51 protein-coding genes and 2 pseudogenes (2 of these 53 cut by a window edge) are annotated in these 57,671 nt (G+C 44.4%); 23 read left to right on the top strand and 30 right to left on the bottom strand.

Going from position 1 to position 57,671, the window contains the following annotated elements; genetic code table 11:
• The 16 genes and pseudogenes from OO778_RS08710 to OO778_RS08635 all read right to left on the bottom strand — a co-directional run.
• Nucleotides 1-97: pseudogene (locus OO778_RS08710) on the bottom strand (hypothetical protein) (its annotated part extends 692 nt beyond the left edge of the window); the annotation flags it as partial.
• A 99-nt stretch (nt 98-196) separates the two neighbouring features.
• Nucleotides 197-1,084 carry an immunity 49 family protein gene (locus tag OO778_RS08705; RefSeq protein ID WP_104969451.1) on the bottom strand — a complete coding sequence of 296 codons (888 nt, stop codon included), beginning with the start codon at nt 1,082-1,084 and terminating at the stop codon, nt 197-199.
• Between the two features lie 210 nt (nt 1,085-1,294).
• Nucleotides 1,295-1,798, bottom strand: coding sequence for a hypothetical protein (locus OO778_RS08700; protein ID WP_258615737.1), 504 nt, complete (start codon nt 1,796-1,798; stop codon nt 1,295-1,297).
• A 288-nt stretch (nt 1,799-2,086) separates the two neighbouring features.
• Complete coding sequence (locus tag OO778_RS08695; protein ID WP_104969456.1) at nt 2,087-2,980, bottom strand: immunity 49 family protein; 894 nt, start codon at nt 2,978-2,980, stop codon at nt 2,087-2,089.
• 1 nt (nt 2,981) lies between these two features.
• Nucleotides 2,982-3,939: pseudogene (locus OO778_RS08690) on the bottom strand (type IV secretion protein Rhs); the annotation flags it as partial.
• A 45-nt stretch (nt 3,940-3,984) separates the two neighbouring features.
• Entirely contained in the window at nt 3,985-4,884 is a 900-nt protein-coding gene (locus tag OO778_RS08685) for an immunity 49 family protein (RefSeq protein ID WP_074191462.1), read from the bottom strand.
• Nucleotides 4,885-9,261: an RHS repeat-associated core domain-containing protein gene (locus OO778_RS08680; RefSeq protein ID WP_074191461.1), complete on the bottom strand. Its 4,377-nt coding sequence runs from the start codon at nt 9,259-9,261 to the stop codon at nt 4,885-4,887.
• Nucleotides 9,262-9,683: 422 nt separating this feature from the next.
• Nucleotides 9,684-10,100, bottom strand: a complete 417-nt coding sequence (locus tag OO778_RS08675; protein ID WP_104969459.1) for a hypothetical protein — start codon at nt 10,098-10,100, stop codon at nt 9,684-9,686.
• Nucleotides 10,084-11,136, bottom strand: a complete 1,053-nt coding sequence (locus OO778_RS08670; protein ID WP_074191459.1) for a formate dehydrogenase subunit gamma — start codon at nt 11,134-11,136, stop codon at nt 10,084-10,086. Before OO778_RS08670 ends, OO778_RS08675 begins: the two co-directional genes overlap by 17 nt.
• Before the next feature lie 14 nt (nt 11,137-11,150).
• Nucleotides 11,151-11,759, bottom strand: coding sequence for a formate dehydrogenase FDH3 subunit beta (gene fdh3B, locus OO778_RS08665; RefSeq protein ID WP_005377536.1), 609 nt, complete (start codon nt 11,757-11,759; stop codon nt 11,151-11,153).
• An 11-nt stretch (nt 11,760-11,770) separates the two neighbouring features.
• A complete protein-coding gene (locus OO778_RS08660) occupies nt 11,771-14,626 on the bottom strand; it encodes a formate dehydrogenase subunit alpha (RefSeq protein WP_074191458.1) in 2,856 nt (951 codons plus the stop codon).
• A gap of 10 nt (nt 14,627-14,636) precedes the next feature.
• Nucleotides 14,637-14,837, bottom strand: a complete 201-nt coding sequence (locus tag OO778_RS08655) for a twin-arginine translocation signal domain-containing protein (protein ID WP_005396171.1) — start codon at nt 14,835-14,837, stop codon at nt 14,637-14,639.
• A 73-nt stretch (nt 14,838-14,910) separates the two neighbouring features.
• A complete protein-coding gene (locus tag OO778_RS08650; protein ID WP_006742580.1) occupies nt 14,911-15,537 on the bottom strand; it encodes a molecular chaperone in 627 nt (208 codons plus the stop codon).
• Nucleotides 15,538-15,546: 9 nt separating this feature from the next.
• Nucleotides 15,547-17,208 carry a 4Fe-4S dicluster domain-containing protein gene (locus OO778_RS08645; RefSeq protein WP_256951830.1) on the bottom strand — a complete coding sequence of 554 codons (1,662 nt, stop codon included), beginning with the start codon at nt 17,206-17,208 and terminating at the stop codon, nt 15,547-15,549.
• A gap of 308 nt (nt 17,209-17,516) precedes the next feature.
• Nucleotides 17,517-18,134 (bottom strand): DUF3306 domain-containing protein, encoded by a 618-nt coding sequence (locus tag OO778_RS08640; protein WP_264909130.1) that lies wholly within the window; start codon nt 18,132-18,134, stop codon nt 17,517-17,519.
• The gene (locus OO778_RS08635) at nt 18,124-18,588 is read right to left on the bottom strand and encodes a DUF3305 domain-containing protein (RefSeq protein ID WP_005396177.1); all 465 of its coding nucleotides are present in this window, start codon (nt 18,586-18,588) and stop codon (nt 18,124-18,126) included. Before OO778_RS08635 ends, OO778_RS08640 begins: the two co-directional genes overlap by 11 nt.
• Before the next feature lie 325 nt (nt 18,589-18,913).
• Between OO778_RS08635 and OO778_RS08630 the strand changes: the two genes are divergently transcribed.
• A complete protein-coding gene (locus OO778_RS08630; RefSeq protein ID WP_005396179.1) occupies nt 18,914-19,747 on the top strand; it encodes a formate dehydrogenase accessory sulfurtransferase FdhD in 834 nt (277 codons plus the stop codon).
• Between the two features lie 362 nt (nt 19,748-20,109).
• On the opposite strand, the gene OO778_RS08625 is transcribed toward OO778_RS08630, so the two are convergent.
• The 3 genes from OO778_RS08625 to OO778_RS08615 form a co-directional block, all read right to left on the bottom strand.
• Complete coding sequence (locus OO778_RS08625) at nt 20,110-21,702, bottom strand: ABC-F family ATPase (RefSeq protein ID WP_012841837.1); 1,593 nt, start codon at nt 21,700-21,702, stop codon at nt 20,110-20,112.
• A gap of 217 nt (nt 21,703-21,919) precedes the next feature.
• A complete protein-coding gene (locus OO778_RS08620; protein WP_145532131.1) occupies nt 21,920-23,959 on the bottom strand; it encodes a cache domain-containing protein in 2,040 nt (679 codons plus the stop codon).
• The gene (locus OO778_RS08615) at nt 23,949-25,400 is read right to left on the bottom strand and encodes a sigma-54 dependent transcriptional regulator (protein WP_264911343.1); all 1,452 of its coding nucleotides are present in this window, start codon (nt 25,398-25,400) and stop codon (nt 23,949-23,951) included. The genes OO778_RS08620 and OO778_RS08615 overlap by 11 nt, the downstream gene beginning before the upstream one ends.
• Nucleotides 25,401-25,733: 333 nt before the next feature.
• Between OO778_RS08615 and OO778_RS08610 the strand changes: the two genes are divergently transcribed.
• The 6 genes from OO778_RS08610 (at nt 25,734) to OO778_RS08585 (ending at nt 30,708) form a co-directional block, all read left to right on the top strand.
• Nucleotides 25,734-26,552 carry a substrate-binding domain-containing protein gene (locus tag OO778_RS08610; RefSeq protein WP_005396187.1) on the top strand — a complete coding sequence of 273 codons (819 nt, stop codon included), beginning with the start codon at nt 25,734-25,736 and terminating at the stop codon, nt 26,550-26,552.
• 6 nt (nt 26,553-26,558) lie between these two features.
• Nucleotides 26,559-27,257, top strand: coding sequence for an ABC transporter permease (locus tag OO778_RS08605; protein ID WP_005396188.1), 699 nt, complete (start codon nt 26,559-26,561; stop codon nt 27,255-27,257).
• 50 nt (nt 27,258-27,307) lie between these two features.
• A complete protein-coding gene (locus tag OO778_RS08600; RefSeq protein ID WP_074191453.1) occupies nt 27,308-28,027 on the top strand; it encodes an energy-coupling factor ABC transporter ATP-binding protein in 720 nt (239 codons plus the stop codon).
• Nucleotides 28,005-28,592, top strand: coding sequence for a molybdenum cofactor guanylyltransferase MobA (gene mobA, locus OO778_RS08595; protein WP_074191452.1), 588 nt, complete (start codon nt 28,005-28,007; stop codon nt 28,590-28,592). Before OO778_RS08600 ends, mobA begins: the two co-directional genes overlap by 23 nt.
• Nucleotides 28,589-30,367 (top strand): bifunctional molybdopterin-guanine dinucleotide biosynthesis adaptor protein MobB/molybdopterin molybdotransferase MoeA, encoded by a 1,779-nt coding sequence (locus OO778_RS08590; protein WP_264911341.1) that lies wholly within the window; start codon nt 28,589-28,591, stop codon nt 30,365-30,367. Before mobA ends, OO778_RS08590 begins: the two co-directional genes overlap by 4 nt.
• 74 nt (nt 30,368-30,441) lie before the next feature.
• Nucleotides 30,442-30,708: a DUF2960 domain-containing protein gene (locus OO778_RS08585; RefSeq protein WP_005377584.1), complete on the top strand. Its 267-nt coding sequence runs from the start codon at nt 30,442-30,444 to the stop codon at nt 30,706-30,708.
• 217 nt (nt 30,709-30,925) lie between these two features.
• Here OO778_RS08585 and nagK read toward each other — a convergent pair whose 3' ends face one another.
• Both nagK and OO778_RS08575 read right to left on the bottom strand, forming a co-directional pair.
• Nucleotides 30,926-31,837, bottom strand: coding sequence for an N-acetylglucosamine kinase (gene nagK / locus OO778_RS08580; RefSeq protein ID WP_074191450.1), 912 nt, complete (start codon nt 31,835-31,837; stop codon nt 30,926-30,928).
• A gap of 173 nt (nt 31,838-32,010) precedes the next feature.
• Nucleotides 32,011-32,760 (bottom strand): tRNA-uridine aminocarboxypropyltransferase, encoded by a 750-nt coding sequence (locus tag OO778_RS08575; RefSeq protein ID WP_264911383.1) that lies wholly within the window; start codon nt 32,758-32,760, stop codon nt 32,011-32,013.
• A gap of 149 nt (nt 32,761-32,909) precedes the next feature.
• Here OO778_RS08575 and OO778_RS08570 point away from each other — a divergent pair, with 149 nt between their 5' ends.
• A complete protein-coding gene (locus tag OO778_RS08570) occupies nt 32,910-33,731 on the top strand; it encodes a sterol desaturase family protein (RefSeq protein WP_074191449.1) in 822 nt (273 codons plus the stop codon).
• Between the two features lie 90 nt (nt 33,732-33,821).
• On the opposite strand, the gene OO778_RS08565 is transcribed toward OO778_RS08570, so the two are convergent.
• The 4 genes from OO778_RS08565 to OO778_RS08550 all read right to left on the bottom strand — a co-directional run bounded on the left by OO778_RS08565 (nt 33,822) and on the right by OO778_RS08550 (nt 37,394).
• A complete protein-coding gene (locus tag OO778_RS08565) occupies nt 33,822-34,052 on the bottom strand; it encodes a hypothetical protein (RefSeq protein WP_074191448.1) in 231 nt (76 codons plus the stop codon).
• A gap of 47 nt (nt 34,053-34,099) precedes the next feature.
• Nucleotides 34,100-34,480: a hypothetical protein gene (locus tag OO778_RS08560; protein WP_065646732.1), complete on the bottom strand. Its 381-nt coding sequence runs from the start codon at nt 34,478-34,480 to the stop codon at nt 34,100-34,102.
• 201 nt (nt 34,481-34,681) lie between these two features.
• Nucleotides 34,682-35,095 (bottom strand): NUDIX domain-containing protein, encoded by a 414-nt coding sequence (locus tag OO778_RS08555; RefSeq protein WP_074191447.1) that lies wholly within the window; start codon nt 35,093-35,095, stop codon nt 34,682-34,684.
• A 280-nt stretch (nt 35,096-35,375) separates the two neighbouring features.
• Entirely contained in the window at nt 35,376-37,394 is a 2,019-nt protein-coding gene (locus OO778_RS08550) for a methyl-accepting chemotaxis protein (protein WP_264911335.1), read from the bottom strand.
• A gap of 134 nt (nt 37,395-37,528) precedes the next feature.
• On the opposite strand from OO778_RS08550, the gene OO778_RS08545 reads away from it, so the two are divergent.
• Nucleotides 37,529-38,023 carry an NlpC/P60 family protein gene (locus OO778_RS08545; protein WP_005396208.1) on the top strand — a complete coding sequence of 165 codons (495 nt, stop codon included), beginning with the start codon at nt 37,529-37,531 and terminating at the stop codon, nt 38,021-38,023.
• Nucleotides 38,024-38,067: 44 nt separating this feature from the next.
• On the opposite strand, the gene OO778_RS08540 is transcribed toward OO778_RS08545, so the two are convergent.
• The 3 genes from OO778_RS08540 to OO778_RS08530 all read right to left on the bottom strand — a co-directional run bounded on the left by OO778_RS08540 (nt 38,068) and on the right by OO778_RS08530 (nt 40,539).
• Nucleotides 38,068-38,412 (bottom strand): DUF3802 family protein, encoded by a 345-nt coding sequence (locus OO778_RS08540; protein WP_005396212.1) that lies wholly within the window; start codon nt 38,410-38,412, stop codon nt 38,068-38,070.
• Nucleotides 38,413-38,602: 190 nt separating this feature from the next.
• Entirely contained in the window at nt 38,603-39,565 is a 963-nt protein-coding gene (locus OO778_RS08535; protein WP_005396213.1) for a diguanylate cyclase, read from the bottom strand.
• Nucleotides 39,565-40,539: a response regulator gene (locus OO778_RS08530; protein WP_005396215.1), complete on the bottom strand. Its 975-nt coding sequence runs from the start codon at nt 40,537-40,539 to the stop codon at nt 39,565-39,567. Before OO778_RS08530 ends, OO778_RS08535 begins: the two co-directional genes overlap by 1 nt.
• Nucleotides 40,540-40,763: 224 nt before the next feature.
• Here OO778_RS08530 and OO778_RS08525 point away from each other — a divergent pair, with 224 nt between their 5' ends.
• Nucleotides 40,764-41,630, top strand: a complete 867-nt coding sequence (locus OO778_RS08525) for a fructosamine kinase family protein (protein WP_005396217.1) — start codon at nt 40,764-40,766, stop codon at nt 41,628-41,630.
• A 253-nt stretch (nt 41,631-41,883) separates the two neighbouring features.
• A complete protein-coding gene (locus OO778_RS08520; RefSeq protein WP_005396219.1) occupies nt 41,884-42,078 on the top strand; it encodes a CPXCG motif-containing cysteine-rich protein in 195 nt (64 codons plus the stop codon).
• Nucleotides 42,079-42,153: 75 nt separating this feature from the next.
• Here OO778_RS08520 and OO778_RS08515 read toward each other — a convergent pair whose 3' ends face one another.
• On the bottom strand, nt 42,154-42,765 hold the full coding sequence (locus OO778_RS08515; protein ID WP_054867079.1) for a riboflavin synthase: 612 nt from the start codon (nt 42,763-42,765) through the stop codon (nt 42,154-42,156).
• A gap of 394 nt (nt 42,766-43,159) precedes the next feature.
• Here OO778_RS08515 and OO778_RS08510 point away from each other — a divergent pair, with 394 nt between their 5' ends.
• Both OO778_RS08510 and OO778_RS08505 read left to right on the top strand, forming a co-directional pair.
• Entirely contained in the window at nt 43,160-44,530 is a 1,371-nt protein-coding gene (locus OO778_RS08510) for an MATE family efflux transporter (protein ID WP_005396222.1), read from the top strand.
• Between the two features lie 134 nt (nt 44,531-44,664).
• On the top strand, nt 44,665-45,663 hold the full coding sequence (locus OO778_RS08505; protein ID WP_104969469.1) for a DUF3080 domain-containing protein: 999 nt from the start codon (nt 44,665-44,667) through the stop codon (nt 45,661-45,663).
• 15 nt (nt 45,664-45,678) lie between these two features.
• Here OO778_RS08505 and OO778_RS08500 read toward each other — a convergent pair whose 3' ends face one another.
• On the bottom strand, nt 45,679-46,524 hold the full coding sequence (locus OO778_RS08500) for a DNA ligase (protein WP_104969470.1): 846 nt from the start codon (nt 46,522-46,524) through the stop codon (nt 45,679-45,681).
• Between the two features lie 423 nt (nt 46,525-46,947).
• Here OO778_RS08500 and OO778_RS08495 point away from each other — a divergent pair, with 423 nt between their 5' ends.
• From OO778_RS08495 to OO778_RS08450, 10 genes are all read left to right on the top strand, one after another.
• Entirely contained in the window at nt 46,948-47,268 is a 321-nt protein-coding gene (locus OO778_RS08495; protein ID WP_005394270.1) for an STAS domain-containing protein, read from the top strand.
• 26 nt (nt 47,269-47,294) lie between these two features.
• A complete protein-coding gene (locus OO778_RS08490) occupies nt 47,295-48,161 on the top strand; it encodes an OmpA family protein (protein ID WP_074191442.1) in 867 nt (288 codons plus the stop codon).
• A complete protein-coding gene (locus OO778_RS08485) occupies nt 48,158-50,260 on the top strand; it encodes an SLBB domain-containing protein (protein WP_074191441.1) in 2,103 nt (700 codons plus the stop codon). The genes OO778_RS08490 and OO778_RS08485 overlap by 4 nt, the downstream gene beginning before the upstream one ends.
• The gene (locus OO778_RS08480; RefSeq protein WP_074191440.1) at nt 50,260-50,946 is read left to right on the top strand and encodes an AAA family ATPase; all 687 of its coding nucleotides are present in this window, start codon (nt 50,260-50,262) and stop codon (nt 50,944-50,946) included. The genes OO778_RS08485 and OO778_RS08480 overlap by 1 nt, the downstream gene beginning before the upstream one ends.
• Before the next feature lie 11 nt (nt 50,947-50,957).
• Nucleotides 50,958-51,338 (top strand): Hpt domain-containing protein, encoded by a 381-nt coding sequence (locus OO778_RS08475; RefSeq protein ID WP_046875251.1) that lies wholly within the window; start codon nt 50,958-50,960, stop codon nt 51,336-51,338.
• A 276-nt stretch (nt 51,339-51,614) separates the two neighbouring features.
• The gene (locus OO778_RS08470; RefSeq protein ID WP_074191439.1) at nt 51,615-53,138 is read left to right on the top strand and encodes a sigma-54 dependent transcriptional regulator; all 1,524 of its coding nucleotides are present in this window, start codon (nt 51,615-51,617) and stop codon (nt 53,136-53,138) included.
• A complete protein-coding gene (locus OO778_RS08465; RefSeq protein ID WP_074191438.1) occupies nt 53,113-54,183 on the top strand; it encodes a glycosyltransferase family 4 protein in 1,071 nt (356 codons plus the stop codon). The genes OO778_RS08470 and OO778_RS08465 overlap by 26 nt, the downstream gene beginning before the upstream one ends.
• Before the next feature lie 155 nt (nt 54,184-54,338).
• The gene (locus OO778_RS08460) at nt 54,339-55,523 is read left to right on the top strand and encodes a glycosyltransferase (protein ID WP_264911324.1); all 1,185 of its coding nucleotides are present in this window, start codon (nt 54,339-54,341) and stop codon (nt 55,521-55,523) included.
• 11 nt (nt 55,524-55,534) lie between these two features.
• Nucleotides 55,535-56,707 carry a glycosyltransferase family 4 protein gene (locus tag OO778_RS08455; RefSeq protein ID WP_074191436.1) on the top strand — a complete coding sequence of 391 codons (1,173 nt, stop codon included), beginning with the start codon at nt 55,535-55,537 and terminating at the stop codon, nt 56,705-56,707.
• Nucleotides 56,700-57,671 carry the 5' portion of a lipopolysaccharide biosynthesis protein gene (locus OO778_RS08450; RefSeq protein ID WP_264911321.1) on the top strand. Its footprint extends 459 nt past the window's final position, so the window shows 972 of its 1,431 coding nt (coding positions 1-972); it begins with the start codon at nt 56,700-56,702; its stop codon lies off the right edge, out of view. The genes OO778_RS08455 and OO778_RS08450 overlap by 8 nt, the downstream gene beginning before the upstream one ends.

The following is a 57,671-nucleotide window of genomic DNA, read 5'->3' as shown; positions in this document are numbered from 1 at the left end:
ACTCAGCCAGCATTTGCTGCAAGCGTTTTAGCCCTTCTTCACACAAGAAGCCTGTTGGGTCAATCCGTTGGATAGGATTGACTGCATATTGGTAATGCCACCAATGATGGAGCGTTCAACAAACAACAAGCTCCCCACCTCAAACGTAAAAGCCACCCCATGAGAGATGGCTTATATATTGATTTGCTAAAGGAGTTTATCGAATGATCTTCCCTGCTTTTACATCTTCTAACCAACGTCCTTCGACGAGATAGTGAGGAAGCCAACCGGTTTCAATAGATAAACGGTTACCTTTGTCGTACCACATACAAGCCATGCCAAGCAGAGGGAAGTTAATAAAAGTTCGGATGCCTATCCTATCTGGTCCTAATTCTCTAAGATGATATTTCTCTTGAAACTTTAGGTTTTTAACGAGCACTTCCTCAAAATCATAACCAATGTTAGTAGTGAGCGCTGCGAAGGTTTCTAGGATCCCCATCGCAATTTCCAACGCCCAGTTATTCCCTTGAGCTACCGCTGCGTCCATCGCGGCCACCAGTTTATCAGGATAGTCCGATGTGCGATTATGAAACGACTGGATGACATCTACTAACATGTAAGACATCTCACCCGCTTTAGTAGAGCTCTGTCTCATCAAAGAAATCGGAAAGTTCGCCAATGCGTCTAAACTTGGCCTGTCACGCACAATTGCCGATATGAAATACATATCAATCCATCTATTAGGATTTATGCACCCCGTTTTTAAAATACCTTCCCCGTCCCACTTTACTTCAGGATAGTCGAGAATCTTTATAGTTAATTCATCATTAGGATTCCTAGCAAGTCGATGATAACAAGCGCCCATTAGAGAAGTTTCGTAAAGACGTAATGTACAAATTTGTTCGTCTTCATGCGAGGTTTGAAACCAGGTATACCAGCGAACCTGGTCAATGGCGAAATCACCAAGACTGACCAGGTTTTCCCGCCGGATTTTAAGGCCTTCTTTTCTTTTATCTAATATTTTATTGATAAATTCTTTCTCAGAAGAAACCCCACTTTGACTCAACTCAGGGTTTGCTTTGCGTTCTACAACTTTACTTTGCATTTTAAATTAGTCCTTTAGAATTAATTTTAAACTCTGCCACTTTTAGTTTTACACCCTATGCATCCCCGTTCTCTGGAATGCATGCTTGAGTATGTATATCGAAGAGGTACGCCGGATAAAGCTGCATCTTAGCTTTGCTTGCTGTTATTTTTCAGTCCTTCTTTTTTCAGACATTAGGTTGGTGATTTCTGCAATGTATTCCGTTGTCCCTTACTGATATACCATATTTCCAATCTTACGGCTGCCCAGCGGGCCGCTATCCCCTTTGGCCTCAACAATTATAATTTCACCTGGTGGCGGCTCTTCCACCTCGTAAACCATATCAAACTCGCCCGGCTTCGAAATTGAGGTTCCAATATCTTTGGGATAAAGCAGCTTAGCATTAGGACGCTTACTCCGGACAAAGTCATCTGCGGCCAACTCACCAATTTCTGCAGATTGCCGATTAATCTTGGCGATTTGAGCGTTATATCCCGCTTCGCCAGTTCGAGCGTCCATAGCCTTTTGACGCTCTTTCAAACATTCATCAATTTTGGCTTTGTTTCTTTCTGTTAGCTCATAACCACTCGTATTGAGTTCAGAGTTTTCTTTATACTCTGCTTTATTCAACACAAGATCTTCAGTGAAGATCGTGCAACCTTCTTCCCCGCCAACTTTCTCTGAGTCAAAAACATGCGCATTGACAAATTCCTCAATCCCAACAACATACTGCACTTCGTGTCTACTGCCATCTGAGTGATTAATATGACGATAAAAAGTAATCTCGTTTCTCTCGCAATCAATATGGTCTAAATCGTATTCATATCGGATATGATTTTTACCTTTTGGGGAACGTTATTTGGCGCCTGATACTCTGCCAGCATTTGCTGTAAGCATTTTAACCCTTCTTCACAGAGGAAACCTGTTGGGTCAATCCACTAGATGGGGTTGATTGAATATCGGTAAACATATAAGCCACCTCATGAGAGGTGGCTTTTATACTGAATTGCTAACTAAAGGAGTTTATCGAGTGATCTTCCCTGCTTTTACATCCTCTAACCAGCGCCCCTCGACGAGATAAGGAGGAAGCCAACCGGTTTCAATAGATAAACGGTTGCCTTTGTCGTACCACATACAAGCCATACCAAGCAAAGAGAAAGAGATGAAAGTTTCTATAGAAATCAAGTCCTCTGGCTTATCGAGCCTCATTTGGTATTTCTCTTGGAACTGAAGGTTCTTAATGAGTACTTCTTCAAAGTCATAACCGATGTCAGTTGTCAGGGCAGCAAAAGTTTCCAAAATACCCATGGCGATTTCTAACGCCCAATCATCACCCTGAGCAACTGCCGCGTCCATCGCGGCCACCAGTTTATCAGGGTAATCCGATGTGCGGTTATGGAACGACTGTATGACGTCTACTAACATATAAGACAGCTCACCCGCTTTGGTAGAGCTCTGTCTCATCAAAGAAATCGGAAAGTTCGCCAACACATCCATGCTAGCTTTGTCACGGACGATGACAGAGGTAAAATAGGCATCTAGCCACATTGAAGGACAAATGAAGCCTGTTTTTAAAATACCTTCGCCTTTCCAGGTCACTTCTGGGTATCTAGGTAATTGAATACTTTGAGGTTCGTCAGGCCTCATCGCTAACTGATGATAAAACGCGCGCATTAATGACGCTTCATACAGGCAAAGTGTTCCGATTTGTTCATTTTCTATGGAGTGTGGGAACCACGAGTACCATCTCACTAGATAAAACGATTCATCACTTAAAGCAACTAAGTTTTCTCTACGAATACTGATTACCTCTTTGCGCGTATCAAGGTCTTCATCAATATCAGAACTATAGCCTTTGATTAACTCCGAGGTCAGCTTTGGATCAGCATTTCTTTCTATTTTAATTTTGTCAGACATTTTAAAACTTCCCTAAATCTACATTAAATTCTTTTACTTTAACCTTTGAAACTTTCCCTGATTCAGAGATTGGGGTTTTAGTATGTATATATCTGATTGGGCGTCCACTCCTCGAAGCGTTTCTTATTGATTTAGCTGCTTCCCACTCTGTTGTATTTCGCCGATTCCTAGACATCTTACCAACTATTGCCGCTGCATATTTAGCCGTTCCTTGCTGACATGCTTCGTTTCCTATTTTTCTACTACCCAAAGGACTGCTCCCCCCTTTGGCCTCAACAATGATAATTTCACCTGGTGGTGGCTCTTCCACCTCGTAGACCATATCAAAGTCGCCCGGCTTCGAAATTGAGGTTCCAATATCTTTGGGATGAAGCAGCTTAGCATTAGGACGTTTACTCCGGACAAAGTCATCCGCGGCTAACTCACCAATTTTTGCAGACTGTTGGTTAATATTGCCAATTTGAGCGTTATATCCCTCTTCGCCAGTTCGAGCGTCCATTGCCTCTTGACGCTCTTTCAAGCATTCATCAATTTTTGCTTTGTTTTTTTCTGTTAGCTCATAATCACTCATATTGAGTTCTGAGTTTTCTTTATACTCTGCTTTATTCAGCACAAGATCTTCAGTGAAGATCGTGCAACCTTTCTCCCCACCAACTTTCTCAGAGTCAAAAACATGCGCATTGACAAACTCCTCAATCCCAACAACATACTGCACTTCGTGTCTGGTGCCATCTGAATGATTAATATGACGATAAAAAGTAATCTCGTTTCTCTCGCAATCGATATGGTCTAAATCGTATTCATATCGGATATGATTTTTACCTTTTGGGGAACGTTATTTGCGCCTGATACTCTGCCAGCATTTGCTGTAAGCATTTTAACCCTTCTTCACAGAGAAAACCTGTTGGGTCAATCCACTAGATGGGGTTGATTGAATATCGGTAAACATATAAGCCACCTCGTGAAAGGTGGCTTATATACTGAATTTCTAACTAAATGATAATTTATCGAGTGATCTTCCCTGCTTTTACTTCTTCTAGCCAACGCCCCTCGACGAGATAAGGAGGAAGCCAACCGGTTTCAATAGATAAACGGTTGCCTTTGTCGTACCACATACAAGCCATGCCAAGCAGAGGGAAGTTAATAAAAGTTCGGATGCCTATCCTATCTGGTCCTAATTCTCTAAGATGATATTTCTCTTGAAACTGTAGGTTTTTAACGAGCACTTCCTCAAAATCATAACCAATATTAGTAGTGAGCGCTGCGAAGGTTTCTAGGATCCCCATCGCAATTTCCAACGCCCAGCTATCTCCTTGAGCTACCGCTGCGTCCATTGCTGCAACCAGCTTATCAGGATAGTCCGATGTGCGGTTGTGGAACGACTGAATGACGTCTACTAGCATATAAGACAGCTCACCCGCTTTGGTAGAGCTCTGTCTCATCAAAGAAATCGGAAAGTTCGCCAATATGTCCATACTAGGTTTATCACGCACAATCACCGAAGTAAAATAAGCATCCAACCATCGATTAGGGTGTAAACATCCAGTTTTCAAAATACCTTCGCCTTTCCATGTCACTTCTGGATAATCAGGTAATTTAACGCTTTGAGGTTCTCTTGGTTTAATGGCAAGTTGATGGTAAAAAGCACGCATCAATGACGCCTCATAAAGGCAAAGTGTTCCGATTTGTTCAGTTTCTATTGAAGATGGAAAGCAAGTATACCACCTCACTTGTTCTGAAACGTCGTCGCTAAGAGCGACTAAGTTCTCTCTACGGATTGCTATTAGCTCTTTGCGCTCATCTAAATCCTCATTGATATACATTTGGTAGTCAGCGACATCATTTAGTGTTAGATGAGGTTCCGCCTTTCTCTCTACGTGATTTTTCTTATTTTTTTCAGGCATTTATTTCACTCCTAATCCTACGTTAAATTCTTTTACATTAACTGAAGAAACCTCTCCAGCATCAGAAATAGCTGCTGTGGTGTGAATATATCTAACAGGAATTTTTTTTCTCAATGCTTTATTTATACTTCTGGCCGCTTTCCATTCGGTTGTACCTTTGTCCTTTTGAGCCATTAAATCAGTAATTGCAGTTGCATATTCAGTTGTCCCTTGCTGATATGCCATATTTCCGAGCTTACGACTGCCTAGCGGGCTGCTCCCCCCTTTGGCCTCAACAATGATAATTTCACCAGGTGGTGGCTCTTCCACCTCGTAAACCATATCAAAGTCGCCCGGCTTCGAAATTGAGGTTCCAATATCTTTAGGATGAAGCAACTTAGCATTAGGACGTTTACTTCGAACAAAGTCATCCGCAGCCAACTCACCGATTTTTGCAGATTGCTGATTAATCTTGGCGATTTGCGCGTTATATCCTTCTTCGTCAGTTCGAGCCTCCATAGCCTCTTGACGCTCTTTCAAACATTCATCAATTTTTGCTTTGTTTCTTTCTGTTAGCTCATAACCACTCGTATTGAGTTCAGAGTTTTCTTTATACTTTGCTTTGTTCAGCACAAGATCTTCAGTGAAGATCGTGCAACCTTCTTCCCCGCCAACTTTCTCTGAGTCAAAAACATGCGCATTTACAAATTCCTCAATCCCAACAACATACTGCACTTCGTGTCTGCTGCCATCTGAATGATTGATATGACGATAAAAAGTAATCTCGTTTCTCTCACAATCAATATGGTCTAAATCGTATTCATATCGAATATTGTTTTTACCTTTGGGTTTTCGGATTTTGACTTGCGAACGAACGCCATCTTCTCCGACAGATGACTCTTTTGCAGCTTCTAAAATCTGATCGCAAACCTCTTGGGGGACATCGCTTTGCGCCTGATACTCAGTCAGCATTTGCTGTAAGCGTTTTAGCCCTTCTTCACAAAGGAAACCTGTTGGGTCAATCCACTGGATAGGATTGACTGCATATTGGTAATGGTTAATGCCACCAGCAATAGATATCGGGTCTTGTTGGATAAAACGTCCTAGCTTAGGGTCGTAATACCGAGCGAGGTTGTAATGTAAGTTGGTTTCTCGATCGAAGTACTGCCCTTGAAAACGCAATGGATTTGCTACATTTTCAATATGTACATGAGCAAAACCGTGAGCATCGTAACTTGCACTCCATACAACATTCCCTTCGCAATCGATTAGTCGCTCTGGTTTACCAACTTGATCGCACTGGTACCAATAAATAACGTCATTTTCTAGCAGTGCCACTGGCGTGTAGGTTTCAGGTTGATATAGGTACCAGCGGAAAGCACCTGAAGAGCGTTCACCAATTAAACGTTCACCTTCCCACAAGAACTCTGTAACGCCTTTTTGTGTAATTTTCTTCGTTCTGCGCCCTAGAGCATCATATTCATATTGACTGATGACATCGTCGGTGTGAACTTCAATGAGCTGATTTAACGCATCAAACACTCGAGTCTGAACTTGTCCTTGCCCCTCACGTTTTGTCTGGTTTCCTTGCGCGTCATATTTGAACCGGACACGATCGTGTACTTCAATACGATCAGCGAATACCTCTGAAGTTGGCAAAGTAGGATTGCCAAAACTATCGTATTCAAACTTAGTCACTTCTCCGGAAACATTGACTCGTTTCAGTTGCCCTAAGGCATCGTACTGATAATGCGTTGCTCCTGCCGTATTATCAATGATTGATGAAATGCGGTTTTGTGCGTTGTAAACGTACTTTTTCTCTCTATCTGGCCAATGTTGTTCAACCAAACGACCAACACCATCATAAATGATGCGCTCATTAAAATGTGCCGTTTTAATTTGGGAAACTCGTCCCATTTCATCGTAATGAAATTTGATTTGAGGTAAATCTAGGTTTCCAAATCGAATCGCTGAAAAACGCCCATATCGATCATAAGAGAAGTTCAGCTCCGTATTATCTGGCAGTACCTGAGATACGCGTTGGCCAACTCTGTTAAACTCCTGCGCTATCTCAAACTGACCTTGAATGCGCTTTGTTAAATGCCCGAATGAAGAGTATTGGTATTGCAATGTTTGATGGCGATTGGATGCGAAAGTAAGTCGCCCACCAAGTGTATAATTGAAGTGGTTCTCTACAATACTGCGACCATTTCCTGCTTTGACGTGCTTGAGATAACCCGCAGCGTCATAGCGGTACAGCACGGTCCTATCGGCGACTTGCTTACGATGGATCCGCCCCATATCGTCATAATTAAATTGGCTTTGTAGATTATCAAACCCAACAGTTCCTGATAGCTGGCCTTCATCGTCATACAGGAATTCGAATTCTAAGCCGTCACTCCGAACTAATTTAGTCAGGTTACGTTGTTGATTGTATTCATAAGAAATATGGCTGCCATCGGGGAAGATGACTGCTTCTTGTTGCGCGAGTGCTCCCCACTGATACGAGGTAATGCCTGCTGGCGTTCGAATCTGAGCAACACGGCTGTGCTCATCGTAAGAATATTCTTCGCTATAACCGACTTTGTCTTCGTCGTTAAAATAACGAACTGATGTACGCCTGCCAAATTGATCATAAGCGAGTTGAGCAATACACCCATCGGGATAAGCGACGCCATTCACCAGATCTTCTTCGTTGTAGCTGTAACGAAGTAATGTACCGTCTATTTCATTCGCGATAAGTCTTTGTTGTTCATCCCACCACCACTGACTTTTCTTACCATCTTCAGACTCTTTTTTGACGACTTGACCGTGTTTATCGTAATCATATTCCGTGACACAGCCGAACTGATCGGTATCCCAAACTCTTTGACCGAGGCTATTGTAGTAAGCCTTCTCGATATCCCCGTCAGGTGAAACCGTTTTAACTAACTTACCTAAGCCGTCATAACCATATTGAATTTCTTTGCCAGAGGAATGAAGCTTAGAAACTAATTGACCATGCTGATTATATTGATAATTGACCGTTGACTGATCAGGATAGATAGCTTGTGCTTTTCGTCCTAATTCATCATATTGCCATCGCCAAGTTTTACCTGTGGGGCTTATTTTCTCGAGTATGTTACCCTGCTCGTCATGCAAGAAAGACCATTGATGATCTAACGAGTCAGAATAAGAAGAATGATTTCCCTGATAATGGAAGCGATAGTCATAAATTCCTGCGTCCCCAACGTTCCTGATGCATTTCGCGTTAGCACCTTCGCCATCCCATTCAAAATAATGAGTAAAGCCAGTTGGTCGTACACGCTTAACAATTAAATGACCGCTATATTGATATTGTTCCTTTAAGCCCAAATGATTAGTTGCACTGACCAAATCATCGTGCTCATCATAGGTATAAGTTGTCAGAACTTTTTGGGACTTTGCATTAAGCAGTTCTACAAGGCGTCCTTGCTTATCATATTGACATTCAAGAACCGGACGCTTGTTATATGCGATCTCGATCAATCGATGGTTTCGAGAATACTGCAATTGAAACGTTGAAAACGTGCCATTTCTAACTTGTTTAACAAGCCAACGATCATCTTTCTGTTCAAATCGATATTGATGCCCATTAGCGAGCGTCACGATCCGAGTTGCTGAATTTAGGAAATAACAGCTCGCACCAGCGTATATCTGGTAACTTGTTGCTCCAATATCTACTGGCTCAAATGCTGTGATATCGGCCTTATCGTCAACAAACTCCCAAGCGATAACATTGTCTTTCTCGTCCGTCTTCTCGCGTAATTCAAACTGAAATGCATGTCGCCAACCAAAGCCCATTCCATGATTTACATCCGACTGCGAAGAGCGATAAGTACGCTGCCAAGTAGTGCCTTGTTGTGGCTCGATATCATAGAGTTCGAGAATTTCTTCACCCGTCACAAGTGATACAGGATCACCGGCTTTCTCATGTTTTTCGCTGCTTTGTTGCTGAGGCTTGGCGGATGCGGCACTTCTGCCACTCTTTTTATTCGACTTCCCCTTTCCCTTCGATGGTTTTGCATTGACGGTATTTTGAGTCGGTGGAGGCGTAACCGCTGACGAGAGTGCGTAGTTTTCTCCGGTCGGTACAATTCGAGCGACATGCAAGTCACCGTTCACCAAAGCATTGGCAAACGTTGAATTATAGTGTTGGGAAGTAAGCTCACCGTCAGGTATGTTTGGCTTGAATTGACCAATCAAATAGAACAAGTCTTCGACAGAGCGAAGGTCAAGCTCACCAAAGCTCTCAAGAAACTCTATTGCCTCTTGTTTGGTCACGAATGTTTTAGGTTCGCCGCTAGTAAGTAACTGACCAGAGAAGTGATAACTTTCGCCAAAGCGATTCGTGATAGGAATGACGAATTGAGGGATCATAGCCGTAACGTGTTTGTCCTTTTCTTACCTTGCCGCATCATTTAATGCTCGTTTCGCTCTTTTTATTTGTGAGAGCAAGATGCCTTAATCAAACATCCTCCGATAGAGATTCATCTGTATGCGTAGACTGAATGTATTGATGGCAATTTTCACGTATGCAACTCTTTGAATTTCTGAGCGCAGCGTACTTTAACGGGACGATGAATCCTGAGTAAATGAACAATAGCGTGAGTGAGACTAATGTCTCATCGCGACGCGATTTTTTTACATGTTTCTTACTTAACTATGATTTTCTGCCCAGTTACGTAAATTCACTCAATAAGTTGCATCAAGTATCACCTGTAGGACTCAGCGCTTCATATTTGAGACATGACAGCAAAAAAAAACCGCCTGTTAAGGCGGTTTTGCTTAAAGAGTGTTGATTAAAGGTTTGGACCTGTCGATGGTCTATGTGGTTGGTTATTCCGCAGTTGCTGCATCCCTTGAAACATTCGCATAAACCACACCAAGATGGCTAATGCAGCAAACACCATCCCTACCCAAGGAATAAAGTAAGCGATGGTTTCAAGCAAAGTACTATGCAACCAATAATCACTCACGCCAACGAGTACACCATTAGAAGTCGCGACGGTGACGATCAACACAACAAAAAACGTCAGGTAGAGGAAGAAGGTGCGAATTAAACCGTAGTAATGAGAAATCACTACGTCGCCGTCTTCTCCCTTATCTAATCGATAACCCGCATAGATAATTGCGATAACGCCTGAGATCAGAAACGTAAACGGGGTCAGACAGCTCAGGATGTACGCAACCCAAATCCCGTTATGAGGTTTGTTCATTCGCTTTCGCTCCTTTTGCTTCCGTTTGTGCCGTATCTGTTTCGCCCATCGCTTCTTTGGATTTCACTTCTTCATACCAAAGATCGTGATGCTCTTTCGCCCATGTTTCATCAACTTCACCTGTCACCATGCCTTCTAGCGCACCTTCCATACCGAATAGACCAATATAGATGTGGAAGATAAAGCCACAGATTAGAATCAGTGCCGAAATCGCGTGAACTAAGTTAGAAAGCTCCATGTCACGGCGAGTTTGGCCAAAGATAGGAAAATCTAGAACTAAGCCACTCACTGCCGCGATAGCACCAAAGAAGATCAACAACCAATAGATTGCCTTCTCACCACCGTTTGAGAAACCAGCTGACGGATGTGTGCCTTTGTGTTTACCAACCATGCCGCCCATTTTCATAAACCAACGAACATCTGTCATGTTTGGAATCGACTTGCGCCACCATTTAAAGAGCACGAGCATCAGCAAAATGAAGAACAATGGCCCCATGTAATTGTGGTACTGCTTCGCCAACATGACGATAAAGCCCCAAAACTCGGTAGGAACATACGGTTTTAAAAAGTGCTTACCGTAAACCAGCATCAAACCACTGAATGCAAGCGTTAAGAATGTAAACGCCATACTCCAGTGGAGAGCGCGATCCAAGCGAGACCAGCGCTTCATCTTTTTGCCTGTACGAGGCTTACTTAGCATCAAAGGGCCAACAAATACGTAAGCCATGATAACCATCGCGATACTGCCGAAAATCGCGACAGCACCAGCAGGAGACATCCATTTCTCTTTTAGAATGTACCAAGTCTCACCAGGTTTACTGATTAATACGCCATGTTCTGGCGATTTAGACGTGGTATAACCTTCTTGCCCCTCTCTGACTTCACGCCAATAATCTGCACCTGCAAGTTGCGTTATCTCCTGTTGAATAACTTTAGAAGATTGTTCCTCTGCTGAAGCAGGCATTGCGAAAGTCAGCAGCAATGCCGTCATCATTGACAGCATTGCTAGAGACGCACGTTTAAGCGTGTTTAACATGTGCCTCTCCTTACTTAGCTTTTCGTCGCATCGTAAGAAAGATCGTTTCCGTCTGTCCAACCTGCGTTTTTCGCGCCGCGTTCTACCACACGTTGACGGAAAATGTCAGAGACTTTCTCTGCGTCACCCGCAAGCAGCGCTTTTGTTGAACAAAGCGATGCACACATTGGTAACTTGCCTTCTGCGATACGGTTCGCACCGTATTTTTGACGTTCTTCCTCAGAGCCAGGCTCTGTTTCTGGGCCGCCCGCACAGAAAGTACATTTATCCATTTTGCCACGTTCGCCAAACGCTTCTTGTTTAGGGAACTGAGGTGCGCCAAACGGACAAGCAAACAAACAGTAACCACAACCGATACACAGATCTTTATTGTGAAGTACGATGCCGTCTTCTGTATGTTCGAAACAATCAGCTGGACAAACTGCCATACAAGGCGCATCGGTACAGTGCATACAAGCAACAGAGATAGAGTTTTCACCAGCTTCACCGTCGTTTAGTGTTACCACGCGGCGACGTTGAATGCCCCATTCAAGCGCATCGTCGTTTTCGTTCTTACAAGCAGTAACACAGCCGTTACACTCGATACAGCGTTTGGTGTCACATAGAAATTTCATTCGTGCCATTGTCAGACTCCTTACGCTTTACGAATGTTACATAGGGTTACTTTGGTTTCCTGCATCAAGGTAACCGGGTCGTAACCGTAAGTGGTTGCTGTGTTAGCCGATTCGCCAACAACGTAAGGTTGTGTACCTTCTGGGTATTTAGGACGTAGGTCTTCACCTTCGAACTTACCGCCAAAGTGGAACGGAATGAACGCCAAACCAGGTTTCACACGACGTGTTACCATCGCTTTCACCTTGATTCGTCCTTTCTCTGCACCTTCAACCCAAACATCATCACCATCTCTAAAGCCAAGATCGTTCGCGTCTTTCGGGTTCACTTCAACAAACATTTCTTGTTGAAGCTCGGCAAGCCAAGGGTTTGAACGCGTCTCTTCACCACCACCTTCGTATTCAACCAGACGGCCAGAAGTCAGAACGATTGGGTACTCGCCCGATTTGTCCTGCTCTTGAATGGATTTATACAACGTAGGTACACGGAAGATTGCATCTTTGTCTTCCCAAGTTGGGTAATCCGTTACAAGGTCACGACGTGGTGTGTAAAGTGGTTCGCGATGCAGTGGCACACGGTCTGGGAACGTCCAAACAATCGCACGCGCTTTCGCGTTACCAAATGGAATACAACCGTGCTTGATCGCGACACGCTGAATACCGCCAGACAGATCTGTTTTCCAGTTTTTACCCTCTGCTGCCACTTTCTCTTCAGCCGTTAGATCGTCCCACCAACCAAGTTGTTTCAATAACTTGTCAGTGAACTCTGGGTAACCATCTTTGATTTCACAGCCTTTCGAGTAGCTGTCTTCTGCAAGAAGGCTCTTGCCTTCGAATTCCACCCCAAAGCGCGTACGGAAGTTGCCGCCACCCTCTGCAACCGTCTTAGACGTATCGTAAAGAATGTGTGTGCCTGGGTGTTTCATTTCTGGTGTACCCCAACATGGCCAAGGTAGACCGTAGGTTTCACCGTTGACAGGGCCACCTTCCGCTTCCAATGTGGTTTTGTGGAACGTATGCCAGTTTTGTTGGTGCGCTTTCAAACGCTCTGGGCTTTGACCTGTGTAACCAATCGTCCACATGCCTTTGTTGAATTCACGCGTTAGGTCTTCAATCACCGGCTGGTTGTTTTCAACACGGATATTTTTGAACAGAAGATCTGAATAGCCCAGTTTCTTCGAAAGCAGGTACATGATTTCATGGTCAGGTTTTGATTCGAACAAAGGTTCAATCACCTGATCACGCCATTGTAGAGAGCGGTTAGAAGCGGTAACACTGCCGTATGTTTCAAACTGTGTTGTTGCAGGAAGCAAGTAAACGCCGTCGGTACGGTCGTTCATTACCGCAGCAACAGTTGGGTATGGGTCCACGATCACCATCATGTCCAGCTTCTGCATCGCTTTTTTCATCTCAACACCACGTGTTTGAGAGTTCACTGCGTGTCCCCAGTAGAACATTGCACGGATGTTTTCGCGTTGACGAATGTTGTCTTTGTTTTCCAGTACACCATCAACCCAACGGGATACAGGAATACCTGCACTGTGCATTGGTTTCTGACCGCTATAAGCGTTGTCATCGAAACGACCTTTAATCCATTCGTAATCGATTTCCCACACTTTTGACCAATGACGCCAAGCCCCTTCAGAAAGGCCGTAGTAGCCCGGTAGCGTGTCAGAAAGTACGCCAAGGTCGGTTGCGCCTTGTACGTTATCGTGACCACGGAAGATGTTTGCGCCGCCGCCTGATTTACCAATGTTACCAAGTGCTAGCTCAAGCACACAGTAAGCACGTGTGTTGTTGTTACCGGTAGTATGCTGAGTACCACCCATACACCAAACGATACAGCCTGGGCGATTTTCAGAAAGCAGTTTTGCTGTTTGGTAAACGTCTTCTTCGCTTACGCCTGTTACACGCTCAACTTCTGCTGGCGTCCACTTCGCTACTTCAGCACGGATTTCATCCATACCGAATACACGTTGACGGATGAACTCTTTATCTTCCCATTGGTTTTCGAAGATGTGCCACAACACACCCCAAATGAATGCTACGTCAGAACCAGGACGAAGTGATACATAGTGATCCGATTTTGCTGCCGTACGTGTACGACGAGGATCCGCTACGACGATCTTACAGTTGTTCTTCTCTTTTGCGATCAGAATGTGCTGCATCGCTACTGGGTGTGCTTCAGCTGGGTTTGAACCAATGAACAGCATCGACTTACAGTTGTGCATGTCATTGAAAGAGTTGGTCATCGCACCGTAACCCCAAGTGTTTGCTACACCCGCCACGGTTGTTGAGTGACAAATACGCGCTTGGTGGTCAACGTTGTTAGTGCCCCAAAGTGATGCCATTTTGCGGAACAAGTACGCTTGTTCGTTGCTGTGCTTTGCGCTTCCCAAGAAGTAAACCGAATCAGGGCCAGACTCTTTGCGGATGTCCATCACCTTGTTACCGATTTCTTCGATCGCTTGATCCCAAGAAAGCTTTTTCCACTTACCGTTTTCAAGCTTCATTGGGTATTTAAGACGGCGCTCACCGTGGCCATGTTCACGTAGTGCTGCGCCTTTTGCACAGTGACCACCGGCGTTAAATGGATGGTCGAATGCAGGCTCTTGACCCGTCCAAACACCATTTTGAACTTCTGCGTAAATACCACAACCCACTGAACAGTGAGAACAGATAGTACGTTTCACTTCTGTTTTCGCTTCTGGATCGACGGATTTTGCTTGCGCTTTTTTCATCATTCCCGGTGCGAATAGACTAGCACCAACCACTGCGCCACCAGCGGCAAGCGAAGTGTTTTTCATGAATGCACGACGAGATACGCCAAGCTGGTTCGTTTCTTTGCTCACACTGTCGGAGCGTTTGACAAGTTTCATCCGTTATCTCCTAAAGTGTGTCGTAGTAATCGCGAATGTGTTGAGTTTCACGATACCCTTTCTTCTTCACGTCTTTTTCAGAAGGCTCAACCGTTTCTGAAGCAACGGCCACTTTCGTGGTTCCCGCAACAACAGCACCAGCAACGGCAGCGGTTGTGAAGCCTTTTAGGAGATCCCTACGGCTTGTGTTTATTTCTTTATTATCTTTCATCATTGCTTCCTTACCTTACGGTAGATCTTTGGAGACTCATGCCTCTCTATCGATATGACCAAGTACTGCTCGATTACTCGTAATCAGTGACGTTTTTCACATCAATTTTTAATTTGCTCTTACTGCTTTTGGTGTTCACGCTAAAGCGCACTTGCTCTAACGTTAAAAACGCATCGCAAAGCTGCGCAGCTGGCTTGTAGAAGTTCACGCTTTCGGCGTTCTCTAGTTGGCGCGTAAAAGATTGGAACCAAGGAGCGATGTGTTTGTTAAACACTGCTTGTTGAAGTTCTTCCTCTTCACCCGTCAGCATTGCCATCACTTCGCATAGTGCAGAAATATGGTCTTCAGGCTCTTTCACGTTCTCTTCTCGTTCGATGCCTAAAAGTTCCAAATCGCGACGAATTTCCGCTAACGGTTTTTCCATCATCGAGCCCGTACGATGCCAAGACCCGAATGGCACAACTTCACCACGTCCAATGCCAATAAACAGATCTTGATATTCTTCTTCTAACGCTTCTCGCTGCGCTTCGTTGGCGGCTTGTTGCAGTGCGAGCCAAGCTTTTTGCATCGCGCTCTCAGACGGTTCAATTTCTAGCGATTTCAGGAACGCCAGCATTTCATCACTTGGCGCACTACGAAAAAGTGCGGATAGAACGAGATAAATGTCTGTTCTCAGTGTTTGTTCTTGTTGTGTATCCACTGCGAGCTCCTAGTATTTCAATTGATTCATTGGATCTGCAGCCATCGATTCAAACATGTCGATCACACGACAGTCTTCACACATGGCGATGCGATTAATGGCGGCTTCATCAGAGAAATGAGAATGACCACGAAGCTTGTTTTGCAGCATGTCGATCATCGATTGCGGAGCAAAAGGCTTGTGACAGCGAATGCACTCGGCTGCCTTTTCTTCATGAATCACAACCGCTTTCTGGCGTTCTTCTTTCACCCAGTTCATACGAGGAGTAAGCGTCAGCACTTTCTCTGGACACGCTTTCTCGCACAGCCCACATTGAATGCAGTCTTGCTCGACGAATTTAAGCGACGGAGATTGACCGTCCGTATGCAATGCACGTGTTGGACACACCGCTACACAGCTCATGCACAACGTACAATCTTTGCTTTCACAAGAGACCGTGCCGTAAGGTGCGTTTGCTGGCAGTTCAACAATGTTCTCAACTGGAATACGCGATGCTGACAACGCATCCAACGCCGTAAATAGACGCTGACGTTTGTTACCTTGCAAATCACCTAATGCCAAATCAAAAGACTCGGTACAAAGTGTCGGAGCACCTTCACGTAGTGATTCTAGATACAGAATGTCGATAGTTTCTTTGGCTATACCAAGCTGGTCGAGCAGCTCTTGAGCAATACCTACTTCGCTATTCAGCACACGAATAATGGTTTGAGGCATAAAACGCGAAGCCGCAAACAGCACCTGAGTGGCACCGTTCACAAGCGCGGCAAACCAAGTATCTATACCAACCGAAGGCAGTTCTTCCACCACAATGGGAATCACATTATCTGGAAGTGCTTTTAGTGCCATCACGTTGTAGCTCTCGTGGCGAGAACTACAAATCAATACGATAGGGTCTAAACCACCCGCTTGCTCATAGTTGGCTAGCGTACGTTCAATAAACTTTTGTGTATCTTCGGGGTTTGGCAATGCGTAATGAATAGCTTCTGTCGGACACGCCGTAGCACAAGTACCTACGCCTTGACATAGGTATGGGTTGATCTCGATGCGATGGCCCGTTTTGTCGCTGCCTTCACTCGATAATGCACCTGCCGGACAGGCATCCACACAACGTTCGCAACCTTTTACGCCACGAGAGCTATGTGCACATAAATCGGTATCTAAACGGAAGAATTTCGGTTTATCGAACGTCCCCATCAAGGTTGGAATTTCTTCCAACGCCTCAGCCAGTTTCGGATAGCCACGACCAACTGGGTAGTAGCCCGGTACTGGTACTTCTTCCGACATGCAGCTGTTTAGGCAAAGATCGAGTACGATATCGAAACAATCGCTATTGATCGCGACCTTGGCGAGATTGCTGGTCGAACCATGATTTTCAATCAGAACTTCAAACGTACCTAAAAACCCTGAAACCTGAACCGAATTGGCGTAGTAAAGCTCGGGATTTGTTCCCTTTTCGCCATCGGTAGAAAGCAGCGTTAGGCTGTTCATTTGCGACAATTGCGCTGCCGCACTTTCGATGATTGCCGTTGGGCCCACAATCAAAGTATTACCGCCGCTTTCATAGCTTACGGTTGGTGGAATAAGATTGGTCAACTCTACGGTATTTTCGAAAGCGTACAGCCTCGCTTTACCGTTATTGGAAGTTGCTTGTTCTAATAATTGTTTCAGCATTGCTCAATTCCATTTATGAACATGGATAGTCTTTTCCATCTCTTAGTGTAGTTAGCGCCGGAGATTCTGCTGATTAACTTATCAATGAGCATTCTTATTCCGCCATCTATAGGCGATGAATACTACGCAGTGCGTCCGTACTAACTTCAACCAGATTGGTATTGAGCAACAAATAGCAAATTTCATGCCAATAAAATATCAATTAAAATTCAATCACTTATATATTTTACCGACAAATAGTAGGGATAAGAAAACCGGTTGAGACATTTTGTCCCAGCCGGTTCATTGAGTATTTAGTCAAAATGTACCTATTCTTTGTGTGGTATATTTTGTCTCACCTCGTTAGGCGGTGATTCCTCAGCAAAAGTATCACTTTCACCAGATGCTGTATTTATATACAGTCCACTTTCATCTTGGGTAATTTCGGCGTTTGGTTCTGAGTCTTCAACCACTTCAGATGCGATATCGTCAGCGTTAAGTTCAGATCCTTGCGCCGTTTCAACGTTTGGTTCTTCTTCCACTTTTTCTTTAACCCAATCACGCAGCGTCTCTGCGACGTCTTTAGAAAGTGACTTTAAGTTACTGTAATCATCATCGTAATCGTCTAGGCCATCACGCACGTTAAATTCTTCGGACAAGAACATTTTGCGCAGCGCGGCTTTCTTAACGCTTTCTGAAGCTTCAGAAACCAGCAGTTGCGCCACAGACATTTCTTCGGGCTTTTCAGTCTCTACACTCGCGGTAATGTCTGGAGCCTGACTAACCTCATTGACGTTCAAAGCGTCTGAGCTTTCGTCAGCGTTTGAAAGCGCTGTAACACTATCTTCGGATTGCTCCGTCTCTGCTATCGGCGTTATCTCTTCATCATATTGGGAAGATTCTTCTAATTTACGTTTCGACCAACGGCTTAAAAAACTAGTTGCCATTTGCTCTACCCGCTCCTTTGCGTTTCTTACGTCTTACTTCTAACAACTCACCGTGGCGACCAATAAAGGCTTCCATCCAAGCCTGAACGGCTAACGGCATATCGTTGGATAGTACAAGGTTGTCGCCATCCATATATTGCGCCGCGACAGATTGCGAAGCCGTTAGTAACTGTATCGCTGGTTTTTCACCAGACTCGACGTTATCCATCACTAAAAAAAGTTTAGGTTGCTGAGAGCTTAAGTTAAAGCGGTAGTCTGTACGTTCGTCTTTGTGCAATTGCAACAGACAAACATCGGGAGTCTCTTCCGTCGGATTTAGCGCAAACCCCGTCAACTGCCATTGGGTTGTTACCCAAATCCCTGTACTGATCTCATGCTCAACAAGCTCTACGCCAATTGGCCATGCGTCTTCGGTCTTCTCGTAATTGTTCTCGAAATCTTTCTTATCCGACATAACTCACCCAGTTTTTCTATTTTGGTCTGAAAGCAAGCAGGACACTTTGACCTTACTTTCGACCATTTTATTGACTTATAAGCAATAAACGAGCCACACTGATAAAGCTTAGCCTATTCATGTCCTCTGGCTATAAGTACCAAACTAGCCGAAACTCAAATGTACGGATGTGTCATTACTGCGAACTCGCAGTTTTAATGCATTGTTGACATAAAACCTCGCAATTTTTGTGGGAACAGCTATTTTGGAACGAGATTTGCTTTGCTAACCACTTAGCAAGCTAAATGCGTAGCAACCTAACGCTCTTAATCACTAGGACACGACTGTGCTGAAACCAAATATTATTAAAACCAGTGAAAATCCCCTGCAAACCATTGAAGTCGACGTTTACGACGAGTACGGCGAAAAACTGACAAAGCAAATCGCGTGCGAGCGCCCTCTTACGGTCATGTTGAACTGGAAAGAAGTAGTCACGCTCATGACGCTAGGTTCGCGTCCAGAAGCGTTAGTACTAGGTTATTTGAAAAACCAAAGCTTCCTGTCCGATCCAGCAGCGATTGAATCCGTCATTATTGACTGGGAAACGCATTCCGCAGCAGTTATTACTAAAGAAAATACCGAACATTTAGAAGGCGCTCTGAAAAAGAAAACCGTCACATCTGGCTGTGGTCAAGGCACCATGTATGGCAACGTGATGAAGCAGCTTGAGAACTACCAAGTGCCTCAAGTTCCGCTTAAACAATCAGAAATCTATTCCGCACTAGAAGCGCTGACTCATTACAACGACACCTACAAAAAAGCAGGTGCGGTGCATGGCTGTGCGGTTTGCAAAGGCAATGAGGTATTGTCATTTGTGGAAGATGTCGGCCGCCACAATGCAGTGGATACGCTTGCAGGTGAGATGTGGCTCAAAGAAGAAACAGGTGAAGATAAAATTTTCTACACAACTGGTCGCCTTACTTCAGAGATGGTGATTAAAGTGGCCCAAATGGGCATTCCTGTTCTGCTTTCTCGCTCTGGCGTTACTCAAATGGGGTTAGATCTTGCGAAACAATTTGGTATTACGACCATTGCGCGTGCGAAAGGTTTACGCTTCCAAGTATTTACCGGAGCCGACAAGATTGAGTTTGATGTGAAAGGCGAAAGTGCATCTCGTTAACGAGAAAATAATACAAAACCGTCGATTCGTGTAAACTTATAACAATTGGGATAAGTAAATCATCACGTTATGAAGGCTTAATTAAACGATATAAGTCAGAAACAGCAACGTGTGTCGTAGTAATAACAACGCTTGCTTTAATTGATGCTAACTACAGCTCATTCACAAAGGATGTGAACTATGGACAATGACCAACTGTGGAATTTTTTGCTCACGCCCAGTGGCACCATGCTCTCAATGATCATTACATTTGGTGTCGTCGGCATATATGCGTATATAACCGGTCAGTTTAAGGATTAAGACCAATTAAAAAAGCCTCGCTAAATAGCGAGGCTTTTGCTTTTTAAACGCTTTGCGAGTAATTACGCGTCAACGCCACGAGATTTTAGGAACTCAGAGTACGTGCCTTTGAAGTCCGTGATCTTGCCATCGCGGATTTCGATAATACGCGTTGCTAGCGAGTCTACGAATACACGGTCGTGAGAGACGAAGAACAACGTGCCTTTGTATTGCTCAAGCGCGGTGTTCAAAGATTCAATCGATTCCATGTCCATGTGGTTGGTTGGTTCGTCCATTAGCAGCATGTTTGGCTTGTGCATCATCAGTTTACCAAGCAGCATACGACCTTGCTCACCACCAGACAGTACTTTTACTGACTTCTTAATGTCGTCTTGACCAAACAGCATACGACCAAGGAAACCACGAACGACTTGCTCGTCATCACCTTCTTGACGCCATTGACCCATCCAATCCGTTAGGTTCATGTCTTCTGCAAAGTCATGCGCGTGGTCTTGCGCGTAGTAACCGATATTTGAGTTTTCAGACCATTTGTATTCACCCGCACGCGGTTCAAGCACACCAGCAAGCGTGTTTAGAAGTGTTGTTTTACCCACACCGTTCTCACCGATGATCGCAACGCGCTCACCCACTTCAAAAATTGCATTGAAGTCTGAGAACAAGTCCTCTTCGAAACCTTGGCTTAGGTTTTCAACAATCAGAGCGTTACGGAACAGCTCTTTCGACTGTTCGAAACGAATGAATGGGTTTTGACGGCTAGACGCTTTAACTTCATCCAGTTTGATCTTGTCGATTTGCTTCGCACGAGATGTCGCTTGTTTTGCTTTCGATGCGTTTGCTGAGAAACGTGCAACGAACGTTTGTAGCTCTGCAATTTGTGCTTTCTTCTTCGCATTGTCGTTTAATAGACGTTCACGCGCTTGAGAAGCTGCTGTCATGTACTCATCGTAGTTACCTGGGTAAATGCGCAGTTCACCGTAATCCAAGTCCGCCATGTGCGTACATACTGAGTTTAGGAAATGGCGGTCGTGCGAGATGATGATCATCGTGCAGTTACGCGCGTTTAGCGTGTCTTCCAACCAACGGATCGTATCCATGTCCAAGTTGTTGGTAGGTTCGTCAAGCAGCATAACGTCTGGGTCTGCGAATAGAACTTGCGCTAGAAGCACACGAAGTTTCCAGCCCGGCGCCACTTCGCTCATTAGGCCGAAGTGCTGCTCCATTGGAATACCCACCGCAAGAAGAAGCTCGCCCGCTTTGGCTTCTGCCATGTAGCCGTCCATTTCCGCAAACTGAACTTCTAGGTCAGCCACTTTCATGCCGTCTTCTTCACTCATTTCAGCAAGTGAGTAGATACGGTCACGCTCTTTCTTCACTTCCCATAGCTCTTTATGACCCATGATAACGGTATCGATTACCGTAAATTCTTCGTAAGCGAACTGGTCCTGGTTTAGTTTTGCAACGCGCTCGTTTGGATCGTAACTCACGTTACCGCTGGTTTGCTCAAGCTCGCCGCTGAGGATCTTCATAAAGGTTGATTTACCACAACCGTTAGCTCCAATTAAGCCGTAGCGATTACCTTCGCCGAACTTAACTGAAATGTTTTCGAATAGCGGCTTAGCGCCGAATTGTTGAGTAATATTCGCTGTGGAGATCAAAACCTTTACCTTAGCAATTGGGGTGTATTTAGAAAAACCGGGCAACGGTACTTGTTCATGCTACATACTGCAAGTGTTGTTTTTATTAATTCATCGCTAGTGAAACCATCGCAGTGCTTCTTCAAAGCAAAAAGCTCAAGCACAAATGCGTCATTGAATACAAAAAAGAGCCAGCATCATCACTGGCTCTTTTTTCATTAATACTTCCAAAAAGTGACTAAGCGATATTCGTCACCTCTAGGATCAGTTCGGCTTTTTTAGGTAGATAAATACTGAATTTACTGCCCTTTCCCCATTCCGACTCGGCTTTTAGCTCACCACCTGTTTGGCTGAGGATACTTTGGGAGACCGACAGCCCTAACCCTGTACCCTCTCGCTTCGTCGTGTAAAATGGTGAGAAGATTCGATTCAAGTTTTCAGGCTTAATACCGCAACCCTCGTCAATAACATGAATCGCGGCTCCTTTCACTTCGCCCTCTTCAATCCAGTCTTCACTGACTACTGTTAACGTGCCTTTGCCGTTCATTGCGTGAATGGCATTCATTTGCAAATTAACTAAGATTTGTAGCAAGTGGTGACGGTTTATCTCAACGGACGTATGCGCTTGTAGATCAGTCACAAACTCGACGTCGCGTTTCTTGGTGCCCGTTTTAACCAAGGTGATGCTTTCATCAATGATAGGATTGACATGTTGCCAAGTGATTTCATCTTGAACACCACCTTGGCGACTGTATTGCAATAAACTACGCGTGATATTGCGAATACGATCGATTTGCGCGTGAATCGCATCAATCTCCTCTTGTACTCGACTTGCATCGTCACCCAACTCAAAGTGGATCAACTCCACGTTGCCAAGGATCACGGCGGTTGGGTTATTGATTTCGTGAGCAATCCCCGCGGTGAGTTCTCCCAGTGCTGCCAGTTTTTCATGAACAACGAGTTTGTCGCGGGTTTGGTTAAGCAATTGAATATGCAGCTCTAGATCTTGGGTTTTTTCTCTAAGGCTCGCTGTACGCTCTTGAACTTTGCATTCAAGTTGCGCTGCGGAGTTCTTCAGTTCAATTTTGCGCTCTTCTAGCGCGTCTAACATATCATCAAACTGTCTGGCTAATTGTGCGAGTTCATGATCGGCATCCAATCCCAACGGACCAATCCGTTTTTCTTTTCCTTGTTGGACCTGCTTCACCACTTTATGGATGCGTTCGATCGGTCGAAACAGATCATAAGAACCGCGATATACCATCACGCCGGAAACCAGCAATAACATAACCGTAATCAAGCTAATTTCTGCAATGTTGGTCATGTAGGCTTTAACGAATGGCCACATTAGGTAACCGGTATAAAGCATACCAATGACGTTGTCGTATTGGTCTTTGATCGGTTGATACGCCGTAATATACCAAGCGTCATACACATAGGCTCGGTCAACCCACTGCTCACCTTTTGAAAGTACTTGGTTATACACTTCTGCGCTCACGCGAGTGCCTATGGCGCGCCCTAGCCTATGCTCGCTGTCTAGAGGAACGTTGGTGCTTACACGCAAATCATCAAGAAATACGGTCAATGTGCCAACCGGACGAAGGCGATCATTATCGCTGAGATAGATTAAGTCGCGAATTTGATCTACCAATACAGTGCTGTTATTGAGAAGCAAACCACCATCAAGAAAGCCGATCAAATCATTCGTTTGGCTATGTACAGGAATCACGGTTCGACTGACTAACCCACGCGCTTCCATGCCACCATCGGCAAGAATAGGCACTTCCGCTCGTTTAGCGAGTTCAGGATCGAGGCGTTCGAGTTCTTCTTTATTGAGTACATCAAAAAACGATTCTCGCTTAGTGAGATCCATAAAGCGGAATTTGTTTTCCATCGAGTTGACGCGTTGGAAAGAGAGAAAATCTAAAGCATATCTTTTCTTCTGCTCAGTGACCCACTTTTGCAGCTCATCTTGCGGTATCCCTTGATTGATGCGAATACGAAAATCGTATGAGTCAGCAAACGCACGTACGTAATTCGATTGCTTTTGCTGTAACAACGTTACGCTGTTATTCGCAACACCAAGACGCTCAGAAACATCAAGCAGTGCATTTTGCCACGTATAATGGATGGACCAATAAATGGTAATCCCTATCAGGGCTATCAAAGTCAGAAAGATAGGTGCGGAGGTTAAAAATAATAAGCGATAACGCACCATGGTTTTAAAACGGTGCGTCCATTTCGACAATCCTTTGTGCTGTGGGCCGTTAGTCGGCATATTCCTCATCCTCAGAATCCCATTCTTTATACTTACGTTCTAAGGTCTTACGCGCCACGCCTAAGTCACGAGCAGCGGCTGATTTGTTGCCTTCGTACAAGTTAACGACCTGTTTTATATGCGCTTTTTCGACTTCTTTAAGTGTCCAGTTGTTTGGATACCCCTCACCAGTGAACTCTCTACCTTCTTTAAACGTCGGTAGTTCAGCAGAATGAGAAACGGTAATCGACACATTAGGCAATGAGTGTCCACCATTCAGCTCCCGCCAATAATGCGCTGGCGGCTTACCGAGCAAAATGCATCGCTCAATCAAGTTTTTCAGTTCACGAATATTGCCTGGCCAATCGTATTCGCTCATGGCTTCCATGTCCTCGTGCGCCCATTTTGGCGCAGGCATACCAAGCTCCCGCGTCAGCATGTTGCTGAAAAATGGCACGAGCTCAAACAAATCGGTTTTGCGCTCACGCAGGGGACACACTTCGATTTTGAGCACATTCAAACGGTAATACAGGTCACTGCGGAAGTTGCCTTGGTTGACCTCTTCTTGCAGGTTTCGATTGGTGGCGGCAACAATACGGACATCAATACTGATTTCTTTTTCTGAACCAACAGGACGGATAGTACGCTGCTCTAACACACGCAATAATGATGCCTGCATTGCAAGTGGCATTTCCCCAATTTCATCGAGGAACAAGGTGCCGCCATTTGCTACGCGGAACAAACCTTCACGAGATTTTTTCGCACCGGTAAACGCGCCCGATGTATGACCAAATAACTCACTTTCAAGTAGCTCTGGCGCAATGGCGCCACAGTTGATTGGCACAAATGGGCCCGTTCGCCCACTCGCTTGGTGAATACCTCGCGCAACCAGCTCTTTACCCGTACCCGACTCACCTTCGACCAAAACAGAAGCACGCGACGGTGCATACTGGTTAATAAGCTGCTTAAGCTGACGCGTTTTCTCTGAACCACCGATGATCTCGGAGGTATTGTGACGTTGGTAATCGCGCTTCATGGCGTACTGCATGCGCTCGTTTAGACGTCGGTCCATGCAGCGACTGACCGCTTTTAGCATTTGTTCTAGGTTGAAGGGCTTTAGGATAAAGTCAGAAGCACCAAGTTGAAGTGCGCGAATAGCAATCTCTAAATCCGCATAGCCCGTCATGAAGATCACATCGGCACGTTTGTCGTCATCTTCAAACGCTTCTTCCCACTCAATCCCAGAGCGCCCCGGCAGATTAATATCCAGTAAAATCAGATCATAATGTCGAGAATTACGCAGTTGCTCTGCTTCTTCGATGCTGCCAGCAGTGTCGACATGTGAGAAAAGCTTCCCCAATGCCTTTTTCAAAATGGCTTGCATGCCCAATTCATCATCAACGACCAGTACGGAAAAGGCGTTATATTGTTGGTTTGTACTAATATGGGATTGAGTAGACATATTTACCCCAGATGGCTTCGGATGGGACAGAGTGTACCAAGTTTAAACAGAGATACCCTACAAAAAGTGCGACATTTTGTACCAACGCAAACTTTTGTGCAAATAACCCCATGATTTAGTGCATAAATCGAGCAATTTTAGCTTGTAAAAGGTTGGCATCTTGTTTGCTATAAGGTGGCTACAGGGCGTATTTAAGTGATCTCAGGATGTTGGTGTTTGTTATTCCAACACCCTAAGACAACTTGCACTTTGAACTAATCGCTCTCGTCCAAGAGGCCTCTCCCAATACATCGGGAGAAAAGCCAAAGAATCATTGGAAAGGAACACATAAAAATGAAAAAAATTGCGCTAACTCTGGCTGCGACGTCAATCACGCTTGTAAGTTACTCTGCGTTTTCCGCTCAAGATGGCGAGCACGTTCGCCTAGCAACCACTACCAGTACTTACCATTCAGGGTTACTTGATTACCTGCTTCCACAATTTGAGAAAGATACGGGCTACAAAGTCGATGTTATCGCTGCGGGTACTGGCAAGGCCTTAAAAATGGGCGAAAACGGTGACGTAGATTTGGTGATGACACACGCACCAAAAGCCGAAGGCACATTCGTTGAGAAAGGCTACGGCGTTCTACCTCGTAAACTGATGTATAACGACTTTGTAATTGTTGGCCCGAAAGCTGACCCAGCAAAAATCAAAAATGACGAAGGCGTGTTAGATGTATTCAAAGAGATCGCAAACAAAAACGCAACGTTCATCTCTCGCGGCGATGATTCTGGTACGCACAAAAAAGAAATGGGCTTCTGGGCTCAAACTAAAATCGAACCAAACTTTGGCGGTTACCGCAGCGTAGGTCAAGGTATGGGCCCAACTCTGAACATGGCGTCTGAAATGCAAGGCTACACCATGACAGACCGCGGCACATGGTTGGCTTATCAAAACAAATTGGATCTAGAAATTCTGTTCCAAGGCGATGAAAAACTGTTTAACCCGTACCAAGTTATTCTTGTTAATCCTGAGCGTTACCCAACAATCAACTACCAAGGCGCGAAAGCATTCAGTGATTGGTTGGTGAACCCTCGCGGACAGGAACTTATCAATGGTTTCCGCCTAAACGGTAAACAACTGTTTGTTGCGAATGCTGAGAGCAAATAACGCAATATGAATCTTGCTGATACAACACTGGAAGCGCTTCGCTTACTGGTGAATTTTGATGCAGACCTATGGGAGATCGTTGCGGTCTCCTTTAGTGTTTCTATCACGGCAATATCTTTAGTGGTATTGCCGGCTATTTTGATGTCCTTTGTACTGGCGTATACCGATTTTCGCGGCAAATGGTTTTTGCTGTCGATAGTGAATACGCTGCAAGCGGTTCCTACCGTCGTGATTGGCCTTTTGCTGTATATGTTGCTATCACGCGCTGGCCCTTGGGGAGATTGGCAAATGCTGTTCACTCAGAAGGCGATGATTTTCGGCCAAATGGTGATCTGTTTCCCTGTTTTGGTATCGATGATGCATGGTGCATTGCAATCTAGCGACCGTCGCGCTGTGGAAACTGCCATCACGCTAGGCGTCTCCATTCCGCGCGTGGCAGCTACGATGATTTGGGAAACCCGCTTTCCTCTACTCGCAGCTATCATTGCAGGGTTCTCACGTATCGTAACCGAGGTGGGCTGCTCAATGATGGTGGGCGGAAACATTATGGGCGTGACGCGAAATATTCCCACTGCTATCGCAATGGAAAGCAGCAAAGGTGCTTTTGCGCAAGGAGTTGCATTAGGAATTGTATTACTATCTTTAGCGTTGGCACTAAACTTCTTCTTATCAAGCATGAGAGGCAAAGGCTACCTCAGAACATAGAACATGAAGCAAACAAACGACTCACCATTAACCCCATGTCGAGGCGCATTATGACTATAAAAATCACCGCCGAGCAGTTATCCATGCGCTTTAAAGAGCGTGTGCTTTTCCACATCCCTGAGTTAGCCATCGGCCCAAATGATGCCATTTATCTCAAGGGTGACAATGGTGTGGGCAAAACTACCCTACTCAAAATCCTTGCTGGCTTGCTCAAACCCTCTACTGGCGACGTTGTTGCGCCAAAAGATACGTGGCTGAAAAGACTGACGCGTCGCAATGGTCGTGTCGATGTGATTTATCTCCATCAGTCTCCTTACCTTTTTGACGGCACTGTTTATGAGAACGTGGTCTATGGTGTGAAATATCAACAAGACACACCAAAAGATAAGCGAGCTCAAGTTATTCACGCGCTGCGCATGGTAGGTTTAGAAACCTTAGCGGACGAACATATTTCCGTGTTGTCCGGCGGTGAAAAACAGCGCGTTGCCATGGCAAGAGCTTGGATCTTAAAACCGTCGATTTTATTGATGGATGAGCCAAGTGCGTCTTTAGACCAAGAATCCATTGAACGATTGGTGGTGATGGCGAAAGATCTTTTGGATCGTGGTTCCAGTATCGTGGTGACAAGCCATCAGGCCAACGCACTGACCGACTTGTGTAAAAAACAGTGGTGGATTAAAGACAAGACTTTGATAGAGTCTCCTCTGTTGTATGTCATACCAAAAGAAATATCCCAAGAGAATGCATATGCTTCAACCAACACAAACTAGTTGGGTCATTTTAGCTGGTGGCCAAGCCAGCCGTATGGGTGGAAAAGATAAAGGTCTGATTGAATTAAATCAGAAGCCACTCATCGAACACGTTATTGAACGTTTATCTCCACAAACACCACGCATTTTAATTAATGCCAACCGAAACCAAGATGTGTACAGCAAATTTGGTTTCGTCTTTAGTGATCAATTCAAAGATTTCCCTGGGCCTATGGGCGGTATTCACGCGGGTTTGATGCATGCTGAAACTGACTGGGTTGGATTTGTACCTTGCGATAGCCCACAAATTAACACCGACCTTGTCGAGCGTTTCTGCCAAGCCGCCAAAGAAGACAGCGATATTTTGGTCGCTCATGATGGTGACCATCAGCAACCTGTTTTCACGCTCTACCACAAACGCGTACTGCCAAAACTCACCGCATTTTTAGAACGTGGCGACCGCAAAATCATTCTGCTCTACAAAGAGTGCAACACCAGTTACGTTGACTTTAGCGACTCACCAAACTGTTTCGTCAACTTGAACACTCCGGAAGAACTGGCGCAATTTGGACAATTAGAATCATGAAACACACGCTAAACATTCCTATTCTTGGTTTTGCAGCTTATTCAGGCACAGGCAAAACCACGCTACTTGAAGCCCTATTGCCAAAGCTGACTGAAGCAGGTTTACGCATTGGCATGCTAAAACATGCGCACCACAACTTCGATGTCGATAAGCCGGGTAAAGACAGCTACCGTTTACGCAAAGCTGGCGCGTCTCAAATGCTGATTGCTTCTCGCAACCGTTTTGCGTTAATGACAGAAACGCCAGAAGCCGAAGCAGAGTTTGAATACCTATTAACACGTTTTGATGAAGACAAGCTCGATGTAGTTTTGGTCGAAGGCTGTAAAAACATCGCGTTTCCTAAAATTGAATTGCACCGTGAAGAAGTGGGTAAACCTTGGCTTTACCCTCACGATGAAAACATCATCGCTATCGCGTCAGACAGCGGCGAGTTGGACTCTGAACTGCCTCAAATGAACATCAATGATTTGGATGCCATCGCTCAATTTGTTCTTCAATACGTTCAAGATGCAAAAGCACCAAAATCTAAAGAGAAAGACGCCGCATGTTGCGACACACTTTCTCCGGCGTTCCTTTCTGTGATTCAAGGCCAAGAAAAAATCCTTTCTTTGGTGAACACGGTCTCGGAAATAGAAGCATGCAAGATTGAAAACGCCTATGGCCGCGTTCTCGCGGAAGATATCATTTCACCAGTAAACGTGCCGCAATACACCAACTCCGCGATGGACGGTTACGCTATCCGCAGTGATGATGTTGACCGCGATAGCTACCAAGTGGTTGCTGAAGTGATGGCGGGCCATGCTTACGATCAGCCTCTGGAAGTTGGTCAAGCGGTGAAAATCATGACCGGCGCACCAACACCACTTAACGGCGACACAGTGGTCATGCGTGAGCAAGCCTCTCAAGAAGGTGACAAGGTCACCTTTAACGGTGCGAATATCAAAGCAGGCCAAAACGTTCGTCAAGCAGGTGAAGATCTCGCTATCGGAAGTGACGTCTTTACCGCAGGCAATCGCCTAGCCTCTCCAGAAATGGGCATGATCGCTTCGCTTGGTTTTGGTGAAGCGAATGTGTTCCGCAAATTGAAAGTTGCCGTGTTCTCCACCGGTGACGAAGTACAAGCGCCGGGAACAGAGCAAAAAGCGAATTCTATCTACGATTCCAACCGTTTTACCATCATGGGCATGCTTGAAAAGCTCGGCTGCGAGATCTTGGATTTCGGTATTCTGGAAGACAACGAACAGTTAATGATTGAAGCGTTGGAAAACGCATCGGCGCAAGCGGACGTGGTTATGACTTCTGGTGGCGTATCCGTTGGTGATGCGGATTACATCAAACTTGCCTTGGATAAACTTGGTCAAATCGATTTTTGGCGAATCAACACGCGTCCGGGACGTCCACTCGCGTTTGGTCAAATCAACAACAAGCCGTTCTTTGGTCTGCCGGGCAACCCTGTTGCCGTGATGGTCTCTTTCATTAACTTTGTCGAGCCTGCACTGCGTAAGATGCAAGGCGAACAAGGCTGGAAGCCTCTGAAAGTGAATGCCATCGCGACTGAGAATCTTCGCTCTCGCCAAGGTCGTACCGAGTTTAGTCGAGGAATCTATGAACTGGATGACACTGGCCGTTTAACCGTTCGTACAACAGGCAAGCAAGGCTCTGGTATTTTGCGCTCAATGAGTGAAGCAAACTGTTTAATCGAAATCTCCCCAGCTATTGATACAGTAAAAGCGGGAGAAAGCGTGACAATTATCCCACTTCAAGGCAGAATCTAGCCCAAACTAGAAATTCAAAGGTCAGCGAGTCTGGCCTTTTTGTTTAATACAGAAACCTTTTCAGAGAGACAGCTATGGCTCGCACCATTCTTTACACTTACAAAGACCAAGACAAAGAACTGACGTTCTCATACCAGCAGCACCGCAACATTCAAGAAGCGGTTGCAGAAGCAGAAGGTATCGATATCACTGAGTTCCTAAAGATGGAGCAACAAATTGAAGCAGTGTCTGACACTAAAGCGGTGCGCAACTACCGCGATAACTACTTCAGAAAATTAGGCTTTAGTAAAATCACCCTAGCTCAAAAAGAAAACCTAGGCGTAGGCAAAAAGAACAAATAAGCTTAGCTGCAAACAGAAAACTCGCGATTCGTCGCGAGTTTTTTATACATGCTATTTTTGTTCGTGCTCTATACCCGAGCATACCGAAATTACTTAGGTATATGAGTTACTTGGGTATATGAGTTACTTCGATATATAAGTAAAAAGCCCCGTTTTACCTTGATGGTCTAAACGGGGCTTTAAATTTCTTCTTACTTTATATCGAGTAAGGTTTCAGTCACGACTTGATGTTTAGGAACGCAGCGCCACGTACACCACCTGAATCACCGTGTTTTGCTTTGATGATCTTCGGACACTTAGCAACAGAAAGCAGGTACTTAGGAATACGTTTTGGCATCTCTTCGTAAATCAATTCGAAGTTGGAAAGACCACCACCCAGCACAACAACATGTGGGTCAGTCGCTGTAAAGATGTTTGCAAAACAGATAGCCAGCAACTCCATAAAACGCTCAACGTGCTCAACAGCTTTCGCCTCACCTTCTGCGTGCGCTTTAATGATGTCGATCGCTTTCTTCTCTTCACCGTAGTAATGGGCATAAAGAAGTTCGAAGCCTCGACCAGAAAGGTAACTGTCTAAACAACCTTTCTTGTCACAACCACAGCCCAACAGAGGTGCGTTTTCGCCTAGGTGGAACCAAGCATCGATAGGTAAACGAGTATGACCCACCTCACCTGCTACGTGGTTACGACCAGAGAAAACTTTACCATCGTAGATAAAACCACCACCAAAACCAGTACCTAGGATCAAACCAAGTACAGAAGGTTCATCTTGAAGCTCTTCGTCCCATGCTTCTGATAGCGCAAAACAGTTCGCATCGTTTTCAATCTTTACGCTGCGACCGATTTTCGCTTCAAGATCCGCGCGCAGTGGTTTGCCTTTCGCCGCAGGAACGTTAACTGTTAATACCGTTGCATCGTCCGCATCTTCCATGCCAGGTAGACCAAGACCAATGGTGCCTTCGCAACCAAACTTTGCATCGTATTTGTTAACCAATTCCGCAATGGTATCAACCAGCAGCTCGTAGTTGTCTGTTGGTGTAGGTACACGTTCCGTCGCTACACGCTCAAGCTTCTCGTTAAATGCACCAAATTCAATTTTAGTGCCACCGACATCAAAGCCGTAATACATGTATTTCTCTCCTAAAAAATGCTTAAACGACTCCAAAAATGGCTGGAGTCAAAAGTATAAACTAGTGGCATTATCCATATCTGTACGCCTGCAAACCGTGACCGAATGCAGATTTATCCCCTCACCGCAGCCAGTTGAACAACATGCCATCAACAAAAGTTCATTCCTTAGAGTCAGCTCTCGGTTTTCACCCAATCTTTGAAACGTTTTAAATGCGGTCGGTTGGGATCGTTTTTGACTCGGGTCTTGGTCAACATGTAGGTTTCTCTAAAGGCTTCAAACCACAACTGAAGGCATTTCGATGCTTTATTCTCACCGGCTTGTTTCAAAACTAACGTCGCGACTTCGGCGGTTGAAAGATGCTGCTCATTCTCAGAACGGCGCATGATGTATTCAGATAAACACTCCGGCTCGATAGATAAAACTGGTAGAGACTGCAAAAACTCAGAGCGACGGAAAATTTTTCGTGCCTCACGCCAGCTACCATCAATAAAGATCAGCAACCATTTTTTGTTCTGAGCCTCTTCGTTTATTAATCGCGCAGGCTCCAGATCTTCAATTAAACGAGATGGGTCATCCACATAGTCTGCAGGAAATACAATCACTGGTTGGTAGTTGTCATCCTGTAGTAGCTCCAGCATCTCCTCAGACGGTTCTGTTCGGTTCCATTGATAAACGTAAGTCTCTTGAATCGTATCCGCAATTAGACGACCGGTATTACTTGGCTTAAATACTTCGTTTTCAGAAACAATCAACATACATGCAATATTAGCCTTGATGTTTGGCTGAAGATCGCACAAACAGTGTTGCTCAGAAACCTGGCAATATTGGCAACGAACCACTTTACATCCACGCGCGTTGAAAGGCTTGGTTGAGATAGATTGTCGGTACTGATATAAACGGTGGAAAGCGTGAATTCTCATGGTAAGTAATGCCAAGTAAAAAGTAGAGCGCGATTCTACTGACATTATGGTTTCGCCTCAAGATAAGCCCTTCAACGCACCTTACTGTTTGTTGAAATAATTTCACCCTTATCTCGGTCATAGATAAAGTAATAAATAAGGAAATGACAGTGACAGAAACGACGTTTCAAGATCCCTCGTGGATAAGATTAGGCTTTTTTCTCGGCGTATTATTACTTTGTGCCCTTTGGGAAAACAAACTGCCGAGAAAAACACTTACCTCTTCACGCGGGTTTCGCTGGGTCAATAACTTATCACTGGTTGCTATGAATAGCTTGATTGTTGCGTTAGTCATGCCTATCGCCGCCTTTCAAGCTGCAATTATCGCTCAGGAGCAACAATGGGGACTATTTAATTTGCTCTCCCTACCCGCTTGGTTAAACGTGCTTCTAGCGGTTATTCTGCTTGATTTCGTCATTTACGTTCAGCATGTGGTCTTTCACTATGTAAAGCCACTGTGGAAGCTTCATCGAATGCACCATGCCGATCTCGACATTGATGTCACCACTGGCGCACGTTTTCATCCTATCGAAATCATCATCTCGATGGGTGTCAAAATTGCCACCGTATTTATCTTAGGCGTTTCTCCTATCGCTATCGTGGTATTCGAAATAGTGCTCAATGCCAGTGCGATGTTTAATCACAGTAATGCAAAACTGGCTTTATCAGCGGATCAGAAACTGCGAAACGTCATAGTGACGCCAGACATGCATCGCGTTCATCATTCCGTGATAGCAAAAGAAACCAACTCGAATTTCGGTTTCTTCCTTTCTGTTTGGGATCGACTTTTTGGGACATATCGAGCTCAGCCTGAGCTTGGCCATGATGATGTCGTAATTGGTATACCGGAAATTAGGAATGAAGCAGAACAACGATTAGACAAGCTGTTAACGCAACCTTTTCGCTATAACCGAAGAAGACGCAACAGTTGAAGAAAAGTTTTTGTGGATGAAGTGCGTAAACAAAGCGAATAGACTAAACCTAAACACCAACCAGTTAAACACCACTTCATCCTTACGATGCTAGCTAATGGATTCACTCTCCGTTAGTTGACGTTTTTTGTTTAACTGAGTAATACCAACAAATAAACCAACCACACCAAGCACCGTGCACACCAAAGCATTAGTATTCATTGCTTGTTGTACTTCTATTGAGCTGTATAGAAAAGCCAGACTGAAGAAAGTGGTACCAAAGCTTAAACCTGTCAGTACGCTGAAACCAGCGAAACTGGCCAAGTCTTTAAAATCGTTCATAACGAATCCCTGTTTACTATCCTTAATTGAGTGATGAAAAGTGAAAGTTAACGAAATATCTGGCGTGATTGTCGATGTTTACGCGCGTTCCATAACCAGATAGATACGCCGAATGAAAAACCTAAAAAGAGTGTTTTCATTTGAAGTGCGGCATTGTTGTCCAATATTTCTAATGCATAGTGAGCGTGCGAGCTAAAAATAACATTGGTCGTCAGAATCAATAGCATAAGTACTAATCCGGAACGACGGTGCTTCACCAACAGATACACCGCTAGTAAGTCTAACAGCCCCAACGAGCTCCAATAAATATTCAACCAGCGTGGCGCAAAATCATAAGGCAAAAAACCGTTAGCAATGTTGTCATAAAGATGAACCACACCGCCAACTGTCATAAAAAGGCATAAGAGAAACACGACGAATTTATCCATTATCGTTTCCTTATCTGAATGAATGCGCAAAGCATATAGAAGTCAGTTAAACATTTGTAATCTCATAGCCATTTTTGAGATCGACAGTGCCTTTAAACAGTACGTGAGGCGTGCGAAAGAAATTTATTCGCTCCTGATAGAAGCATAGTGTTAGCTTTGGCATTTCGCTCAAATACACCAATGTTAGAACAGAAGTCTCATTCAAACCGCTCCTTGGTCTATCAGTTTTCGAACTTTTTCCAGTGCGTTCTGAAAAACGGTATGCGCTTGTGAGGAAATATCGCTCCCTATATCGTGCCAAAAGAACGCAAAATCATGTCCGCCATCGTCTTGTGTATGAAACGTCCATGAATCCTCTAGGTCAGCACACTCGCACACAACAAAATGCCATACTTGATTTTGAAAGCCACTGTCCCATGAGCATAAATACCGAGCGGAGATAACGTGCGTAATTCCAGATTCTTCAGCGAGCTCCCGCTTCGCGGCTGTAATGTAACTTTCATCAAACGTCTCAACAGTACCCTTGACGAGCTGAATACCCGCCAACGGATGTTTAAAAAGTAGGAGCTCTTGGTTTTGCTTACGCAGAACGACGGGACAAACTTTATCGATCACAAAACCACTCCTCGTTGTTTAAGCAGAAAGCTTTGGCTTGTTCTGGATATAAAGGAATCGCATGAAGTTGCATTATCCATTCCTTTGAATTCGGACAACATTCTAGCCATCTTGTTTCACCGAGATAGCATTAACACCACGTAGTGATAACTCAGCCCTTAAGAAATGAGCAAGATGCGATATAACTCACTTTTGCGATTTGAATAGCAATGAGAGGATGAGTAGAAGCAACAAAAAAGCAGAACCGAAGTTCTGCTTTTAGAAGATGAAAACATGTCACTTATGCGGACTGATGTAGCTCGTATTTATGCAACATCGCTTGTTGACGCCCTGCAATTTCCGCCACTTGCTCAGAACTCTCAACCATAGACTCAAGCTGCAGCTGAGTACGTTCGCCAAGGTCAGAAATATGGGTAATGGATTGAGATACATCTGCCGTCGCACGTTCTTGCTCTTCCGTGGCAACAGAGATTTGCTCAACACGCTCTTGAATGTGCTTAACCGCGAGGTTGATATCCGAGAATGTTGATTTCACTTCATTGCTGGACTGCAGCGCGTGGGCCATTTCTTCTCTTGAATCACTTACCGCTTGGCGAGAACGCTCTGCTGCGGTAATAAGCTCGCTCATCATTGCTCGGATGTTCGTTGTTTGTTGAGAAGTATCACTTGCTAGTTTGCGGACTTCATCCGCGACAACTGCAAACCCACGCCCTTGTTCACCAGCTCGAGCGGCTTCTATTGCTGCGTTGAGAGCAAGCAAGTTTGTGTTGTCAGCAATACCACTGATCATGTCGACCATTTCACGAATCTGCTTAACACGCTGGTCTAGTTCTAACATAGATTGCTCATTCATATCCAAAGAGCGTTCAAGTGATTCCAAACGTTCACGGTTTTGTTCCACAACTTGAACGCCTTTTTCAGTGTGCTGGGTAGCAAGCATCGAGTCCTGTGACGAGGCATTTGTCACTGTTGCTATTTCACGAATGGAGGCTTCAAGTTGCGTAATGGTCGTGATCATGCTCGCCAACGCTTCATTTTGTGTCGTCAACCCATCGCTCGTTTGTTCAGCTGCACTGTGGCTTACTTCGGCCGTCTGATAAAGCGTCTCACAGTTACGTGTAACTGTTTGGATAGAGTTGTTTGTTGAATCAATCACTTGGTTTAGTTTTCTTGCTACTTCTTTCAGCTCATAAGGACCAACCTCTTGTGCATTGTAACGGAAGTCATGTTCGGTAAGTGCGGAAAGACGCATTAGTACATTTCTTAACCCTCGGTTTGTCCATGACTTCAGACTGAACCAAGTGATCAGAATAATGAAAGAAATCACACACGCTGCAAAAACGATCATAACACTCACTGACTGAATAGTGTCATTGACCACACTCTCTTTATCCGCAATCAACTCACCAGCAGCTTGTGATATTTGATCAAGCAACCGCATGGTTTCATCCGCAAGAATCGAAGCCTGTTTAAACTCTGAACGTTGCAGTTCCCCTTGTTCTAGTTTGGCGAGGATCAAACGCAGCACGCCCTTTTCACTAAAGCCTTGCTTCACCATCTCGTACGGTGCCGTTAGGCTTGCGTATTCGCTTACTTCTGGATGTAAAGACTGGAAATCTTCATAGGCGAGATTAATACCTGCAATACGGTTACGCATTTCTCGGTATTCTTTTTCGGCTTTGCTCAGCTCAGAATGCATCATCATTACTAAGAACGTGCTTTCCATTGAGCTCGCTGAGGCAATAAATCGGTTGGCGGCATCACTCGATTCAGGATTTTCGGCACTAAGAAACGAGCTAATTCGATTCATTTCCGAGCCGATAGAGCTGAGTCCATAGCGGAACCCACCAACTCCTGCATCAATATCCATTTGAATTTTTATCACTGAAGATTGCTTCAGTAAAATGGACTGCGTGATGTTATGTAAACGCGCTAAATTTGTATCTAACTCCTCAGAGAGTTGCTCAGCAACACCAGAAGCTTCTCCAACCAAACTTTTACTTTGAGTCGCAAGTGAATCGATTTGCTCTTTTATTAGAGGCAACTCTTTTGGCTCAGTAATTTGCATACCATGGTTGAGTAGCTTAACCATCTCCAATACATTCCTGGTTAACTTTGCGTTCGCCATCGCGATTGGTAACGCTTTTTGCGACAAGTCTTCAAATTGCTCTCCTACCTGTTCCATTCCTTTGAAACTTGAGACAGAAAGGGCTATAACAAGAGCTATGATAGTTAAAAATGTTGCACTAACAGCCTGAATCAGTGAAAGTGATGTGCGTGAGCGTTTTCGCTTTGCCATAATCAATTTTTATTCTTTCTTAAGGTTGAATCGGTTTTGCAGTGATTCCGTCACATTTGTGAGACAAAACCGTGATTTGCAGCCCATACTATGGATTGGTTATGACACTAATATTTCAGTTGTGAGTCGTAGAGATGACAGGTGGTGATTTGCGTCGAGTATATTTTCCTTTGATAATCAGTGTGCTACTAAGCGCCTGCTCTTCTGGGCCTGAACCTAGCGAGCAAGTGCAAGTGACAACACCTACAAATCAGTTATTGGACAATAACCCTGACTTGTTCCAGTTTTATACAGAATGGCATGGCACACCTTATCGCTTAGGCGGCACACAAAAATCTGGTATTGATTGCTCGGCATTTGTGCAAAAAGCCTTTGTCGAGGCTTATCAGCTATCGTTACCCAGGACAACGAGACAACAATCGAAACAAGGTGTGGAATTAAATTGGACGGACGCCAAACAAGGAGATTTGGTGTTTTTTAAGACAAGACGGACGACCTATCATGTAGGTATTTACTTGGGTAACAAGCAGTTCATGCATGCGTCAACGTCTAAAGGTGTGATCATTTCAAGAATCGACAACCCATACTGGGCATCTAAGTTTTGGCAAGTAAGAAGAGTTACAATGTAACTCTTCTTACTTTTAGAATTGGAGATGACTGGTATCAAATAATATCAATCGTAAGTAGCAACGGCAGTATCGAATAGGTTTTTAACCAAAGCGATGTATTCATCAAGGAACGTGATCTGTTCATTAGTCGCTTTTTTATGCCATACACCAGCCAATATCTCACCAAGATCTTCAACAACCGCATCCGCTTCTTTTAGTAATTTGAAGCGTACGCTTGAGTGAAGCTCTGGGTTTTGCTCAAAGATCGCCATGATGTTTGAAGCCACCATATCGGTGACGACATCTTCGATGCTTTCGGATCCAGTGTCGCCAATTTCAGTCGTGAAAATATCTAGATTTAGCGACAAGTGCTCGATAAGAGCGAGATATCCATCGGTTTCTAAAACCACTGTTTTTCTCCGTTTATTGCAAGCCTTCGAAGCTGAAAGCGGAATAGTTTCAATAGTAAGACATGCCGAGAAAATTTCATTAACTTATTTCATATTAACAAACATTCACGAACCAACTGGATGTTTTTCAAACAATTGCGCTTTGCCTCACTGCGTTCGGATACAGGGTTTCTTCAAACCTTTTTGTATTTCAGTCATTTTCATGCAAACAAGTTTGGTTACGACCGTTTTCTTTTGCACGATACAACGCAGCATCGGCACTCTTTAACCATTGAGTGTGAGTTTCAAAATAAGGTTTATACTCGCAAACACCAATACTTATCGTGTAATTAATCAAAAAATCTTCCACTTTCACGATCTCTTGCTCAATTCTTTTACGTAAACGCTCCGCGAAATAGCAAGCTTGTTCTTGATTCGTATGAGGAAGCAATACCGTAAACTCTTCTCCGCCAAAACGACCGCACACATCACTGCTTCTTGCTGTCTTTCTTAATAACGAAGAAGTACGACGAATGACTTCATCTCCCGTCGGGTGACCATAGGTATCATTCACTTTTTTAAAGTGGTCGATATCAAATATTACTAATGAGCATGGTCCGTCGATAACTTTTAGGTGAGCAAACTCTTCTTTCAGCGATTGCTCCCAATAAGCGCGATTAAATAAACCTGTTAAACCATCTTTGCGACTGATTTCAGACAAATGTTGATTTGTTTCTTTCAAATGAATGCGATTTCTTGCCGTTTCAGAGACATCATTCACTTGAATAGCAATGTGGCTGACCTCTCCTGAGAGCCCGATTAACGGGGTGATTACGATGTCTTGATACATGAAATCACTGCTGTTTGAAACCGGAGAAAAATTGTTGAATTTAAAAAGGTACGGTCGGTTTTCCCAGCTAGAGAAGGAACGAGTTTCCAGATCGGCGGCGGTTTTTATCTTGGTTTCTAGCCAAGTTTTTGGCAGCTCTTCAAAATGATCAAATAAACATTGGCCAAGGATTTCTTGTGACAGAACGCCACTGTATGACTGCATAAAACTGTTCCACACACAGACCTTATACTCTTGATCCAACACGATAAGCCCTGAATCCATCGTATCGAGAATTTGTGTGACCCAATGAAAGTCTGCTATGTCCAGCGTAATATCGGACATTAGATTAGCTCCATGATTTCATAAATAATTTCTACGGATGGTTTATCAATTAAAAACAATACCTCACACTCAAAATCGAGCGCTTCTGCCATGTAAGTGTATTCGATAGTAAACAGCTCACCTAATTCACCCTGCTCTTCACAATAAGGCGTCAACGTATCCACAATGCCTGGCTGACGAAGTGAGAATTGCTTGTCGAGCTGATCCCCTAACGATGTGAGAAATGACGAAACCAGTAAGTTCGAGATATTCAAAATGATTTCATTATGAGGTGTAAACTCAAGCAGATAGCCTAACTTCTCGCCAATTTGATTGATGTCTCTACCACGTAAACACACCAGAGCTTCACCATGAATACCGCCACCAACAAACCTCTGCGCAACCGCGACGGAGCCATCACGCCCAACAACGTCGACAAGCGTCATATGAAGTTCGCCATAGGATAACGGACCAACATGTGGAACAGGAAGTTGGATGAACTCGTGTAAGTGGTCTGCCATAATCGCAGCCCCTTTACCAAGTGCAATGTTTGCAATCTCGCGGAATTTGGCTAATGAGGAGAACTCCTCGCAAATCTGGCTTTTAGGATCAATCGAATGGCTAGGCTTGAACGCATAGTGCAGCCCCAATTGTTCATAGAGCGGTATCACCTGCTCTTCTGTCAGAGGCTTAGCGATAAAAGCTTGAGCACCTAGCTCTATGCAGCGCTGTTTTGCCTCTTGTTGAACATCTCCAGAAATAATGACGATTTTAGTCTGGTAGTGACTAACAGGTAATGACTCGAGGACTTCAAAACCGTCCATGATCGGCATCGTTAAATCGAGAAACAAAATATCGATATTTTGCTCCGCAAGAATATTTAGCGCCTCATACCCATCTTGAGCTTCGATCAGGTGCAATGATGTATCTTGTACGATGGAGCGCGCAATGAGCTTTCTTGCAACCGCTGAGTCATCACATATCAGTATTTTCATGCCACCAATGGAACTAACGTCAAAAAAATAATAATACCTGTTGTATACGTTCATCTCCATATGCTATGCCGACAAATCAGAGGCTTATAAGCGATTTGATTCACATTTATACAAATTGACTACACTGAGAGGAAGGTTTCTTTACGAAGTATGCTCAACGTAGCGCCAACACCTTGCTTTTTATCCTAAACTGTTGGTGGTCAAATAGATTCGCGAGGTTTTGTATGTGGCAAGCAATATCGCAACAGCTTTCTGATACTTTATTATTCGAGTACCAGATCACGGAAAAAGTAAGACTGTCTGGTGGGGATATCAGTGAAAGCTACATGATCAATGACGGCGAACAGCGCTATTTCGTGAAAATTAACGATCGCGAGTTTTTGTCTAAGTTTGAAGTTGAGGCAGAAAGTCTGCATCTTTTGCGTGAGACATCTACCCTATTTGTTCCAGAGGTTGTGTTGGTTGGTAAAACCAAAAACGCCTCATTCCTAATTCTTAACTACCTTCCAACAAAGCCATTAGAAGATGGCCCAAACAGCTTTAAATTAGGACAGCAATTAGCTCACCTTCATCAATGGGGCGAGCAAAAGGAATTTGGTTTTGATACGGATAACTATCTCGGTTCTACTCTACAACCCAATAAGTGGCACAAGAAGTGGTGTGTCTTCTTTGCTGAGCAACGCATAGGATGGCAATTACAACTCCTTAAAGAAAAAGGCGTCACTTTAGTTGATATCGACGACTTTATAGATGTCGTAAAACAACTGCTAGCAAACCATGCTCCAGAGCCTTCCTTGCTGCATGGCGATTTATGGAATGGGAATGCGGCTCTCACGGCATGTGGCCCTATCTGTTACGACCCCGCCTGCTACTGGGGTGACAGGGAGTGTGATATTGCGATGACTGAGCTTTTTGGTGGATTTCAACCGGAATTTTATCAAGGTTATGAATCTGTTATGCCACTTTCTGCTGGTTATCAAGAGCGTAAAGATATCTATAACCTTTACCATGTTCTCAACCATTGCAATTTATTTGGCGGCCATTACTTGGAGCAGGCTCAACAAGTTATTAATAAAATTATTTCTTATTAATTTGGAAGCCACTGCATATTTCAAGATGTAAAACCTCGAGGCACATCACTACAGAAAATAACCCTAAGCTCAAGGTTGAGTTTGGGGTCAAGTTTTATACTTATTTCGACTCAATTAGCAACAACTCCACCTAATATCAAAGGAGACTTAACTTTGGATTGTGCCTATTTTCCTTGTAGGCAAAGTAAGTGAAGGGCTGTACTTCCTTAAAGAATAGAGTGTTTAAAAGCCCTGCGATATTAGGAGTTGTTGTATGAAAAATTATACCGAAAGGCATGTCAAATGCCCCCATTGTGGACATTCAATCGGCATTACACTAGATGCAAGTAATGGTGACCAAGAGTTTTATGATGATTGCCCAGCTTGTTGCCATGCCATTCACTTAAATATGCGAGTAGATGAGCTGCAAGATAAAGTCGAACTGTTTATCGATGACAATTACGAATAACAACTCGAGCATGTAAGCGTTGGAAACACAAAGTCACTTGAATTAAAAAGGAGCGCTTGGCTCCTTTTTATCATTCTAAAGCTGTTTTGCTGCGAGAACTCGCTCAACAGTATCAACTATGGCTTGAGTCTGAGGGTCAAACTCGATATTAACGCGGTCCCCTACTTGTCTTACTCCAAAGAGTGTTCGTTGCAAGGTTTCTGGAATTAGATGTACTGAAAAACGACACGCTTCAACCTCACCAATCGTCAAAGAACAACCATCCAAGCCGATATAGCCTTTCGCTAACACATATTTCATTGATTCTTGCGGCAGTTGGAACCAAATAGTGCGGTTATTAGGCGTATCGATGATCTCGACAATGTCAGCCATCAAACTAATATGGCCAGACATGCTATGTCCGCCAATTTCATCACCAAACTTGGCAGCTCGCTCAATGTTTACGCTGTCACCTTCAACTAGCTCGCCTAAGTTGGTGAGAGCCAATGTCGCTTGCATTAAATCAAAGCTGATAAGGTTGCCATTTATATTGGTCACGGTCAGGCAGCAGCCATTGTGAGCGACAGATGCCCCTATTTCTAATCCTTTACAAAGCTCATCGCTTAACTCGACAACATGCGTTTGAAAGCGTTCTTTTTTATCAATTTTAACGACCTTAGCCGTACCCTGAACTATTCCTGTAAACATTCTTTTTACCTATTGATTTCATACAAGCTGCAATCGATGACAGAGCCTGAAGCACAGCACTGTGTATCGAGATAAAACCTGTAGATTATAGAGCAACGACCTATTGAAAAATGGAGCCTTGTTCTCATACATGCTTCTTACATTAACATGATTTATTACAGCTCTCAGTATTAGCGTATCCTGAGCTTAGCGAGCATTAAGTTAGTGTTATCCACTATTCGCAACCTAACTATGGAATATAAACATACAATTGTTTATCATTTGCGCGGAGTTTCTCCGAGGCATTTTTTCACCTTATCGTGACTAAAATCAACCATCAGATCAGTTCACCACATCTTTTGTCCTCGAGCGCTCTCATTCTTTCAACTTATTGTTCCGCTCTGGAGTATTTTTCGTGCATCGCTATAAAGAAGAAGCATCAAGTCTCATCAAATTGGCGACCCCGGTATTGATCGCATCTGTTGCTCAAACTGGTATGGGGTTTGTTGATACCGTTATGGCCGGAGGCGTTAGTGCCACCGACATGGCTGCGGTTTCTGTCGCTTCAAGTATTTGGCTTCCATCCATTTTATTTGGTGTGGGTTTGTTAATGGCGTTAGTCCCTGTTGTCGCACAGTTAAATGGCTCTGGTCGTCGAGTAAAAATCCCGTTTGAAATTCAACAAGGCGTCGTTTTGGCATTGTTGATCAGTGTGCCGATTATTGCAGTGCTGCTTCAAACCCAATTTATTCTCGGATTTATGGATGTTGAAACGTTGATGGCAGAAAAAACAGTGGGATACATTCATGCTGTTATCTTAGCAGTGCCTGCTTTCTTGCTTTTTCAAACGCTTAGAAGCTTTACGGATGGTATGTCATTGACGAAACCAGCAATGGTCATTGGCTTTATCGGTTTACTGCTCAACATTCCACTAAACTGGATTTTCGTGTATGGCAAGTTTGGCGCACCTGAATTAGGCGGTGTTGGCTGTGGTGTTGCAACCACGATAGTTTACTGGGTTATGTTTGCCCTACTATTGCTTTATGTAATGACATCAGATCGACTTAAAAGCATCAACTTATTTGGTGAATGGCATCGACCACAATGGAAAGCGCAAGTTCGTCTGTTCAGGCTCGGCTTTCCTGTTGCAGCAGCGCTGTTTTTTGAAGTGACACTATTTGCTGTCGTTGCACTATTGGTTTCACCACTAGGACCAATCATCGTTGCTGCGCATCAGGTTGCGATTAACTTCTCGTCGCTAGTATTTATGCTTCCAATGAGTATCGGTGCGGCAGTGAGTATTCGTGTCGGCCATCGACTTGGCGAAGAAAACGTAGATGGCGCTCGCGTTGCTTCACGAGTGGGCATAATGGTTGGTCTAGGTTTATCTGTTCTTACAGCGATATTAACCGTATTGTCTCGTGAATGGATCGCCGAACTTTACACTAGCAACCCAGAAGTCATCACTCTAGCGATGCAACTGCTCGTATTTGCTGCTGTTTATCAATGTACGGACGCAGTTCAGGTAATCGCAGCAGGTGCACTGCGTGGCTATAAAGATATGCGAGCCATCTTCAATCGTACTTTTATCGCCTACTGGATTCTTGGTTTACCAATGGGTTACGTCCTTGGCCGCACAGACTGGATCGTCGAACCAATGGGAGCGCAAGGTTTCTGGCTAGGCTTTATCATCGGCCTTTCTTCTGCCGCACTTATGTTAGGGGTAAGAATGCGCTGGATGCACCGCCAAGAACCAGAGGTGCAATTGAACTTTTCAGTTCAGTGATAATAAGAAAAAAGCCAGCACACGCTGGCTTTTTTGATCGAATAATAATGCTGTTGAGTATACTTATAGCAAGCTTGTGAGCCAGTAGAGTCTGCTCTCTGGGTGACGAATACGAAGTTATAAAAAGGATATTTGTGCGGTCTATTTTATTGTTATTAGTCTTGTTTCTTAACGGTTGCGATAGCTGGTTCAACCCAGAAAACGCCATGTTTGACAAGTATCACCAACGTGTCGCCAATGTGTTGGACGCTCCTACTCTTCCAATCGAATCGCAACCTACTGTGACCATACCTGCAAAACGTGACTTATTCGAGCCACTTCCAAGGCTATCGATTGGTTTACTAGAAAGCTACCAATTACGCCAGTGTGGACTATTCAATCTACTTGCCGAGAAAAACTCGCAACTTGGTAAGGTGCAGGATGCATTTCATGATTTTGATTACCAAACTTCACTGTTACGAGTCATGAATCGATGTCTATCCGAATTTCAGCTCAGCGATGAAGAACGTACTACATTAACAGAGCTTTATTCGACTAAGTGGCAACATTTAGGTACTCATCTTGACAACTTGCTACTCGCGAGTGATGCAATGCAAAAGCAGCTAACAGCGTCGGATTGGCTATCTCAAGAAACACCAAATGATGTTGCACGTATTAACGACGTCTATCGTCTTTTCAGTGAAATGTACGGCTTGCCTCATCGCGCCATTTCACGTCTGCCCGATATTGAGATTGTGCAATATCAAGAAGAGCTAGAGAAATCTCGTTTAATCGGACGGCTTTACTATTCGATGATAAACGCTTCTCACTGGCTAAAAGCTACGACTCAGTTACTTGAACAACTTCAGAATAATGTATTGTGCGGGCCAAACCGAGACACCACCCAGTTCCGCTACCTAAGAAATGTCTTCCAATCTATTTACGTTGAAGAAGTGCAACCTTACTTAGCCTATTTAGACAGTACCTATCAGCAACTTCATGATGGCGCCACCTTGATAGAAAAGCGTATGCAACTTCATGGTCATCAATATGGTATAAAAGAGGCACACAAAACCTTTAGACAAGAAACCCTAAACCACGTTCAGTTTTGGCAGGGTCTCTTCAAGCGGTGCGGCGTAACCGTTGGTAACTAGTAAGTGCAGAGCGTTCTATTCCTTCAGCCTCTCACGCAAGAATCGGGCAAAACGTGGCTTACCGTTATGAGTAAAACCGTTGTACCTGAACGTGATGGTTGAACCTATTTTCGGAGGCTGACGACGCACTTCATCGGTAAACCCACTACCAATGTAAAACTCTGTACCATCTGGTAAGCGAACTAACATCGCCCCCATCATACCCAATAAACGCCCCGTGCCTGGCTTATAGCCCACGACTAGCGCTTCATCATCCGCGTATCGTTTCAGTTTAAGTAAATCACTACCACGTCCAGCTTGATAACGGCTTGATACCTTACGTAGCATCACCCCTTCACCATCGGATATTGAAATCTTATCCAATTGCGCAAACAGGTGAGCTTCATTTTGGATCGCTCGGTGTTCGACATATTTGATATGAGGTTGGTCTACTTCGAGCACTAAGTCTTTGATGTTGTAATAACGCTTCCGGTAATCACCAGCAGAATACGGCATATCAAAGATCATAAAATCAATGTTTCGCCAAGCTGACTCCACAGGCGTTTTATCCAAAACCGTTTGTTGTACGAGATGAAAATTGCCTCGTCCCGCCCATAGCTCACCATCTAACGGATAGTCAGGTAGTGAATCTATAAACCAATCTGGAGCGTAGATTCGGTTACCATTTCTCGTCACGAGATGTTGTCCTGTCCAATAGGCGCGAATGCCGTCGAGTTTTTCGCTATACCAGTATTCAGATACATCGATACCATCTTGATAGCTTTGCGCAAGAGAAACTGGAGGCGTGAGAGAAGTATCAGCTTGAAGCTGTGAAGACGCTGTCATAACAGCCAGCGCGATTAATGTCATTTTTAATGGCATAAGAAGACCTTGTACAAAAAAGCGCCTTTATTGAACCGTAACTCCTCTCGATGACCTATTTGTTACTAGTCATTCTTCGACTCAGAACAATCAACTTAAGTAATGATTTGCAAGGACAATCATAAACTTTAGACAGATTTTGCATTTAATATTTACACATTGTTCACAATAAGATGGGTGAGTCTCAAATCAAGTCGCAATCTAATCTCGATGAGACTCTTGCTTTAGCACTCGATATTAATTCGACCTCTCTCCTGAACAAGCCGTTTGTCTATGCGTTTTTGATTCTCAAATTGAGAACCTATTCCTTCTCAATTTGAATGACATTACCAAATACTCATAACTATCTGATTTTGTTTGCATTTAAATTTGGCACGTTACCTGCTCTATATCCAAGTAGAGAAAACAAACGGAGATAGAGTCATGGAATTACGCAAACTAGAAATTAATCAAGACAAATTAGCCATTGAGTTTTTTGGTGACTTAGACGCAAGTGGCTGTCGACAAGCACAACATCACATTGATGAAGTAATTCACGACAATCATCACAAAGAAGTCGAAATTAACCTGCAGCACGTCCAATTTCTTGATTCTTCAGGGATTGGTGCCATTGTTTACTTATATAAGCGTCTAGTTGAACGTGAAAGAAGCATGAGTATTGAAAACGTATCAGGCCAACCTTTAGAAATCATGAGCTTGCTTCGTATTAACCATGCTATTCCCGTTAACTCAAAAGGACACTAAAAATACCGGTTTAAACGGAGGTTGGCATGGTAAATCTTATACGACGATATGTAGTAAGCGGTCTTGTTGTCGGCATGTTTGGTTGTTCGTCGTTTGACTACCCAGACCACGGAAAAGGTGGCTTGGCGGAAAACTATCAAGATATTTCAATTGAAAATTATCAGTTTTCCCCAGTCATGCCCGATGAGCCGTTAGGTCCAGAGCATGGGTTGAGGTTTGATTGGCAACTCACCAAGCTACACCTAGACGCGTTGATTCAAGAAGGCGCACGCTGGTGCTTTCCTGCAGCAGTAGTGCAAGCGCTTGAGAAGCAAAACAGAATCGCACGTGAGCTAGAAGGCGGACTTCTACTCGATGCAGCTAACGATCTGGTGATTCAACGTCGACGTTTAAACCAACTTGAACAGCAACTCGACTATGTATTAAGCCAAACCACTTGTACGCCACCCGATGATATTGAAGCATTGCGTAGCGATTTGAACGTCGTCGCTGAAATTTATGCACTCCTCAATATTGATAATCAATTTGCTGTCGATTCAGCAGAAATTAATCCAAAATACATGGGACATTTGGCAGAAGCTGCCTACATTTTACGTGACCACCCTAACCTAACTCTTGTGGTGACTGGGCATGCCGATGTCACTGGCTCACCAGATTACAACCAGAAACTCGCTCAAGCGCGTGCAGAACAAGTGAAGCGTTACCTGACTGTATTTGGCATCACTTCAGAACGCGTAACCACCAAATCTGTGGGAGATAGCCTACCGCTTTATGAAGGTGAAACACCTGCCGTGCGTTTAACCAACCGCCGCGTAAGCATCGAGGTTATTAGCCCTAATTCAGATAGCAATACCTCAGTAAATCGCAATCTATCTGCAGGAGGTACGCTATGAACACGATGAAACCATTTATCACCTTCGTTCTTTTGTGCTTGGTCGCTTGGGTACCTACTTCGTCAGCTGATGAAAACAATACTGTTAAGGTCGGCGATTTAATTCAGATTAACCTACCTGGAGAAGCGTCTTTAAACAAAGGGTTTCAAGTCGATCGCCGTGGGCGTATTAACTTACCGGAAGTCGGCCCTGTATTTGTTGCTGGATATAATGAACAACAGCTCCAAGACGTGATTATCGAAACGCTAAAAACCGTGTATCGTGACGTAAACAACGCTCGAGTCTTTATCAAACAACAACAGTTATTAGTGTCAGTCCAAGGCTACGTGGTCAAACCCGGGGAATATACCTTACCTTCAGGTTCCAACATTCAAATGTTTGTATACGAAGCTGGCGGCCTTCGCGCTGGTGCTCAGCTCGATAAAATGATCGTTAAACGCGGCGAAAAAAACATCGAGTTTGACTACAAACGTTTCCTTGATACTGGTGACAATAGCCAGCTCCCGAAATTGGAATCACTGGACGTACTGTTTGTTCCAGCATCTCCACTCGTTGGAAATATTGAGCAAGAATTTGATGCAGCAAAACTCGCGAATTCAGGCGACAGCGCAGACTCCGCTCGTGCCATCAAAGTCTTTGGTGAAGTGAATGCACCCGGCTCATTCTCTTACAAACCGAACACCACGCTCGTTGATGTCGTGATGAGAGCTGGCGGCGTAACACGATATGCTAGTGTTGAGCAAATTCGCGTGATCACAAATAACAACCCAACCATGTTTAATCTAAAAAAGTATCTGGATACGGGTGATCAAAGCTTACTACCAGAAATCCTACCGGGTGCCACCATCTTTGTTCCAAAACAGGAAGAAGAAATCAAAGCGGGTGCAAATGTGGTTTATGTCATGGGTGAAGTTGCCCACCCTGGCGCGTATGAAGGAAAGCAAGACGCTAGCTTCATGGATATTCTCGCCAATGCAGGCGGGCCTACTCGCTATGCAGAATCTCGCCAAATTCGTGTCATAAAAGCCGATGGTAAGGTCATCAAATTCGACCTAACCGCGCATACCGAGGGGCTGTCTTCGGTTAGACCACCGAATGTCGGACCTGGAGACGCGATTTTCGTCCCTGAGAAAACCGATTTCAACGAGAAGTCATGGCTAAAAGTGGCGCCAAGTCGAGCGGTCGCTGTGATGGGAGAAGTCGTGCGCCCGGGACGTATTGAATGGTCAGACGAAATGGATTTAATTGATCTGCTTGCGCATGTTGGCGGCCCAACACGTAGAGCTGACACCACCAAAATTGAAGTCGCCAATAATGGTCAAATGACACAGTTCGATTTAGATCAATACATTTTAGATGGCTCACCAACATCGAATCTGCCCCGAGTTTCAGCTGGTACGGTAGTAAGAGTCCATGCATTACCTGACGATCCATCAGACAACAAATCGCAATGGGTAAGCCAAAGCTCTGATGCCTCGATATATGTTTTCGGTCAAATCAATGCACCAGGCCGCTATCGCTTTACCGAAGAGATGCACTTTCTGGATATTTTATCTGCCGCCGATGGACCAACAATGGATGCCGATATTCACAATATTCGTGTGACGCACCGAGGCCTAGGCTATGCCAAAGTGAGTAAATTGAATTTGTCGATGTACTTTGAAACGGGCGATGAGTCTATTCTTCCCCACGTTCGTCCCGGCGATACCATTTACATTCCGGAAAAAAACAAAAACTGGTTGGATCGCTCCAAAGAATCCACCGTGCGTGTATTAGGTGAAGTAAGAGACCCTGGGCGCTATGTATTTAATGACAACATGACGGTACTTGACTTGCTGGCCGAAGCAGGAGGCCCGACAAACAATGCGTATCTTGAAAAAATCAGTGTGGTCAACATGTCTTGCTGTCAGGGCCAAGCTCGAACATTTGATTTGGTGAACTTTAGCAAAACCGCCAACATTTATGATTTACCAGTCATCCGTGCAGGCGACACTATTTACATTCCACATAAAGACGAAAGCTTTGCTGAAAAAGCAAGAGCCGGATTAAGAGATATTTTACAAATCACCACAACCATCGTGTTAATAGGAGCGTTGTAATGACTATTCCTGCCACTCACGCTGAGATTGAGCAAATTTATCTTCAGAGTGAACAGAAAGGCTACAAAACGATTTGTGTTGTGGGTTGTAAGTCTGAAGACGGCGTCACTTCCGTTGCTTCATCTCTAGCAGAGCGTCTGGTTTTAGCTGGACACAATACTTTGTATGTGGATCTTAACCTGTTCAAGCCCGCGTATCGCACCATTCACGAGTTTGATGATGCCGAAAAAGTTGGCCACCTGATCACAAGAGAAAATACGCATCAAACCTTAGTCGGTCTCCCTGCTCCATCTCTCGCCAGCACTCAATTGGCGTACCGAGACCCGACGATGCTGAAGCGCAATATTGCAGAGTGGTTAACGCAGTACGAGCGAGTCGTGATAGACACATCTCCACTTCTGAGTGTCAACCGAAGCAATATTGCCCCTCAAGTGATTGCGGGCGTATGTGATGCCACCTTATTAGTCGCACATTATGGCTCTACGACGGCAACCCAACTCGAACAAGCCAAAAAACTACTTGATGCTAGCGATGCGAATTTGATTGGTTCTGTGCTGAATATGAAGCATACACCTAGCCTGAAAGATGAGTTGATCCGCCAAGTTTCCAAGCTACGCTTTTTACCCAAAAAGTGGAAAGAAAAGATATCTCAACAAATTAAGAAAAGTGAACTGTTTATGTTATAGGGAGCGCCAATATGACTGCAAATAACACACCGACTATCGAACAAGAATTGGTGGATGAACACATTCTCCAGCAAATGATCAAAGATACGTGCGCCGAAATCATCCCTACGCTGATTGAACACTATATTGAAGAGTCACGAGAGCGCATGGAGAAAATAGAGCAAGCATTAAGCGCGAAAGACCTCCAAACATTAGAGTTCGAAGTTCATACACTCGGCAGCTCTGCCCTTGCTTTAGGTAACCGAACGCTTTCCAGACAAGCAAGAATGATTGAGAAATATTGTGTGGAAGGAAAAACACTAGAAGCATTGGCTCTCTGTGAGTCTCTTTCCCAGCTGGCAAATGAATCGTTTGACGCGCTAGAAAAGCGAAAAGATCAAGGATTCGAGTAACAGTTTCATTGATAAATCACCTTATGAATCATCGCACTTATTAAAGTGCGATGCCGATATCATCTAAGACATTTACAATTTAACTTAATCAATTAAAAAATATGGATTTTTCGCAAATTTCCCACCTTGTGCTAATACTTAGATAACGCTTTTCTCAAATTGAGAATATTCAGCACTAGAGAGCACTAAGCCATATAACTCACTCATCACGCTAAATACAAATAATAGTGCTGACAAAAATCATAAAAATGAAACGAACTACGTTGGGATAGGACTATGAGACCAAGGGTGTTACTGGTAGAAGACTCTACTTCACTAGCCATACTTTATAAGCAGTATGTCAAAGACGAACCTTATGACATTTTTCATGTCGAAACAGGTCGCGAAGCAATTCAATTTATTGAAAGAAGCAAACCTCAGCTCATCATTCTCGATTTGAAACTGCCCGATATGTCTGGTGAAGACGTATTGGATTGGATCAACCAGAATGACATTCCTACCTCCGTTATTATTGCTACAGCGCACGGCAGCGTAGACTTAGCCGTTAACCTAATTCAAAAAGGTGCGGAAGATTTCTTAGAAAAACCTATTAACGCCGATCGCCTAAAAACTTCTGTTGCATTACACCTCAAACGCGCCAAATTGGAAGATTTAGTAGAAAACATTCAGTCCAAGTTTGATCGCCATAACTATCACGGATTTATCGGTTCAAGTCTCCCAATGCAGGCGGTATATAAAACTATTGATGCCGTTGCTCCAACATCTGCCAGTGTCTTTATTGTGGGTGAAAGCGGCACAGGTAAAGAAGTCTGTGCTGAAGCCGTGCACCGTCAGAGCGACCGTAGAGACAAGCCTTTTATTGCTATTAACTGCGGGGCCATCCCCCGAGATTTAATGGAAAGTGAGATTTTTGGCCACGTTAAAGGCGCATTTACCGGGGCCACAACAGACCGAAAAGGTGCTGCGACGCTGGCTCACGGTGGAACGCTTTTTCTCGATGAACTGTGTGAAATGGAACTTGAGATGCAAAAGAAGTTGCTCCGTTTTCTTCAAACAGGAACCTACACACCGCTTGGTGGCACTCGAGAGATGAAGGTGGATGTTCGAATCATTTGTGCCACCAACCGAGATCCATTAACAGAAGTGGAAGAAGGTCGTTTTCGTGAAGATTTGTATTACCGCGTACACGTAATACCTATCGATATGCCCCCCCTACGTGAGCGAGGAAGTGACATCGTCACGTTGGCCAAGCACTTTTTGACCACTTATGCTAAACAGGACAAAAAGAAATTCTCAACAATCGACAGCGAAGCTCAACATATCATCAAGCACTACGAATGGCCGGGTAATGTAAGGCAATTGCAAAACATCATACGTAACATTGTGGTGCTTAATAATGACGAAAAAGTCACGCTGAATCACCTACCCGCTCAACTGACTAGAAAGTCTAAAACAGCGAGAACATCCACTCCCGCACATGTAACTCAAGAGCCAGCAAACCCTACAACAATAACATCCCAACCTGTGTATGTTGAGGAACAGTTGGCCCCCGCTAGAGAACCGTCAATACCGACACCGGAACCTAACATACAATCCTCAGCGGCTGCCTCTCCGTACTTTAACTCTGATGGAACCATTCGCCCTATGTGGCAAGTGGAACGCGAGGCGATTCAAAACGCAATCGCATACTGTGATGGCAACGTTCTCAATGCCGCCGTAATGCTGGAGTTAAGCCCATCTACGGTTTACCGAAAAAAACAAGCGTGGGAAGCGGATGAAATTAATCTCGAACAATCTTGAGAAACCTGACGTTGGTGAAATTTGGATTTTTCTTGATAGCCGCCTGTTTGGCGGTATCGAAAGTCACGTCATAGAGCTTGCTCGTGGATTAATGACATTTGGGCACAAAGCACGTGTTGTCTTAACGACTGAGTACTCGCCACCAGCACAGATTGTAGAAAAAGCAGAAGAATCCACCATCCCTGTGAGTTACTTGAACCATTTGTCTGGTGAGCCACATAAGGCATTAAAGATCAAACACCTAACAAGCGCAGTCGCCAATCACCAACCATCGGTCATTCACTCCCACGGTTACAAAGCGTCAATCTTAGCGCGCTGTGCCAAGCTACTCACGCGCACATTTCCTCGCTTGATTTCAACTTATCATGCAGGTGAATCATCCTCGGGCAAACTGTGGATCTATGATTGGCTTGATAGAAGTTCAGGCTACCTCTCTAACCACTGCTTTTCCGTCAGCCCAAGCATTCAGCGCAAAGTCATTTTCCCTTCGGAACTGCTGAATAACTTTGTTTCGATTCCCGATCGTAATCTCAACTATCAAGAAATCGCTTTCGTCGGCCGATTGAGCCAAGAAAAAGGTGCCGACCAATTTATCGAAGTAGCTAAGCTCTGCCCAACACTGCATTTTAGTGTTTTCGGTGATGGACCAGAAAGAGAATCACTCGCCCAAATTGCCCCTTCAAATGTGACATTTTTCGGTCATCAAACTGAAATGGAGACCGTTTGGAAAAACATTGGCGTGCTGGTAATTTCTTCTCGCTATGAAGGCCTGCCTATGTCGGCGCTTGAAGCAATGGCTAGAGGAATAGTAGTGATGAGCCTGCGCGTGGGTCGCTTGCCCGATATTATCCAAACTGGCGATAATGGCTTTATTGTCGATGACGTCCCATCTCTCGCTCAATGCCTTAAACATTGGATGTCTCTTGATGAAGCGCAGCAATCTCACATTCGTCAAAATGCTCGGCAGACCATTATTGATGATTTCTCGGCGCAAAGCGTTATTCCTGTATTGCTACGAAAATATCAAATTGAAACGGAGCAATAAGCCATATTGGTTCTCAATATGAGAATATTGCTTCTCCCCTTAAGTCCAAGCACAAATATCTAATAATATTCAAACACATAAACTAATGGCATATTTTGGCATCTCTGTTGCAACTCAGCAGTTAACACAAGTTAATGATGAGACAGAGGTGACTTATGACTACTCCAAAACGCATTCTATATGTTCATTATGGTGATAACTGGATTCGCGGCAGTGAAGTGGTACTTCTGGATCTCATCTCAGGGATTGACCGTGATAAGTTTGAGCCATTCGTGTGGTCAAACTGCCAGCCACTAATCGATAAGTGTCAATCGCTCGGAATTGAAGCGGAACATTCTGTTTTCAATCTCGTTGGTGGCTGGAGTGCGCCTCGCTGGGATATTAGCGGATGGAATAGCCTTATCAAACAGGGCTCAGCACTGATTGAAAAACACAATATCGACTTGATACACGTTAATAGCGGTGGTCCTTGTCAATGGATGTGCTTGGCTGCACGCATGAATCACATCCCACTTGTCACTCAACTTCATTGTCACTATACATTGCGAGATCGCTTCTCTCTTGGGTTACACCTCTCCCCAAAATTGATTTGCGTTAGTAAAGATGTCGGTCGTGAAATTATTCAGGACGGTTACCCAGAAGACCAGCTTTATGTTGTGCACAACGGTGTATCGCTTCTGGACTCTGATACGCCCATTGATATCAAGGCTCACCTCGGAATACCTCCACAAGCGTTTACCTTTCTCTCAGTAGGTTCGTTGATTAAAAGAAAAGGATTCGACCGCCTTATTCGCGCTATGCGCATGCACAATTACCATCACGATAATCCTCATCTTGTTATCGTTGGCGATGGCGAGGAAAGAGAAACATTGCAACAACTTGCTTCGGATCTCGGTATCCAAGACAGAGTCCACTTTGTCGGGGAAAAAAGCAATGCTGGTGCATGGATGTCTGGGAATGCAGACGCTTTTATTAGCGGCGCCTATGAAGAGGCCTTTGGTCTCGTGCTCGGAGAAGCGGCTTTAGCTCAGCTGCCTATCGTGGCTCCTAAAACAGGAGGCATCCCTGAGTTGTTCGAGCATAATCACTCTGCGCTACTGTACCAGAATCGCGGAATGGCAGGCTTATTAAACGCTATCCAACAAGTCATGCAAGATGTAGCTCTAAGAAACAAGCTAGCTGAAAACGCCTATCTTCATGCTAGCCAAAACCTCACGACTGCAGCATCCATAAGCGCCATTGAACGTATTTATGAAGGTGAGCTTGAGAACAACAGTATTACACCAATGCCAATGACTCACTGCATGAAGCCTCTTTCACGCTGGTTGAGTATCAATTGAGGAGCCCAGTCATGAAACGTGTATTAATGTTCGACGCCATCCCAATGCAAGGTGGTTCTAAGATTGCGAATGCAGAGCTCCTCAAGCAGTGCGATAAACTGAACGTAATTGGTTATCTGCTGACCACGAATCCAGAGCATTGGGAGTCACTGCTTAGCGATACGCCTCGTGTGCAGATTATCAAAATCAAACCATCACCACTGAGCTCCACTCATGGCATCACTTACTGGCTAATGAACGCGTATTACTTTATCCAACTGATTTTTGCGTGCATGAAACTACCAAAGATAGATAGCTTTTTAGGTCTATCTTGCCCGAGTAATGATATGCCTTTGTACCTACTGAGATTAATCAGCAAAAAGCCTGTGGTACAAATGGTTCATGGTCCAATTGGTCGTTCAAGATCTTCCGGCTACTGCTTGGTAAAAGCATCCGCAATTTATTACTTGGCAAACACCCGAGAATCGATGCTAGAGGCCTTACAGGTCTACCTCAAAACAGAGAAGCCAGCTACTGAACGCTATTGGTGTGGTTTGAATGCGTCTACGTTTGTTAACGGACTATCGAGAGACCGCTGGCCAAAACAAGCAAATCCGATTTCAAACCGCGTCTTCTGGGCGGCCAGCTTACTAAAATGGAAGAACATCGATCTTTTTCTTGATGCTTTAACACTTGATAAGACAAAAGAGATCAAATCTACCGTGTGTTACATCAAACCAAATGTGGCAGGTGTGGAATATTCAACACCAGACTTCACCACAAAAGGTGTTGAATGGCATGAGTGCCCAGATAACCTAGATGACCTACGCTCTCAGTGTGGTGTGTTTGTTTCCACCAGTGTTAACGAACCTTTTGGATTATCCATTTTAGAAGCTCTCGCAGCAGGCATGTGCATCGTCATCCCACATGATGATAGCTACTGGGATCGCGTATTGACGCATGGCCGCAATTGCATCAAGTACACACCAAACAATGTGGCGTCGTTACATAACGCAATTCGCCTTTTGAATGAGTCTCCATGGATGAAAGTGACAATGGGTATCGAAGCACTCAACGTTTCTCAACTTTATACGGCCGAACGTTGTTATCTGCCAATCGCTCAGCACCTTGCAGCAGAATCCGCACCGAATGGCGATTGTAAACTCAAAACACCGCGATACATCAAAGGATATGACCATGTCTAAAGCAATGACCAATATGTCGCTGTTCGCTATCGCGTTAGTGATAAACAAAAGCATCAGCCTAATCATGCTGCCTGTATTGCCCCACTTTCTCTCACCAGAACAAATGGGCAAGCTTGAACTGCTTACCACCTTTGGCGTTGTCACAACCTTATTCGTCAGTTTCGCTTTACATGAAGCGCTGTATCGATTCGTCGGGGTTGAAAAGGATCAAAATACGCGCACAAGCCTTCTAAACCAGCTGTACTCACTTGCTTTATTCATCGCTGGCATCGTGGCTTTATGCCTACTCGCTATCATTATGCTCGCGCCTATTCCTGCACCTTTTACGCGAGTCGAGTTTGCTATTGTTATGTTTGCTATCGTTCTAGAAGGCAGTATCGCAATCGGCACAGCTTGGTTGAGAACACAGGACGACAAAGCAAGAACCCTACTTAACGTCATGGTGACTACCACTGTTTTTCAGGTCATTTTCATCATCACGGCGCTGTCTGTTCACCCACATGTTATTTCTGTTTTATGGGGTGGCTTGTTGGCTGCTATTACTCAGTTTGTCTGGCTGCACATCATTAACCGCTACAGCATGACTCTGCCAAGTATGACAGTGGCGAAACAATACCTAAATTACTGTCTGCCAATGATGATGGCTGGATTGGTTGCGTTTTGTCTCAATGGCGCTGAACGCTGGTTCATCGGCGCGAACGCCTCACTTGCGACATTAGGGATTTACGCAATAGCCGTAAAATTTGCGGTTGGCATGTGTATTTTAGTTCAGCCATTTGGCATGTGGTGGATGCCACGTCGATTTAATTACCTAGAAGGTCGTAAGAGTACAGAAGCTGTGCGCATCACTCATCTAGGCATGATTTACATTACCGGTTTAAGTGTTGCAGTCGGCACATTAGCAATGGTGATGATCACTTACCTGTTACCAGAAACCTATCATGAGGCGGTACTATTCAGCTTA

Source organism: Vibrio sp. STUT-A16, assembly GCF_026000495.1.
Lineage (GTDB): Bacteria > Pseudomonadota > Gammaproteobacteria > Enterobacterales > Vibrionaceae > Vibrio > Vibrio diabolicus.
This window is presented reverse-complemented; position numbering and strand designations above follow the sequence as displayed.

What these genes read in the sequence shown, in the direction of transcription:
- OO778_RS08705 (WP_104969451.1), bottom strand. Translation starts at nt 1,084, where the DNA reads ATGCAAAGTAAAGTTGTAGAACGCAAAGCAAACCCTGAGTTGAGTCAA.
- OO778_RS08695 (WP_104969456.1), bottom strand. Translation starts at nt 2,980, where the DNA reads ATGTCTGACAAAATTAAAATAGAAAGAAATGCTGATCCAAAGCTGACC.
- OO778_RS08685 (WP_074191462.1), bottom strand. Translation starts at nt 4,884, where the DNA reads ATGCCTGAAAAAAATAAGAAAAATCACGTAGAGAGAAAGGCGGAACCT.
- OO778_RS08680 (WP_074191461.1), bottom strand. Translation starts at nt 9,261, where the DNA reads ATGATCCCTCAATTCGTCATTCCTATCACGAATCGCTTTGGCGAAAGT.
- OO778_RS08675 (WP_104969459.1), bottom strand. Translation starts at nt 10,100, where the DNA reads ATGAACAAACCTCATAACGGGATTTGGGTTGCGTACATCCTGAGCTGT.
- OO778_RS08670 (WP_074191459.1), bottom strand. Translation starts at nt 11,136, where the DNA reads ATGTTAAACACGCTTAAACGTGCGTCTCTAGCAATGCTGTCAATGATG.
- fdh3B (WP_005377536.1), bottom strand. Translation starts at nt 11,759, where the DNA reads ATGGCACGAATGAAATTTCTATGTGACACCAAACGCTGTATCGAGTGT.
- OO778_RS08660 (WP_074191458.1), bottom strand. Translation starts at nt 14,626, where the DNA reads ATGAAACTTGTCAAACGCTCCGACAGTGTGAGCAAAGAAACGAACCAG.
- OO778_RS08655 (WP_005396171.1), bottom strand. Translation starts at nt 14,837, where the DNA reads ATGAAAGATAATAAAGAAATAAACACAAGCCGTAGGGATCTCCTAAAA.
- OO778_RS08645 (WP_256951830.1), bottom strand. Translation starts at nt 17,208, where the DNA reads ATGCTGAAACAATTATTAGAACAAGCAACTTCCAATAACGGTAAAGCG.
- OO778_RS08640 (WP_264909130.1), bottom strand. Translation starts at nt 18,134, where the DNA reads ATGGCAACTAGTTTTTTAAGCCGTTGGTCGAAACGTAAATTAGAAGAA.
- OO778_RS08635 (WP_005396177.1), bottom strand. Translation starts at nt 18,588, where the DNA reads ATGTCGGATAAGAAAGATTTCGAGAACAATTACGAGAAGACCGAAGAC.
- OO778_RS08620 (WP_145532131.1), bottom strand. Translation starts at nt 23,959, where the DNA reads ATGCCGACTAACGGCCCACAGCACAAAGGATTGTCGAAATGGACGCAC.
- OO778_RS08615 (WP_264911343.1), bottom strand. Translation starts at nt 25,400, where the DNA reads ATGTCTACTCAATCCCATATTAGTACAAACCAACAATATAACGCCTTT.
- OO778_RS08610 (WP_005396187.1), top strand. Translation starts at nt 25,734, where the DNA reads ATGAAAAAAATTGCGCTAACTCTGGCTGCGACGTCAATCACGCTTGTA.
- OO778_RS08605 (WP_005396188.1), top strand. Translation starts at nt 26,559, where the DNA reads ATGAATCTTGCTGATACAACACTGGAAGCGCTTCGCTTACTGGTGAAT.
- OO778_RS08600 (WP_074191453.1), top strand. Translation starts at nt 27,308, where the DNA reads ATGACTATAAAAATCACCGCCGAGCAGTTATCCATGCGCTTTAAAGAG.
- mobA (WP_074191452.1), top strand. Translation starts at nt 28,005, where the DNA reads ATGCTTCAACCAACACAAACTAGTTGGGTCATTTTAGCTGGTGGCCAA.
- OO778_RS08590 (WP_264911341.1), top strand. Translation starts at nt 28,589, where the DNA reads ATGAAACACACGCTAAACATTCCTATTCTTGGTTTTGCAGCTTATTCA.
- OO778_RS08585 (WP_005377584.1), top strand. Translation starts at nt 30,442, where the DNA reads ATGGCTCGCACCATTCTTTACACTTACAAAGACCAAGACAAAGAACTG.
- nagK (WP_074191450.1), bottom strand. Translation starts at nt 31,837, where the DNA reads ATGTATTACGGCTTTGATGTCGGTGGCACTAAAATTGAATTTGGTGCA.
- OO778_RS08575 (WP_264911383.1), bottom strand. Translation starts at nt 32,760, where the DNA reads ATGAGAATTCACGCTTTCCACCGTTTATATCAGTACCGACAATCTATC.
- OO778_RS08565 (WP_074191448.1), bottom strand. Translation starts at nt 34,052, where the DNA reads ATGAACGATTTTAAAGACTTGGCCAGTTTCGCTGGTTTCAGCGTACTG.
- OO778_RS08560 (WP_065646732.1), bottom strand. Translation starts at nt 34,480, where the DNA reads ATGGATAAATTCGTCGTGTTTCTCTTATGCCTTTTTATGACAGTTGGC.
- OO778_RS08550 (WP_264911335.1), bottom strand. Translation starts at nt 37,394, where the DNA reads ATGGCAAAGCGAAAACGCTCACGCACATCACTTTCACTGATTCAGGCT.
- OO778_RS08545 (WP_005396208.1), top strand. Translation starts at nt 37,529, where the DNA reads ATGACAGGTGGTGATTTGCGTCGAGTATATTTTCCTTTGATAATCAGT.
- OO778_RS08535 (WP_005396213.1), bottom strand. Translation starts at nt 39,565, where the DNA reads ATGTCCGATATTACGCTGGACATAGCAGACTTTCATTGGGTCACACAA.
- OO778_RS08530 (WP_005396215.1), bottom strand. Translation starts at nt 40,539, where the DNA reads ATGAAAATACTGATATGTGATGACTCAGCGGTTGCAAGAAAGCTCATT.
- OO778_RS08525 (WP_005396217.1), top strand. Translation starts at nt 40,764, where the DNA reads ATGTGGCAAGCAATATCGCAACAGCTTTCTGATACTTTATTATTCGAG.
- OO778_RS08520 (WP_005396219.1), top strand. Translation starts at nt 41,884, where the DNA reads ATGAAAAATTATACCGAAAGGCATGTCAAATGCCCCCATTGTGGACAT.
- OO778_RS08515 (WP_054867079.1), bottom strand. Translation starts at nt 42,765, where the DNA reads ATGTTTACAGGAATAGTTCAGGGTACGGCTAAGGTCGTTAAAATTGAT.
- OO778_RS08500 (WP_104969470.1), bottom strand. Translation starts at nt 46,524, where the DNA reads ATGCCATTAAAAATGACATTAATCGCGCTGGCTGTTATGACAGCGTCT.
- OO778_RS08495 (WP_005394270.1), top strand. Translation starts at nt 46,948, where the DNA reads ATGGAATTACGCAAACTAGAAATTAATCAAGACAAATTAGCCATTGAG.
- OO778_RS08490 (WP_074191442.1), top strand. Translation starts at nt 47,295, where the DNA reads ATGGTAAATCTTATACGACGATATGTAGTAAGCGGTCTTGTTGTCGGC.
- OO778_RS08485 (WP_074191441.1), top strand. Translation starts at nt 48,158, where the DNA reads ATGAACACGATGAAACCATTTATCACCTTCGTTCTTTTGTGCTTGGTC.
- OO778_RS08480 (WP_074191440.1), top strand. Translation starts at nt 50,260, where the DNA reads ATGACTATTCCTGCCACTCACGCTGAGATTGAGCAAATTTATCTTCAG.
- OO778_RS08475 (WP_046875251.1), top strand. Translation starts at nt 50,958, where the DNA reads ATGACTGCAAATAACACACCGACTATCGAACAAGAATTGGTGGATGAA.
- OO778_RS08470 (WP_074191439.1), top strand. Translation starts at nt 51,615, where the DNA reads ATGAGACCAAGGGTGTTACTGGTAGAAGACTCTACTTCACTAGCCATA.
- OO778_RS08465 (WP_074191438.1), top strand. Translation starts at nt 53,113, where the DNA reads ATGAAATTAATCTCGAACAATCTTGAGAAACCTGACGTTGGTGAAATT.
- OO778_RS08460 (WP_264911324.1), top strand. Translation starts at nt 54,339, where the DNA reads ATGACTACTCCAAAACGCATTCTATATGTTCATTATGGTGATAACTGG.
- OO778_RS08455 (WP_074191436.1), top strand. Translation starts at nt 55,535, where the DNA reads ATGAAACGTGTATTAATGTTCGACGCCATCCCAATGCAAGGTGGTTCT.